51 protein-coding genes, 2 tRNA genes and 4 pseudogenes (2 of these 57 running past the window's edge) are annotated in these 55,962 nt (G+C 72.3%); 35 read left to right on the forward strand and 22 right to left on the reverse strand.

The window, feature by feature from the left end; genetic code table 11:
* Together AMK31_RS17540 and AMK31_RS17545 are read right to left on the reverse strand one after the other, a co-directional pair.
* Window positions 1–835: the 5' portion of an MFS transporter gene (locus AMK31_RS17540; protein ID WP_073941474.1), read on the reverse strand. The gene continues 728 nt to the left of window position 1, outside the view; only the first 835 of its 1,563 coding nucleotides appear in the window; the start codon lies at window positions 833–835; its stop codon lies beyond the left edge, outside the window.
* A gap of 278 nt (window positions 836–1,113) precedes the next feature.
* Window positions 1,114–1,758 (reverse strand): TetR/AcrR family transcriptional regulator, encoded by a 645-nt coding sequence (locus AMK31_RS17545; RefSeq protein WP_073941475.1) that lies wholly within the window; start codon window positions 1,756–1,758, stop codon window positions 1,114–1,116.
* A 600-nt stretch (window positions 1,759–2,358) separates the two neighbouring features.
* Between AMK31_RS17545 and AMK31_RS17550 the strand changes: the two genes are divergently transcribed.
* The 5 genes and pseudogenes from AMK31_RS17550 to AMK31_RS17570 all read left to right on the forward strand — a co-directional run bounded on the left by AMK31_RS17550 (window position 2,359) and on the right by AMK31_RS17570 (window position 5,998).
* Window positions 2,359–3,612: a M6 family metalloprotease domain-containing protein gene (locus AMK31_RS17550; protein WP_107468659.1), complete on the forward strand. Its 1,254-nt coding sequence runs from the start codon at window positions 2,359–2,361 to the stop codon at window positions 3,610–3,612.
* A 17-nt stretch (window positions 3,613–3,629) separates the two neighbouring features.
* Window positions 3,630–4,241 carry an MBL fold metallo-hydrolase gene (locus AMK31_RS17555; RefSeq protein ID WP_073941476.1) on the forward strand — a complete coding sequence of 204 codons (612 nt, stop codon included), beginning with the start codon at window positions 3,630–3,632 and terminating at the stop codon, window positions 4,239–4,241.
* Window positions 4,242–4,300: 59 nt separating this feature from the next.
* Window positions 4,301–4,373, forward strand: a tRNA-Arg gene (locus tag AMK31_RS17560).
* Window positions 4,374–4,524: 151 nt separating this feature from the next.
* Window positions 4,525–5,218, forward strand: a pseudogene (locus AMK31_RS39180) (type I restriction endonuclease subunit R); the annotation flags it as partial.
* A 111-nt stretch (window positions 5,219–5,329) separates the two neighbouring features.
* Entirely contained in the window at window positions 5,330–5,998 is a 669-nt protein-coding gene (locus AMK31_RS17570) for a hypothetical protein (protein WP_073941478.1), read from the forward strand.
* Window positions 5,999–6,036: 38 nt separating this feature from the next.
* Here AMK31_RS17570 and AMK31_RS17575 read toward each other — a convergent pair whose 3' ends face one another.
* Complete coding sequence (locus AMK31_RS17575) at window positions 6,037–6,300, reverse strand: GntR family transcriptional regulator (RefSeq protein WP_073941479.1); 264 nt, start codon at window positions 6,298–6,300, stop codon at window positions 6,037–6,039.
* A gap of 149 nt (window positions 6,301–6,449) precedes the next feature.
* On the opposite strand from AMK31_RS17575, the gene AMK31_RS41020 reads away from it, so the two are divergent.
* The 8 genes and pseudogenes from AMK31_RS41020 to AMK31_RS17610 all read left to right on the forward strand — a co-directional run bounded on the left by AMK31_RS41020 (window position 6,450) and on the right by AMK31_RS17610 (window position 11,180).
* The gene (locus AMK31_RS41020; RefSeq protein ID WP_198948505.1) at window positions 6,450–6,764 is read left to right on the forward strand and encodes a hypothetical protein; all 315 of its coding nucleotides are present in this window, start codon (window positions 6,450–6,452) and stop codon (window positions 6,762–6,764) included.
* Window positions 6,761–7,024: a hypothetical protein gene (locus AMK31_RS17585; RefSeq protein ID WP_073941481.1), complete on the forward strand. Its 264-nt coding sequence runs from the start codon at window positions 6,761–6,763 to the stop codon at window positions 7,022–7,024. The genes AMK31_RS41020 and AMK31_RS17585 overlap by 4 nt, the downstream gene beginning before the upstream one ends.
* Window positions 7,025–7,084: 60 nt before the next feature.
* Window positions 7,085–7,732 (forward strand): annotated as a pseudogene (locus AMK31_RS17590) (serine/threonine-protein kinase); the annotation flags it as partial.
* A gap of 224 nt (window positions 7,733–7,956) precedes the next feature.
* Window positions 7,957–8,523 carry a Uma2 family endonuclease gene (locus AMK31_RS17595; RefSeq protein WP_073941482.1) on the forward strand — a complete coding sequence of 189 codons (567 nt, stop codon included), beginning with the start codon at window positions 7,957–7,959 and terminating at the stop codon, window positions 8,521–8,523.
* A gap of 137 nt (window positions 8,524–8,660) precedes the next feature.
* Window positions 8,661–8,726, forward strand: a tRNA-OTHER gene (locus AMK31_RS40685).
* Window positions 8,727–9,353: 627 nt separating this feature from the next.
* Window positions 9,354–9,557 carry a cold-shock protein gene (locus AMK31_RS17600; RefSeq protein ID WP_073941483.1) on the forward strand — a complete coding sequence of 68 codons (204 nt, stop codon included), beginning with the start codon at window positions 9,354–9,356 and terminating at the stop codon, window positions 9,555–9,557.
* 378 nt (window positions 9,558–9,935) lie between these two features.
* Entirely contained in the window at window positions 9,936–10,220 is a 285-nt protein-coding gene (locus AMK31_RS41555; protein ID WP_385311208.1) for an SCO5918 family protein, read from the forward strand.
* A 603-nt stretch (window positions 10,221–10,823) separates the two neighbouring features.
* Window positions 10,824–11,180 carry a MerR family transcriptional regulator gene (locus AMK31_RS17610; protein ID WP_073941485.1) on the forward strand — a complete coding sequence of 119 codons (357 nt, stop codon included), beginning with the start codon at window positions 10,824–10,826 and terminating at the stop codon, window positions 11,178–11,180.
* 25 nt (window positions 11,181–11,205) lie between these two features.
* Here the strand turns inward: AMK31_RS17610 and AMK31_RS17615 are convergent, their stop codons facing one another.
* Window positions 11,206–12,012 carry a DUF1963 domain-containing protein gene (locus tag AMK31_RS17615; RefSeq protein WP_073941486.1) on the reverse strand — a complete coding sequence of 269 codons (807 nt, stop codon included), beginning with the start codon at window positions 12,010–12,012 and terminating at the stop codon, window positions 11,206–11,208.
* Window positions 12,013–12,571: 559 nt separating this feature from the next.
* Between AMK31_RS17615 and AMK31_RS17620 the strand changes: the two genes are divergently transcribed.
* The 9 genes from AMK31_RS17620 to AMK31_RS17660 all read left to right on the forward strand — a co-directional run bounded on the left by AMK31_RS17620 (window position 12,572) and on the right by AMK31_RS17660 (window position 25,539).
* A complete protein-coding gene (locus AMK31_RS17620; protein WP_241842662.1) occupies window positions 12,572–13,906 on the forward strand; it encodes an O-acetylhomoserine aminocarboxypropyltransferase/cysteine synthase family protein in 1,335 nt (444 codons plus the stop codon).
* A 42-nt stretch (window positions 13,907–13,948) separates the two neighbouring features.
* Window positions 13,949–15,097 carry a homoserine O-acetyltransferase MetX gene (gene metX / locus AMK31_RS17625; protein ID WP_198948506.1) on the forward strand — a complete coding sequence of 383 codons (1,149 nt, stop codon included), beginning with the start codon at window positions 13,949–13,951 and terminating at the stop codon, window positions 15,095–15,097.
* A gap of 31 nt (window positions 15,098–15,128) precedes the next feature.
* Complete coding sequence (locus AMK31_RS17630; protein ID WP_073941489.1) at window positions 15,129–16,442, forward strand: APC family permease; 1,314 nt, start codon at window positions 15,129–15,131, stop codon at window positions 16,440–16,442.
* A 61-nt stretch (window positions 16,443–16,503) separates the two neighbouring features.
* On the forward strand, window positions 16,504–17,799 hold the full coding sequence (locus AMK31_RS17635) for a homoserine dehydrogenase (protein WP_073941490.1): 1,296 nt from the start codon (window positions 16,504–16,506) through the stop codon (window positions 17,797–17,799).
* 2 nt (window positions 17,800–17,801) lie between these two features.
* Complete coding sequence (locus tag AMK31_RS17640) at window positions 17,802–19,190, forward strand: MFS transporter (RefSeq protein WP_073941491.1); 1,389 nt, start codon at window positions 17,802–17,804, stop codon at window positions 19,188–19,190.
* A 118-nt stretch (window positions 19,191–19,308) separates the two neighbouring features.
* Window positions 19,309–21,390: a molybdopterin oxidoreductase family protein gene (locus AMK31_RS17645; protein WP_241842676.1), complete on the forward strand. Its 2,082-nt coding sequence runs from the start codon at window positions 19,309–19,311 to the stop codon at window positions 21,388–21,390.
* Window positions 21,390–22,934 carry an FAD-dependent oxidoreductase gene (locus AMK31_RS17650; protein ID WP_073941493.1) on the forward strand — a complete coding sequence of 515 codons (1,545 nt, stop codon included), beginning with the start codon at window positions 21,390–21,392 and terminating at the stop codon, window positions 22,932–22,934. Before AMK31_RS17645 ends, AMK31_RS17650 begins: the two co-directional genes overlap by 1 nt.
* On the forward strand, window positions 22,934–24,220 hold the full coding sequence (locus AMK31_RS17655; protein ID WP_073941494.1) for an aspartate kinase: 1,287 nt from the start codon (window positions 22,934–22,936) through the stop codon (window positions 24,218–24,220). Before AMK31_RS17650 ends, AMK31_RS17655 begins: the two co-directional genes overlap by 1 nt.
* Window positions 24,217–25,539 (forward strand): glutamate-5-semialdehyde dehydrogenase, encoded by a 1,323-nt coding sequence (locus AMK31_RS17660; RefSeq protein WP_073941495.1) that lies wholly within the window; start codon window positions 24,217–24,219, stop codon window positions 25,537–25,539. The genes AMK31_RS17655 and AMK31_RS17660 overlap by 4 nt, the downstream gene beginning before the upstream one ends.
* Before the next feature lie 49 nt (window positions 25,540–25,588).
* On the opposite strand, the gene yczR is transcribed toward AMK31_RS17660, so the two are convergent.
* Window positions 25,589–27,043, reverse strand: coding sequence for an aminotransferase-like domain-containing protein (yczR, locus tag AMK31_RS17665; RefSeq protein ID WP_241842663.1), 1,455 nt, complete (start codon window positions 27,041–27,043; stop codon window positions 25,589–25,591).
* 79 nt (window positions 27,044–27,122) lie between these two features.
* Here yczR and AMK31_RS17670 point away from each other — a divergent pair, with 79 nt between their 5' ends.
* Complete coding sequence (locus tag AMK31_RS17670; protein WP_073941497.1) at window positions 27,123–28,214, forward strand: trans-sulfuration enzyme family protein; 1,092 nt, start codon at window positions 27,123–27,125, stop codon at window positions 28,212–28,214.
* 4 nt (window positions 28,215–28,218) lie between these two features.
* On the opposite strand, the gene AMK31_RS17675 is transcribed toward AMK31_RS17670, so the two are convergent.
* The 4 genes from AMK31_RS17675 to AMK31_RS42120 all read right to left on the reverse strand — a co-directional run bounded on the left by AMK31_RS17675 (window position 28,219) and on the right by AMK31_RS42120 (window position 32,003).
* A complete protein-coding gene (locus tag AMK31_RS17675) occupies window positions 28,219–28,458 on the reverse strand; it encodes a helix-turn-helix domain-containing protein (protein WP_073941498.1) in 240 nt (79 codons plus the stop codon).
* Complete coding sequence (locus AMK31_RS17680; protein WP_073941499.1) at window positions 28,458–28,940, reverse strand: DUF2975 domain-containing protein; 483 nt, start codon at window positions 28,938–28,940, stop codon at window positions 28,458–28,460. The genes AMK31_RS17675 and AMK31_RS17680 overlap by 1 nt, the downstream gene beginning before the upstream one ends.
* A 133-nt stretch (window positions 28,941–29,073) precedes the next feature.
* Window positions 29,074–30,543 (reverse strand): FG-GAP-like repeat-containing protein, encoded by a 1,470-nt coding sequence (locus AMK31_RS17685; protein WP_073941500.1) that lies wholly within the window; start codon window positions 30,541–30,543, stop codon window positions 29,074–29,076.
* 26 nt (window positions 30,544–30,569) lie between these two features.
* Window positions 30,570–32,003 carry an FG-GAP repeat protein gene (locus AMK31_RS42120; protein ID WP_073941796.1) on the reverse strand — a complete coding sequence of 478 codons (1,434 nt, stop codon included), beginning with the start codon at window positions 32,001–32,003 and terminating at the stop codon, window positions 30,570–30,572.
* Window positions 32,004–32,294: 291 nt separating this feature from the next.
* On the opposite strand from AMK31_RS42120, the gene AMK31_RS17695 reads away from it, so the two are divergent.
* On the forward strand, window positions 32,295–32,738 hold the full coding sequence (locus AMK31_RS17695) for a MarR family winged helix-turn-helix transcriptional regulator (protein ID WP_107468642.1): 444 nt from the start codon (window positions 32,295–32,297) through the stop codon (window positions 32,736–32,738).
* Here AMK31_RS17695 and AMK31_RS17700 read toward each other — a convergent pair.
* Entirely contained in the window at window positions 32,710–33,918 is a 1,209-nt protein-coding gene (locus AMK31_RS17700; RefSeq protein ID WP_073941502.1) for an MFS transporter, read from the reverse strand. The two genes, AMK31_RS17695 and AMK31_RS17700, sit on opposite strands and share 29 nt — an antisense overlap.
* Window positions 33,919–33,992: 74 nt before the next feature.
* Here AMK31_RS17700 and AMK31_RS17705 point away from each other — a divergent pair, with 74 nt between their 5' ends.
* Both AMK31_RS17705 and AMK31_RS17710 read left to right on the forward strand, forming a co-directional pair.
* Complete coding sequence (locus AMK31_RS17705) at window positions 33,993–34,973, forward strand: winged helix-turn-helix domain-containing protein (protein WP_073941503.1); 981 nt, start codon at window positions 33,993–33,995, stop codon at window positions 34,971–34,973.
* Between the two features lie 10 nt (window positions 34,974–34,983).
* On the forward strand, window positions 34,984–35,481 hold the full coding sequence (locus AMK31_RS17710) for a glutathione peroxidase (protein WP_073941504.1): 498 nt from the start codon (window positions 34,984–34,986) through the stop codon (window positions 35,479–35,481).
* Between the two features lie 70 nt (window positions 35,482–35,551).
* Here the strand turns inward: AMK31_RS17710 and AMK31_RS17715 are convergent, their stop codons facing one another.
* From AMK31_RS17715 to AMK31_RS17725, 3 genes are all read right to left on the reverse strand, one after another.
* Window positions 35,552–35,743: a DUF397 domain-containing protein gene (locus AMK31_RS17715; RefSeq protein ID WP_073941505.1), complete on the reverse strand. Its 192-nt coding sequence runs from the start codon at window positions 35,741–35,743 to the stop codon at window positions 35,552–35,554.
* 175 nt (window positions 35,744–35,918) lie between these two features.
* Entirely contained in the window at window positions 35,919–36,782 is an 864-nt protein-coding gene (locus AMK31_RS17720) for a helix-turn-helix domain-containing protein (RefSeq protein ID WP_073941506.1), read from the reverse strand.
* A gap of 252 nt (window positions 36,783–37,034) precedes the next feature.
* Window positions 37,035–37,790 carry a GOLPH3/VPS74 family protein gene (locus AMK31_RS17725; protein WP_073941507.1) on the reverse strand — a complete coding sequence of 252 codons (756 nt, stop codon included), beginning with the start codon at window positions 37,788–37,790 and terminating at the stop codon, window positions 37,035–37,037.
* Window positions 37,791–38,021: 231 nt separating this feature from the next.
* On the opposite strand from AMK31_RS17725, the gene AMK31_RS17730 reads away from it, so the two are divergent.
* Together AMK31_RS17730 and AMK31_RS17735 are read left to right on the forward strand one after the other, a co-directional pair.
* Window positions 38,022–40,664: a D-alanyl-D-alanine carboxypeptidase gene (locus tag AMK31_RS17730; RefSeq protein ID WP_073941508.1), complete on the forward strand. Its 2,643-nt coding sequence runs from the start codon at window positions 38,022–38,024 to the stop codon at window positions 40,662–40,664.
* Window positions 40,665–40,863: 199 nt separating this feature from the next.
* On the forward strand, window positions 40,864–42,690 hold the full coding sequence (locus AMK31_RS17735) for a hypothetical protein (protein ID WP_073941509.1): 1,827 nt from the start codon (window positions 40,864–40,866) through the stop codon (window positions 42,688–42,690).
* Between the two features lie 9 nt (window positions 42,691–42,699).
* Here the strand turns inward: AMK31_RS17735 and AMK31_RS41570 are convergent.
* Window positions 42,700–42,950 (reverse strand): annotated as a pseudogene (locus AMK31_RS41570) (hypothetical protein); the annotation flags it as partial.
* Between the two features lie 4 nt (window positions 42,951–42,954).
* Between AMK31_RS41570 and AMK31_RS39185 the strand changes: the two are divergent.
* From AMK31_RS39185 to AMK31_RS17750, 3 genes and pseudogenes are all read left to right on the forward strand, one after another.
* A pseudogene (locus tag AMK31_RS39185) lies at window positions 42,955–43,181 on the forward strand (hypothetical protein); the annotation flags it as partial.
* Window positions 43,182–43,342: 161 nt separating this feature from the next.
* Entirely contained in the window at window positions 43,343–44,911 is a 1,569-nt protein-coding gene (locus tag AMK31_RS17745) for a sodium:solute symporter family protein (protein WP_073941511.1), read from the forward strand.
* A gap of 215 nt (window positions 44,912–45,126) precedes the next feature.
* A complete protein-coding gene (locus tag AMK31_RS17750) occupies window positions 45,127–46,242 on the forward strand; it encodes an ADP-ribosylglycohydrolase family protein (protein WP_073941512.1) in 1,116 nt (371 codons plus the stop codon).
* A gap of 36 nt (window positions 46,243–46,278) precedes the next feature.
* On the opposite strand, the gene AMK31_RS17755 is transcribed toward AMK31_RS17750, so the two are convergent.
* Window positions 46,279–46,698 carry a hypothetical protein gene (locus tag AMK31_RS17755; protein WP_073941513.1) on the reverse strand — a complete coding sequence of 140 codons (420 nt, stop codon included), beginning with the start codon at window positions 46,696–46,698 and terminating at the stop codon, window positions 46,279–46,281.
* A gap of 62 nt (window positions 46,699–46,760) precedes the next feature.
* Between AMK31_RS17755 and AMK31_RS17760 the strand changes: the two genes are divergently transcribed.
* Genes AMK31_RS17760 through AMK31_RS17770 form a run of 3 tightly spaced genes read left to right on the forward strand, consistent with a single transcriptional unit; the run spans window position 46,761 to window position 49,018 of the window.
* On the forward strand, window positions 46,761–47,159 hold the full coding sequence (locus tag AMK31_RS17760) for a MerR family transcriptional regulator (RefSeq protein WP_073941514.1): 399 nt from the start codon (window positions 46,761–46,763) through the stop codon (window positions 47,157–47,159).
* Window positions 47,160–47,198: 39 nt separating this feature from the next.
* Window positions 47,199–48,170, forward strand: coding sequence for an ABC transporter ATP-binding protein (locus AMK31_RS17765; protein WP_073941515.1), 972 nt, complete (start codon window positions 47,199–47,201; stop codon window positions 48,168–48,170).
* Window positions 48,167–49,018, forward strand: a complete 852-nt coding sequence (locus AMK31_RS17770; protein WP_073941516.1) for an ABC transporter permease — start codon at window positions 48,167–48,169, stop codon at window positions 49,016–49,018. Before AMK31_RS17765 ends, AMK31_RS17770 begins: the two co-directional genes overlap by 4 nt.
* Before the next feature lie 37 nt (window positions 49,019–49,055).
* Here the strand turns inward: AMK31_RS17770 and AMK31_RS42125 are convergent, their stop codons facing one another.
* Window positions 49,056–49,544, reverse strand: a complete 489-nt coding sequence (locus AMK31_RS42125; protein ID WP_073941517.1) for a LysM peptidoglycan-binding domain-containing protein — start codon at window positions 49,542–49,544, stop codon at window positions 49,056–49,058.
* 141 nt (window positions 49,545–49,685) lie between these two features.
* Between AMK31_RS42125 and AMK31_RS17780 the strand changes: the two genes are divergently transcribed.
* On the forward strand, window positions 49,686–50,192 hold the full coding sequence (locus AMK31_RS17780) for a DUF2165 domain-containing protein (protein WP_073941518.1): 507 nt from the start codon (window positions 49,686–49,688) through the stop codon (window positions 50,190–50,192).
* 3 nt (window positions 50,193–50,195) lie between these two features.
* Here the strand turns inward: AMK31_RS17780 and AMK31_RS17785 are convergent, their stop codons facing one another.
* The 6 genes from AMK31_RS17785 to AMK31_RS17810 form a co-directional block, all read right to left on the reverse strand.
* Window positions 50,196–50,780: a hypothetical protein gene (locus AMK31_RS17785; RefSeq protein WP_073941519.1), complete on the reverse strand. Its 585-nt coding sequence runs from the start codon at window positions 50,778–50,780 to the stop codon at window positions 50,196–50,198.
* 82 nt (window positions 50,781–50,862) lie between these two features.
* Window positions 50,863–53,448 carry a bifunctional FO biosynthesis protein CofGH gene (locus AMK31_RS17790; protein ID WP_073941520.1) on the reverse strand — a complete coding sequence of 862 codons (2,586 nt, stop codon included), beginning with the start codon at window positions 53,446–53,448 and terminating at the stop codon, window positions 50,863–50,865.
* Window positions 53,449–53,495: 47 nt separating this feature from the next.
* The gene (locus AMK31_RS17795) at window positions 53,496–54,356 is read right to left on the reverse strand and encodes a TIGR03619 family F420-dependent LLM class oxidoreductase (RefSeq protein WP_073941521.1); all 861 of its coding nucleotides are present in this window, start codon (window positions 54,354–54,356) and stop codon (window positions 53,496–53,498) included.
* Between the two features lie 186 nt (window positions 54,357–54,542).
* Window positions 54,543–54,926: a hypothetical protein gene (locus tag AMK31_RS17800; RefSeq protein ID WP_073941522.1), complete on the reverse strand. Its 384-nt coding sequence runs from the start codon at window positions 54,924–54,926 to the stop codon at window positions 54,543–54,545.
* Between the two features lie 3 nt (window positions 54,927–54,929).
* Window positions 54,930–55,367, reverse strand: coding sequence for a protease inhibitor I42 family protein (locus AMK31_RS17805; RefSeq protein WP_241842664.1), 438 nt, complete (start codon window positions 55,365–55,367; stop codon window positions 54,930–54,932).
* A gap of 7 nt (window positions 55,368–55,374) precedes the next feature.
* Window positions 55,375–55,962 carry the end of a peptidoglycan-binding protein gene (locus tag AMK31_RS17810; RefSeq protein ID WP_073941524.1) on the reverse strand. The gene runs 996 nt beyond the window's last position, so 588 of the gene's 1,584 nt are visible here — the last part of the coding sequence; its start codon lies off the right edge, out of view; the stop codon is at window positions 55,375–55,377.

Below are 55,962 nucleotides of genomic sequence, written 5' to 3' on the forward strand. Positions count from 1 at the left end.
GCTCGGTGACCACGCGCAGCGGCAGCAGCGGGGCCTTCACCTTGGCCTCGACCAGCACGAACGCGAGCAGCAGCACGGCCGAGCCGACGAACATGCCGACGGTGACCGCGTCGCTCCAGCCGTTGGACTCCGCGCGGGTGAAGCCGTAGACCAGCGCGACCAGACCCAGGGTGGACAGGATCACGCCGGGGATGTCGAGCGGGGAGCGGTTGCGGCCGCCCTCCGGCTCACGGACGACGAGCCAGGCACCGGCCGCCGCGACCACGGCGAACGGGATGTTGACGAAGAAGGTCCAGCGCCAGTCCAGGTACTCGGTGAGGAACCCGCCGAGGATCAGACCGACGGCGCCGCCACCACCGGCGATCGCACCGTAGATGCCGAACGCCTTGGCGCGCTCCCTGGCGTCGGTGAACATCACCGCGAGCAGCGACAGCGCGGCGGGCGCGAGCAGCGCGCCGAACACACCCTGCAGCGCGCGGGCGCCGAACATCATCGCCTCGTTGGTGGCGGCACCACCCAGCGCGGAGGCCACGGCGAAGCCGGCCAGACCGACGACGAAGGCGCGCTTACGGCCCCACAGGTCGGCGATCCGGCCGCCGAAGAGCAGCAGACCACCGAAGGCGAGGGCGTACGCCGTCACCACCCACTGGCGGTTGCCGTCGGAGATGCCGAGATCCTGCTGGGCGGACGGCAGGGCGATGTTCACGATGGTCGCGTCCAGCACGACCATCAGCTGCGCGAGCGCGATGAAGACGAGCGCCTTCCAGCGCCCGGGGTCGGGGAGGGGTATGGCGGAGGCGGCGGAGACGGACGCCTTGCCGGTGGACTGAGACATGGAGGTACCCACTTCGGGACTTCGGTGGAGCTTGGTGAGGGAAAAGCCGAGCTGTACGACGAAAAAGAGAGAAAAAAGGGAAACCTGAGGGACGGCGCGTCCTCGTCGACGGCCGCGGGAGTGCTGGTGTGCTGGACTGGCGGAGCGCTTCAGGCAGTGACCCATCGCTTCAGCCGCTGACGGGCTGCGGGCTGAACTGCCGGATGAACTCCTGGCGGACTACCGGATGAACTCCTGGCTGGACTGCCGGATGAACTCCCGGCTGGACTGCTGGATGATCAGGGTCGGCGCAGGTCCTCCATGGTGACGGCCGTGCCCGGGAGTTCGGTGCGGGCCGGGGCCCGCAGTCCGTCCAGGTACAGCTGAAGATGGCGGTGGACGAAGCGGTCGGCGCTCAGGCACGCGGTGCCGGCCGGCGGCCGGCTGAGCTGGGCGACACCGAGCATCAGGTCGCCGACGCCCACGTCGGGCCGGAGCTGACCGGCCGCCTTGGCGCGGTCCATGACCTCCCCGACCAGCTGCTCGAAACGCTCGCGCGCGGCCTCCAGGTCCGGGTGGTTCTGGTCGAAGGTGCTGGAGACCATGGGGCACAGCGCGCTGATCCGCTCGTCGGCGGCGGCGTGCGCGATGCGCTCCATGGCCGTGAAGGCGTCGCCGGTCTCGGCGAGGGCCCGCTCGGCCGCCTCGACCGTACGGTCGATGACGGCGCAGACGACCTCGCGGACGAGGGCGTCGCGGTCCGGGAAGTTGCGGTACACCGTGGCGTTGCCGACGCCGGCCCGGCGGGCGATCTCGTCGAACGGCACATCGGGGCCGAACTCGACGAACATCTCCCGGGCGGCGGTGACGATCCGCTCCCGGTTGCGCAGGGCGTCGGCGCGCGGCCGGGTCGCCTTGCGGCGCGCGGGGGTGGCGGTCTGCACGGCGTACTCCTCGCTCGATGACTGGTGATGCTGCTCGGTTACTGCTTGATGTCTGCTCAGTGCCGGTGATCCGGGGACCGGGTCCCCGTTTCGCCCGGACGCATGGTTAAACGGGGATTCGATCCCCGCTTATTTCCCACTACTGAAAACTTTCCATGTGACCTGAATCACGCACCCGGACCCGGGAAACCCACGATCGGTCTCCTCCAACGCGCGCCCGCGTCCCGCCCGTCACAGGGTGATCGAAAGGGTGCAGCCAGACCGGGGCGGCTGCCTGGAGCGAAAGGTCCATGCATGCAGCCGCAGCCGTCCAGCCGCTGGATACGCCCGGTACGACGCATGCGGCGCGCGGCGGTACGAGGGATGCGGCGCGAGGCGATGCGGGGGTTGGGGGGCGGAGCAGCGCCGCGCGTGGAGCGCGGGCGGCTGCCCCGCATGCTCCAGGCGGTACCCCGCGTGTGGCGCGAGGCGGTACCCCGCACGTGGCGCGAGCCGGTGACCCGCATCGGACGGGAGACGGAACCCCGCACATGGCGCAAGGCCGCACCCCACACATGGCGCGACGCGGCACCCCGCACATGGCGTGAGGCCGCACCCCGCATGCGGCGCGTGGCCGCGTTCGCGGCGGTGACCGCCCTGACGGCCGCGGTCAGCACCTCCGCGAGCACCGGCCACTTCACCCACGGCCCGGCCACGGCGGGCGCGCGCCCCCTCGGCACGGCGCACTCGTCCGCCCTCGCGCCCTGCATGATCACCAGCCACCGGGACGTCCAGATGTCCGAGGGCATCCCCACCCCCGGCGGCTACTCCCCCTCCACCGGCACGGTCCGCGCCCTCACCCTGATGATCGACTTCTCGGACGCCCCCGGCGCCGGCACGGCCCTCGACCGGTACCGCGAGTTCTTCCCGCAGACCCAGGATTGGTTCCGCACCAGCTCCTACGGCCGCCTCGACTACCGCCCGGAGACCCCCATCCGGGGATGGCTGCGCATGCCGCAGCCCTTCGAGGCGTACGGCATAGAGCGCGGCGCGCCCTTCGACCCCGGGTACCGCAAGCTCGTCCAGGACATCGTGGCCACCGCCGACCCCAAGGTCGACTTCAGGTCGTACGACCTCCTGAACGTGCTGGTGACCCCGAACGCGGGCCCGTCCGCGCTCGACACCGTGCTGTCGGTGACCTTCGCCGGGAACGCGGAGGCCCCCTCGGCGGACGGCGTGCCGGTGGCCAACGCGTCCTTCGTCTACTCCCGCCAGGACGACGGCTCCGGCTCCTACGACCGCACCGGCTACCGCGTGCTGCCCCACGAGAACGGGCACGTCTTCGGCCTGCCCGACCTCTACACCCAGGAGGGCGGCGGCGCCGTCGGCCACTGGGACATCATGAGCGAGGACTGGGGCGCCAACAACGACCTGCTCGGCTGGCACAAGTGGAAGCTCGGCTGGCTCGACGCCGACCAGATCGCCTGCGCCGTGAAACCCGGCACCGCCGAGCACACCCTCACCCCGCTGGCCCGCACCGGCGGCATCAAACTCCTCTTCGTCCCCCTCGACGGCCGCACCGGCTACGCCGTCGAACTCCGCACCCGGGAGGGCAACGACGAGGCCGTGTGCCGCCCCGGCGTGCTCATCTACAAGGTCGACGCGGCCGTCGACACCGGCCAGGGCCCGATCACCGTCTACGACTCCCGCGGCGACAGCGGCGGCTGCACCCGCAGCCCCAACGTCCACGCGGAACTCTCCGACGCGCCGTTCACCCCCGGCGACACGTTCAAGGACCCGGCGAAGGGCATCCGCATCACGGTGACATCGGCCGACCCGAAGGGCGACCATGTGATCCGGGTGACACGGGACTGAGGGGGCAGGGGGGCGGCATGCGTCTGACGAAGTACACGCACTCGTGCGTACGCCTGGAAGCCGGAGGCTCTGAATCCGGCGGCGTTCTGATCATCGACCCGGGCATCTGGAGCGAACCCGCGGCCCTCGCCGGCGCCGACGCGATCCTCCTGACCCACGAACACGCGGACCACGCAGACCTGTTGCGCCTAAAAGGCCTGGGCGCCCCCGTCTACGCCCCTGCCACCGCGAACCTCCCCGACCTCGACTTCATCGGCGTCACCGCCGGCGAGGAGTTCACCGCGGCCGGCTTCCGGGTGACCGCCCACGGCGGCCGACACGCCCACGTCCACGGCGGCTTCCCCGACTGCCCCAACCTCGGCTACCTCGTCGAGGACCGCCTCTACCACCCCGGAGACTCCCTCCACCGCCCCGACCGCCCCGTCGAAACCCTCCTGGTCCCCCTCCAGGCCTCCTGGCTCAAAACAGCGGAAGCGATCACCTTCCTCCAAGCCGTCGCCCCGGAACGTGCCCACGGAATCCACGACGCCCAGATCAACGAACGCGCCCTGACCAGCATCAACGGCTGGCTCACCACCACCGGCGCCGACCACTACCACTGGCTCCCCCCAGGAGCCTCCCCCCACTGACCGACCCGCCCGCTACACTGACGACGGCAACGCGGACACGACCGCCCGCACCGCCGACTGCCTTCGTAGCTCAGGGGATAGAGCACCGCTCTCCTAAAGCGGGTGTCGCAGGTTCGAATCCTGCCGGGGGCACAACGCGTTACCGCTCCGACCTGGGGTTCGTCCCCCAGGGAGGACTCCCACTCGGCCTCGGACTTCTCGTCCGGGGCCGTTTGCGTGAGCGGACGGAGAGCTGATCCCCGAAATCTCTCCAACGGATAAGCATCATCCGGCACGGACTCCGGCCCAGCGCAAGACCCAGGCCGACCTGGCGGTCCTCGACTTCGTCAACGACGCCGAGGACATACAGGAGTCCTTCCGCCCGTACTTCGAGGAGGCGAACACCCTCCCCTCCGACCCCAACCTGCTCTACACCGCGCAGAGTCGGGTCATGCAGGCTGCGATCCTGTCCGGGCAGGAGATGGACGAGTTCGCCGCCGCGTACTTCGCCGCCATGGAGAAGGCGGCGGGTTCGCAGTCCAAGTGGGAGAAGCTGCACGCCGAGCTGTACCGGCTGCTCTCCCCCGCCGTCGCCCGCTTCACCGGGCTGCAGGACAGCGACGACGAGGACGACCAGGAGACGGCGGAGGGCTTCCGCGCCGACCTCAACGACTACGTCAGGAAGTACGGCTTCCTCGCGCAGATCGTCCCCTACCGGGACGCCGAGTGGAACGGCTGCACCTCTACGGCCGCTACCTCCTCAACCGGCTGCCGCGCCGCGCGGACGGCGGCGTGGACATAGGCGAGGTCGACCTCAGCCATCTACGGGTGGAGAAGACCAGCGAGTACGACGTCTCCCTCACCCCCGAGGGGCCGCGGGCATGGTCCGCCAGTACTTCGGTCCCGACAAGGGCTTAAAGTCCAGCCTGGACCGCAGCGCCCACAAGGCGGCCTGGCGGATGATCCGCCGCGAGGAGGGGCTGGACGACGACATCTGACGTGTACGCCCAGGCCGGGTGACCGGCCGGGGCGTCCTTCGAGAACGTCACCAGCACGGCCGGAAGTACGGGTTGCCCTCGCCATGAGGTGCAACGACTGGGGAGGGGTAAATGAGCAACGCAGTGGACGAGACCGAAGGTTCTCGGCTTCAGAAGGCCGTCGAAACGATCGTCATGACACCGGCAGCGGCCGCCAAGGTCGTGGACGGTTACCGTGCGACCTTCGAGGACAAGAACGAGCGGAAGCCCGAGAGCCTGGAGGACAAGCGCCGGATCGCGGCCAAGATCATAGGCCGGTACTCCAAGATGTCGGCAGCCGCTGGAGCCGTCACCGCCGCCCCTAGCGTGATTCCAGGGGTCGGAACCGCGGTCGCGATCCTCGGCGGTGGTGCCACCGACGTCGCCGTGGCGCTCAAGCTCCAGGTCGACATGTGCATGTGCCTGGTCGAGGTGTTCGAGACCGAGCTGAGCACCGAGGACAAGAAGCACCTCGCCTTCACCCTCGCCTTGGCGGGCTCGGTGGAACAGATGGCGTCGAAGGGCGGCAAGGCTGCGGTGCAGAAGATCGCCCAGAAGCTGGTCTACCAGTACCTCACGGGGCCCGCCCTGGTCACGATCAAGCAGCTGTTCAAGAGGGTGTCCATCACCTTCACCCAGAAGGCGATGGCCAAGGCGATTCCGGCCGGCGTGGGTGTCGCTTTCAGCAGCTCGACCAACTACGTACTGACGAGGGTGGTGGGCAGGGTTGCCGTCGCCGTCCTGGCCAAGGACGTGAAGTAGCAGCGCCGCATCTGGTCCCTGAACGCGACCGAGCTTGGCTATGCGGAGGAGGCGGGAGTTTCGGGGGAGGGCGGCAGGGGGTCGGCGACGAAAGTCCCCAGCCCAACCTCGCCCCGCGTCCACCCCTCCTCCCGCACATGCCGCATCGCCTTCGCCGCTGTCGCATTCACCACGCCGAACTCTTGGGCGATTTCCAGAGTGGAGGGCACGCGACTTCCCGGCGGATACGTGCCGTTCTTGATGCGCCGGATGATCTCCGCTGCGATCTGCCGCCACAGGGGGCGTGTGCGGTCAAGCTCCATGACCCTCAGCGTGGGTGACCACGGCTTTCCGTGCATCCGTGGTTATCTGCGGTTATCCACGCTAATGTTGATGCGCAGCACAGAGCGGCCCCGACAGGAAGCGGCTACTTCCCTACCGGGGCCTCAGCCGACTGATTGGGAGTCGACCTATGCGCAGCCTACTGGCCGCGATTCTGGCCCTGTTCCTGCCCGCCCGGGGTGCCCATCGCGCCGCAGCGCCGCCACCACTGCCCCCCTTCTCCTGTCCGCCCGCTCCGGAACCCCCGCCCGTGGTCACGCGCCCGCACCTGGCGGACGTCATCACCGTCGACGGCATGCCCCTGGTCCGGCCGTACCTCGTCGAATGGGAACGCGAGCGGGACGAACATGACCGGCGCCGCCTTCAGCGCGAGCGGCGCAGGGCGGCGGTCCTGGCGACGCTGGGGCAGGACTACGTTCCGGTTCCGTGGGAGGTCGCCGCATGAGCACGAGTACGCCGCGGCTGCGCAGTCTCGGCCTCGACCCGGACACCGGCAAGGAGGCCCTGGCGGTCACGCACCCCGGCGGCCGTCTTGAGGAGCTGGCCGACGCGCACGCGCTGAAGGCCGCCGCCGTCCTGGTGACGGTCGTCGGCGCAGTGCTGGAGGCGGGGAAGGCGTCGGACGCCGAGCTCGCCGCCTTCGTAACGCCGTTGCACGCCGCGCTCGAAGAATGCGTCGGCATCATGGCGGCCGACAAGGAGTGATGGCGTAGCGGCAAGTCGGCCGCAGGGCCGGTGGTGCCTTCTGCTCTCCCCCACCGTCGCCCGCTCCGGCCGCTGCCGGTCAGCTGGGCGGCCGCCGTCGCCGCGCAGGTCGCGACCGTGCTGTCGTACGCGCACGACGTGCCGGTGATCCACCGGGACCTCAAGCCGGGCAACATCCTCGTCGCCCGCGACGGCACGGTGAAGGTCCTCGACTTCGGCATCGCGGCGATCCTGCGGACCGACGTCACCAAGCTGACCGCCACCGGCAGCCCCATCGGCACCCACCAGTACATGGCGCCGGAGCAGGTCCGCGGCGGACGCATCACCCCGCAGACCGACCTGTACGCGCTCGGCTGTGTGCTGCACGAACTCCTCAGCGGGCGGCTCGTGTTCGAGGCGGAGAGCGAGTACCTGCTGATGTACCAGCACGTCAACGCCGCCCCCACCCCGCTTCGGCGGCTGCGGCCCGACGTCCCCGAGGCGCGGCCCGCCGACACGCAGGAGGTGTACGCGCGGCTGCTGCCGTTCCTCCCGCCGCCGGGCCAGGAGCCCGGCACGGCGGATGCCGGGCCGGCCGGCGCGCCCGACCCCACCGGCGTGTTCCGTCGCCCGTTCGCGCCCCGCGCCCGCGCCCATGCCCCGGCGCCCGGCGGTCCGGCGCCGACGGCCGTCCTCCCGGGGGCCCCGCCGGTGCCCGTCCCCGCCCGGCGCGCGAGGACCTCAAGGAGTTCGACGGTTCGGCTTCCTGACCCGCTTCCTGCAGAAGCCGGCGACGAGTCCACCGCGCCGGTTTCCCACTTGTCGTGGGCTTGCTGGTCGGATGTCGGCCGACGAGAGGGAGCGTGAGCGGGATCAGAGTGGTGGAAGGACGGCGGACAGTACGCTGAATCCAGCGGGATCGGGCCCGCTGCACAGTGTCCGGGAGGTGCTTCATGACGGCCGAGATGGTGGCCCCGGCATGGATGCATGAGCAGATCACGGCGGAGGAGTACGACTCCTGGTCCGAGGAGCAGTGCGCCGGCATCGAGGTCGTGGACGGGATGGTCGTCGTGAGTCCGAGCGCGTCCAAGCGGCACAACCGGCTCGCTCGGATTCTGGCGAACGCCCTGGATGCCGCCGCGGGCCCGGAGTGGAACGCCGACACGGACTTCGACGTCCGGCTTCAGGACGTCCCGCTCACCAATCGCCGCCCGGACGTCGTCGTGTACCGCGCGGACACGATCGACGTCACCCCCACCCGCCCCGAGCACGTGCTGCTGGTGGCGGAGGTGGTGTCTCCGGGCTCGGAGACCACCGACCGGATCGTGAAGGTCGACCAGTACGCCAAGGCAGGCATCGGCTTCTACTGGAGGATCGAGCAGGCCGCGACCGGCGTTCCTCTCGTGTACACCTACGTCCTCGACCCCGCGACGAAGACCTACCGGAACGGAGACGTCTTCACGGGCGTCCTCAAGGTCGCGGCCCCCTTCCCGGTGGAGGTCGACCTCGGGCAGGTCTGACCATGCACTGCTTGGCAGTCGGCGACGCGTGAGCGATGCGTGAGCGGACTGCCCGATACAGGGCGCCATGATCCGGATCAAGCGGCTCGCCGCGCGGTTCTGACCAGGGACAAAGCACCGTACGGCAGCGCCAGGCAGCCCTCGGCAGGGATTCGATCCCACTCCTGAAGCGGGTGTCGCAGGTTCGAATCCTGCCGGGGGCACACAGGTCATCGCGATTCCGGCCGCAGTGAGGAGGGTGGCGGTGGCGTGCCGTACCGCGCCCGACCGGCGACCGGCGACCGGCGACCGGCGACCGGCGACCGGCGACCGGCGAGAAGATCGGGCATCGGTGGCGAGCGTTCCAGGAACGCGCAGGTCGTTGTCCCGCCCGGTCAGCCGTCATCCGGGCCTTGGACGAGTTGCCGATGGGACGCACGTGCGCGGAAGTTGATCCTCGCCCTCTTCGCAGGGATGTGACCTACATCGCGGTAGTGGCATCCCAACGCGTTCACCACTGCGCCCTCCCCTGACGACGGTGGCAGCGGCGTTTCTCCCGTCGACGGAGGTCACAGTGCCGCGGGCGGAAACGTACGGCAGGAAACGCCGCTCCCGCGCAGGGCAATATCTGTATCCGCGACAGGAGAAATTGCCGCAGGGTCCGGCGAGTAATTCTCGACCCCCGGCCGGGTCGGAATTATCAACCGCGCAGACCCGACCGCACCGTGCTACTGTCGATCTTAGTTGCAGGTGTGGTTGCCAGAAGGTTCATTTCCGACGGGGTAATCATCACGGCGACACGGAATTCGCACAGGGCGGATTCCTGACACCGTCTCCGAAGGAGAAATGACATGGCTACTGGCACCGTGAAGTGGTTCAACGCGGAAAAGGGCTTCGGCTTCATCGAGCAGGACGGCGGCGGCGCCGACGTCTTCGCCCATTACTCGAACATCGCCAGCCAGGGCTTCCGCGAGCTGCTGGAAGGCCAGAAGGTGTCGTTCGACATCGCGCAGGGCCAGAAGGGCCTGACGGCCGAGAACATCGTTCCGGCCTGACACCGGCGCTGAGGCATCACTTCGCAGCTGGGGCCCGCACCTCTGGGGTGCGGGCCCCAGCTCGCTGCTTTTCAGAGCGCGTGCCGGGAAGGCTCCACCGCCGTCACCGACTGAAACATTCCCCGTCGGTCCGACACACCCCTCAAGCGAATTCGGCTCGTCTCGAGCTTCTCTGATCCGCCCATCTGCTGTGGGAATTCTTTGATGCGCTCCCATCAAGGATAGTCCCGCATGAAGCGCGCCCGCACATCCCGCACATACGATCGCTTCAGGGGAGACGTCGGCGCCGGCCGCTCCGGTGGTCGGCGCCGTTCGAAGGCATACGGAAACCGCCGGGCCGGACGGGCCGTACAAGGCGAGTTCACGCCGCCGAAGACGATCACGCCCGCGCTGCCCGCCGTCGGGTCGTTCGCCGAGCTCACGACCGAGCTCATCACGGGTGAGTCCGTGACCATCGGCCGCCGCCGCCACCCGGTCAGGCAGGCGGGCCGGATCATCACCCGGCAGGTCAGCCGGGGCTTCACCAGCGGCGAAGTCGTCCGGGCCGTGACCGGCCTCGGTTTCACCTGCCACGAGCACCCCGTGATCGCGCCGGCGGGCTTCCCTGCTCCGCTCCAGGTCATTTCGGCACTGCTCGGGCGCACCGCCGCCTTGGAGGCGTGAGGACAGGCGGGCAACCGCCATCGAAGACCCGGTGAGGGCTCCTGCCGACGCGCGTCGGCAGGAGCCCTCATCGTCGTGCCACCGCCCCGGCATCTCGTCCTCCGCGGGAGAAAATCTACTCTTGCGAGAGTAGACATTGCCTCCTGATGCGATTAGCCTTCTTCTCGTTGACACGGTCAAGTGAGACCCGGCAGACACGAACTGGCGGGTAGCAGTACGCAAGTTCGCAGGTCAGTGTGGCTCTGGAGCTCCAAAGCCAGAGCCGCACTGGGCGGCCCGCAGATCCAGGGGCCGCCGACAGCATCACCACGCAGTACCGCAGTACCCCTTCAAAGTGGTCGGTTCAGAGAGAGGACGGAGGAGCAGACGCCATCAGGATCGCCCGGCCCGGGAAGCTCTCGGTCCGGGTACCGCAAGACCCCGGAATGGATGGTGGTCCCCGGTCACGCAGCCGCGATCCCCGCACCCCTCCCCTTGCCGGGCCGGGTAGCGGAAACAGAAGGTCGGCAGAGCATTAGGGCCGACAGATGGTGTTTCATTTCCTTCGGGGCCCTGGTGCCGTACGGCACCAGGGCCCCTCGACGCGTTGCACAACGAGGTGACATGGCAGCAGAAACTCCGCTCAGCAATCGTCTGGACGACGACGACTACCCCGCGTACACCATGGGCCGGGCCGCCGAAATGCTCGGCACCACTCCTGCCTTCCTCCGAGCCATCGGAGAGGCCCGTCTGATCACTCCGCTGCGCTCGGAGGGCGGACATCGCCGGTACTCCCGCTACCAGCTGCGGATCGCCGCCCGTGCCCGCGAGCTCGTCGACAGGGGAACCCCGATCGAGGCCGCGTGCCGCATCATCATCCTCGAGGACCAGCTCGAGGAGGCTCAGCGCATCAACGCCGAGTACCGCCGTGCCGCGAACGAGGCGTCCGGCGGCTCGGGTCCGGGTGTGGGTTCGGCCTGATCACAAGGCCGCGTTCAGGCGGCTGTCAGTGGCAGTCGAAGCGCCAGTCCCACGGGAGGCCGGGGCACTGGCGGCAGTGGAAGAAGTAGACGCCGCCGCAGTCGCCGAGCTGGATGTCGCCGGTGATGGTCAGAAGGTGCTCCATGCGGTGTCCGCTCTCGCAGGCCGGCCAGTCGGCGGGCTGAATCCAGGCGGGCCAGCCGCCGACCTTCGTCCCGATGATGTTGGAGTCGGGCGGCCACACGGCACGGCCCGTGGCCGCGCGGAGACGGGGCTCCCAGGTCTCCCACATGTCCTCGGGCAGGTCCAGCCACCTCGGGAAGTCCTCCGCGGTGGTCGGGGACAGCGTGGACGGTTCCGGCATGTTGTCCTCGTCGTACTCCCCTTCGCTCACCGCCGGGACCTCGGACAGCAGCCCGCCGGCCACGACCTCCGCCTCGTTGCGCCAGTAGAGCCTCGGCATCACCGGGCCGGGATCCTGTTCGTGGATCAGCGCGCACCACACCAGTTGCAGCAGGTCCTTGCCCTCCGGGAACTGCAGCCCCGGTACGTCCCGGGCGAACAACTGGAGGATCGGCACCATCGGCACCGCGCCCGGGACGATCTCCGTGTGGTTGCGCAAGTCGGACCCGAACGTCCAGTGGTCTTCCTGCGCGCAGTACGGCCACGGCTCGTCCGCGGGCCACAGCAGCTCACCGCCCAGCGAACTCTCCCGCACGCCGGGCTCGCCGGGTTCCGGGTTGAGGAGGACGGTCTCCCGGGCCAGGCCCGCGTACTCCGGTATCAGGGTGAGCAGATCCTTCGCGGGCAGCTCGGGGGTGGTTCCGGACATCGTGGCTCCTCGGGCGTACAGACGTACAGGCGTACAGGCATACAGAGATCCATGGGGCGGGGCGCTGCGGGCACGTTAGTACGCCCCGCCGACAATGCTTCCGGCGCATCGGGGCCGCGCACTCCCCCCTCCGCCCGCTCACCACAGCCCCGTGTTTCCGATCAAGTGGCGGAACCGGAGATTCCTTATTTCTCGCGCGTGAACCAGCGATCCTTCTTGCCGACATATCGGCTCCAACAGCCCGCCCCCGCGCAGCTTTTCAGCCCCGGTTGAACGTGTAACCACCCCCGCCGACCGAGCCCCCTCCCACCCCACCAGAGGTCTGTACCAAACATCGCCACGGCCAGTCCGCACACCGGTCGGCGCGCCCCGGCTGAGGGCCCGGAAACGGTGACTGACGGAGTCTCAGAAAGGCCCCCGCTAGCGAGCCGACAAGCCCGCCGCCAGGCACTTTCAGCCAACTGAGCGGCGATGATCATCACGTTGAGGCGTGTCGCACGGCGCTCCTAGCGTGGGGCGGGTCGCGTTCGTCGCTGCCTGCTGATCAATGGGGGATCACTTGCTGTCGCATCACGAAGAAGAGCTGTTCGGTACGCGTGGTTACGCGCGGCGGGAGTCCGCCGTCATCCAGGGCGGCCGCGAGATACGCATGGGGCTCAACGCCCCGCTCATCACGCCGATCCACATGACGGCTGCGTACGAGTTCCCGGACGCGGAGACGGCCGCCGGGATCTTCGGGCTGCAGCACAACGGGCACGCGTACAGCCGGCTGGGGAACCCCACGCTGAACGTGCTCGAAGAGCGGATTGCGCAGATCGACGGCGGTGTGGCCGCGCTCAGTGCCGCGACGGGGCAGGCCGCGGTGACGCTGGCGGTGCTGAACCTGGTCGAGGCGGGCGACAACGTCGTGGCGTCCAAGGAGCTGTTCGGTGGTTCGTGGAGCCTGCTCGGTGCCACGCTGAAACGTTTCGGCATCGAGACCCGCTTCGTCAGCCCGGAAGACCCGGAGAACTTCGGCCGGGCCACCGACGACCGCACGCGGCTGTACTTCGGTGAGACCCTGCCCAACCCCCGGCTGCGGATCTTCCCCATCGCCGAGGTCGCCGAGGTCGGCGCCCGGTACGGGGTGCCGCTCATCGTGGACAACACGCTGCAGCCCTTCACCTGCCGGCCGTTCGAGCACGGCGCGGCCGTCACCGTGTACTCCGGCACCAAGTACCTCGGCGGGCACGGCGCCGCGCTCGGCGGGCTCATCGTGGACAGCGGGAACTTCGACTGGGCCGCGTCGGAGCGCCACCCCCTGATGACCCGGCCCGACCCGGCGTACGGCAACGTCGTCTGGGGCGAGCAGGCCCGCAACCTGCCCGAGAGCCGCGGCCGCAGCAGCTACCTGTTCAAGGCCCGCGAGACCCTGCTCCGCGACTTCGGCATGAGCATGAGCCCGTTCAACGCCTGGCTCATCCTCCAGGGCATCGAGACCCTCCCGCTGCGCATGCCCGCCCATTCCGAGAACGCCCGCAAGGTCGCGGAGTTCCTCGTCGGGCACCCCAAGGTCTCCCTCGTACGCCACCCCGGTCTCGCGGAGGGCGAGGAGGCCAAGCAGGTCCTGCGCTACCTGGGCGACAGCACCGGCCCGATGGTGACCGTCGAGCTCGCCGGCGGGCGCGAGGCCGGCGCCCGGTTCATCGAGGCGCTGAAGCTCTTCTCGCACGTCAGCAACGTAGGCGACGTACGGTCACTGGCCACCCACCCCGCCTCCACCACGCACCGCCAGCTCCCCGAGGCCGATCTGCTGGCCGCCGGCATCACCCAGGGCTCGGTGCGGCTCTCCGTCGGCCTGGAACACCCCGACGACCTGATCCACGACCTGGCGCAGGCACTGGACGCCGCCTAGCCGGCCGGACACCACCGACCCACCGGACATCAGGGAATCACCGTGACCATCGACTGCCCGGCGCCGGTCGGCCAGTACGTCTCCCACCGGCGACTCTTCTCGGCCGACCACCCGCTGCGCCTCACATCGGGAGTGATCCTCCCGCAGGTACGGGTGGCCTACGAAACCTACGGCGAGCTCAACGCCGCCCGCGACAACGCTGTCTTCGTCTGCCACGCCCTGACCGGCGACTCGCACGTGGCCCGCCACCATCCCGGGGACAGCCCCGGATGGTGGGACGTCATGGTCGGGCCCGGTCGGCCGGTCGACACCGACGGCCTCTTCGTGATCTGCGCGAACGTGCTCGGCGGCTGTGCCGGCACCACCGCCGCGTGGCCCTCCGGCACCCCGCACGCCGCCGTGGACATCGCCGACATGGTCGCCGTCCACCGGGAGCTGGTCGCCGCCCTCGGGGTCCGCCGGCTGCGCGCGGTCATCGGCGGGTCGGTGGGCGGCATGCAGGCACTGGAGTGGCTGCTGCGCCACCCGGCCGACGCCGACGGCTACTTCATCGCCGCGGCGACCGGGCGGCAGAGCGCGGACAACCTGGCGTGGAACGCGATCGCCCGCGCGGCGATCCGCAGTGACCCGGAGTTCCTCGACGGCCGCTACCCGCGGCGCGGCGGCCCCCGCGACGGCCTGGGGATCGCCCGGATGATCGCGCACCTCACCTATCTGTCCGAGGCGTCCCTGCAGCGCAAGTTCGGGCGCGACGGCCGCCGGCCCGGCACCCGCTTCCATCCCTCCACCGTGGTCCAGGGGGACTTCGCCGTGGAGAGCTACCTGGAGCACCAGGCCGACAAGTTCGTCCGGCGCTTCGACGCCAACAGCTATCTGACGCTGACCGGCGCGATGGACCGCTTCGACGCGTTCTCGGTGCCGGACGCGCTCGGCACGGTCGACGTGCGGCCGAAGGTGAGGCTGTACAGCTTCACCCACGACCGGCTGTACGGCCCCGATCACAGCCGCCGGATCCAGGCGGAGCTGGCGGCCCGCGGGGTGCCGGCCCGGCACGACCAGGACGAGACCAGCGACGCCGGGCACGACGCGTTCCTGCTGGACGTACCGCCGTTCCTCGATGCGATGGCCGATTTCCTCCGCGGTCTCGGCGCGGCCCCCCACCCCTCCTCCCGCACCCTCACGCCCCGCTGACCGGGGCGGACGAGCCGCAAAGGAAGATCTGATGAGTACCAGTCACCGTATCGGGGTGGCTCAGGGCACCGCGCTGTTCGTCGGCGCGGTCCTCGGCGGCGGCGTCCTGGTCCTGCCCGCCCTCGCGGCCAAGGAAGCCGGGCCCGCCTCGCTGGTGGCGTGGGCCGCGCTGGTCGCCTTCTGCGTTCCCGTCGCCAGCGCCTTCGCCGCGCTCGGCATGCGCTACCCGGACGGCGGCGGGGTCGCCACCTACGCGGCCAAGGCGTTCGGCCCGAGCGCCGCCGCACCGGTCGGATGGCTCTTCTACTTCGCCGTACCGGCGGGCGTGACCAGCGCGGCCATCGTCGGCGGCGCCTACGTCGCGGACGCGCTCGGCGGCGGTCACGGCATGACGCTCGCCGTCGCCGCGCTCCTGCTGCTGGGCTCATTCACCAGCAACTGGCTCGGGCTCCGGCTCTCCGGCGGCCTGCAGCTGATGCTGGTGGGGCTGCTCGCCGCGCTGATGGTGGTGGCCATCGTCATCGCCGCGCCCGACGCGAGCGGCGACAACCTGACCCCGTTCGCCCCGCACGGCTGGCTGGCCGTCGGACACGCCGCAACCCTGCTGTTCTTCGCCTTCTCCGGCTGGGAGGCCGTCTCCCATCTGTCCGGGGAGTTCAGCGACCCACGCCGCCAGCTGCCCATCGTCACCGCCCTGACCATCGTCGTCGTCGCGGTGCTCTACCTCGGCGTCGCCTTCACCAGCGTCGCCGTGCTCGGCTCGGAGCCCAAGCGGTCCGGGGTGCCGCTCACCCTGCTGCTGGAACGCGGCATCGGCGACTGGGCCAGTGCCGTCACCGCGGTCGCGGCCGCGCTGCTCACCTTCGCCACCACCAACTCCTACATCGCCGGCGGCTCCCGGCTGGGCGCGGCGCTCGGCCGCGACGGCGACCTGCCGTCCTGGCTGGCGCCGGGCAACCGGGCCGGTGAGATCCCGAAGCGCAGCCTCTCCGTGCTCGCCTCGCTGGTCGCCGCCCTGCTGCTGACCGCCGCGGTCGCGGACATCGGCCTCGACCCGATCATGTCCGCCGCCTCGGCGTGCTTCGTCGCCGTGTACATCGCCGGTCTGTCCGCGGCCGTGAAACTGCTGCGCGGCAGCCGCCTCGGCCAGGTGGGCGCACTCGGCGCGCTCGCCGTCGTCCTCGTCGTCTTCGTCTTCTACGGCGCCTTCCTGGTGCTGCCCGTCGCCCTCGTGGCCGGCGCCAAGCTCTTCCAGTTGGCGCGCCGCCGCCGGGCCGCCGGCGGGGTCCCCGCCGCCCCCGCCGACGCCGCCGCGCTGACCGCCGACGGCGTCCCCTCCAAATGACCGTGCGGATCTCTTCCGCTGCCCGGCTTCGGCCGACTGACCGCCCTGGAGAAGACCTCCCATGAGACTCACCCCTCTGCGCGTCGCCCTGCTCGGCTTCGGCTCGGTGGGTTCCGAGGTGGCCCGGCTGCTGGTCTCCCGCCGCGACGAACTGGCCGCCCGGATCGGCGTACCGGTGGAACTCGCCGGCATCGCCGTCCGCCGCCCCCGCCCGGAGACCCACGGGCTGGACCCCGCCCTGTTCACCCTCGACCCGGCCCGGCTGGTGGCGCGCGGCGACATCGACGTCGTCGTCGAGCTGATCGGCGGTATCGAACCGGCGAAGTCGCTGCTCACCTCGGGCATGGAGGCCGGCGCCTCGGTGGTCACGGCGAACAAGGCGCTGATCGCCACGGACGGCACCGAACTCCACGAGATCGCCCACAAACACGGCGTGGACCTGGTCTACGAGGCCGCGGTCGCGGGCGCCGTACCCCTGCTGCGCCCGCTGCGGGAGTCCCTGGCCGGCGACCGGGTGCACCGGGTGGCCGGCATCGTCAACGGCACCACCAACTACGTCCTCGACCGGATGACCACCTCCGGCGGCACCTTCCGCACCGCGCTCGCCGAGGCGCAGCGCCTGGGGTACGCCGAGGCCGACCCCACCGCCGACGTGGAGGGGCACGACGCCGCCGCGAAGGTGGCGATCCTCGCCCGGCTGGCCTTCGGTACGCGGGTGTCCCTGGACGACGTCCACTGCGAGGGGATCTCCGCCATCACCCCGGCGGACATCGCCCACGCCGCGGACGAGAACGCGGTGATCAAGCTGCTCGGCGTGGCCGAGCGGACCGACGCCGGAGTGAGCGCGCGGGTGCTGCCGGCACTGGTGCCCGCGGACCATCCGCTGGCCGCGGTCCGGGGCGCGTACAACGGCATCTTCGTCGAGGCGGAGGCCGCCGGGGAGCTGATGTTCCACGGCCAGGGCGCGGGCGGCGCGCCGACGGCCAGCGCGGTGCTCGGCGACCTGGTCGCGGTCTGCCGCAACCGGGTGGCGGGCACCACCGAACACCACCAGCCGCCGGCCGCCGACCTGCGTCTGGTCCCCATGGACGAGGTCGGTGCCCGGCACTGCCTGAGCATGCTCGTCACCAACCAGCCCGGTGTGCTCTCCGAGGTGGCCGCGGCGTTCGGCGCGCACGGCGTCTCCCTCGTCACCATCCGCCAGGACGTCCTGGGCGCGGAGGCCACCCTCACGGTCACCACCGACACCGCGACGGACGCCGCGATCGGCGCGGTGGTGAAGGATCTGCGGTCGCTGGAGCCGGTGCGCGGTCTGAACCGCGGCATCCGAATATTCGGCGCGGGCAGGGGCCGTTGACCATGCCCGAGACACGGACCGTTCCCGAGCCCGGCGGCGGTGCGCCGCCGGCCGTCCGGGACGGCGGCCGCTGGGTCGGACACTGGGATCCGGAGTCCCGCTCCTTCTGGGAGGGCGGCGGCCGCCGCACCGCCCGGCGCAACCTGATCTGGTCGGTCGTCGTCGAACATCTGGGCTTCACCGTGTGGACGCTGTGGAGCGTCGTCGCGGTCGAGCTGTCGGACCGGCGGTTCTCCGCCGACCAGCTGTTCTGGCTGGTCGCCCTGCCCAACCTGGTCGGCGCCGTGCTGCGGGTGCCGTACACCTTCGCGCCCGCCCGGTTCGGCGGCCGCAACTGGACCGTCGCCAGCACCCTGCTGCTGCTGGTGCCCGCCGTGCTGCTGAGCGCGGCCGTGGACGATCCGGACACCCCGTACTGGGTGTTCCTGCTCATCGCCGCCACCGCCGGGCTGGGCGGCGGCAACTTCGCCTCCAGCATGGCCAACATCACCCACTTCTTCCCCGCCTCCCGGCAGGGCCTCGCGCTCGGCCTGAACGCGGCGGGCGGCAACATCGGGGTCAGCTCCGTGCAGCTCGTGCTGCCGCTGATCACCGGGGCCCTGGGGCTCGCCGCCGCCGGACTGTTCTGGGTGCCGCTCATCCTGGTGTCGGCGCTCGGCGCGTTCCTGCGCATGGACAACCTGCGCGCGGCCCGCCCGGACGAGGGCGGCGCCCGCCGGGCCGCCCGGGATCCGCAGACCTGGCTGGTCTCGCTGCTCTACATCGGCACGTTCGGCTCGTTCATCGGGTACGCCACGGCGCTCCCGCTGCTGGTGTCGCTGGAGTTCCCGGGCACCGGGGCGGCGTCGTACGTCTTCCTCGGCGCCCTGGTCGGCTCCTGCACCCGGCCGCTGGGCGGGCTGCTCGCCGACCGGTTCGGCGGCGCCCGGGTGACGGCGTGGAACTTCCTCGCCATGGCGGTGGCGGTACTCGGGGCGCTCGCCGCGCTGCGCTCCCACCACTACCCGTCCTTCCTCCTCGCCTTCTTCCTCCTGTTCGTGACCGCGGGCCTCGGCAACGGCTCCACGTACCGGATGATCCCGGCGATCTTCCGCGCGCGGGCGCTGCGGGACGTGCCCGGCGACGACCCGGCGGCGCGGCGGGACGCGCTCGCCCGGGGCCGGCGGGACGGCTCCACGGCCCTCGGCCTGACCTCGGCGGTCGGCGCGGCCGGCGGCTTCCTCGTCAACCGCGCGTTCGGCTCCTCCGTGGCCGGTACGGGCGACTCGGGGGCGGCGCTGCTCGCGTTCGCGGCGTTCTACGGGGTCTGCCTCGCGCTGACCTGGTTCTGCTACCTGCGGCGGAGCTTCGCCGTCGGCCGCGTGCCGAGCCTGGCGGCCGCCGATGTCTGAGTCCTCCGTGCGTGTCCAGGAGTCCACCGTGCATGTCCAGGAGCCCACCGGACCGGAGTCCTCCACGGCACCCGGCACCGTCGCCACCCACTGCCCCTACTGCGCGCTCCAGTGCGGCATGCTGCTGAGCCGTGACGGCGCCGGCCGGGTGAGCGTCCAGGCCCGGGACTTCCCCACCAACCAGGGCGGGCTGTGCCAGAAGGGCTGGACCTCCGCCGACCTGCTCACCTCACCCGACCGGCTCACCACTCCGCTGGTCCGCCGCGCCAAGGGCGGTGAACTGGAGCCCGCCACCTGGGATGAGGCCCTGGAGCGGGTCGTGCGGGGCATCCGGGACATCCAGCGGCGGGCCGGGCGGGACGCCGTGGCCGTGTTCGGCGGCGGCGGGCTGACCAACGAGAAGGCCTACCTCCTCGGCAAGTTCGCCCGGGTCGCGCTCGGCACGGCGGCCATCGACTACAACGGCCGCTTCTGCATGTCGTCGGCGGCCGCCGCCGGGCTCAGGGCGTTCGGGCTGGACCGCGGCATGCCGTTCCCGCTGACCGACGTCGCCGCCGCCGACACGATCCTGCTCGCGGGCGGCAACCCGGCGGAGACCATGCCGCCGTTCGCCCGGTACCTGAACGAACAGCGGCGGGCCGGCGGCGACCTCGTCGTCGTCGACCCCCGGCGCACCCCCACGGCCGCCCAGGCCACCCTGCACCTGCGGCCCGTCCCCGGCACCGACCTGGCGCTGGCCAACGGCCTGCTGCACATCGTGGTCAGCACCGGCCTCCTCGACGAGACGTACGTCGCGCGGCGCACGAACGGGTTCGACGAGGTGCGGCGGGCCGTCGCCGCGTACTGGCCGGAGCGGGTCGAGCGGATCACCGGGGTGCCGGTCGCCGACCAGTACCGCGCGGCCCGGCTGCTCGGCGCGGCCCGCCACGCGGTGATCCTCACCGGGCGGGGCGCCGAACAGCACAGCAAGGGCACCGACACCGCCTCCGCGTTCATCAACCTGGCGCTCGCCCTCGGCCTGCCCGGCACACCCGGCTCCGGCTACGCGTGCCTGACCGGCCAGGGCAACGGGCAGGGCGGACGGGAACACGGCCAGAAAGCCGACCAGTTGCCGGGGTACCGGCGCATCGACGACCCCGCCGCCCGGCGGCACGTCGCCCGCGTCTGGGGCGTCGACCCGGACGCGCTGCCGGGCGCCGGGCCGAGCGCGTACGAACTGCTCGACGCGCTCGGCACGCCGGGCGGACCGCAGGGGCTGCTCGTCCTCGGCAGCAACCCGGTGGTGTCCGCCCCCAACGCCCGGCACGTCGAGCGGCGGCTGCGCGCCCTCGAACTCCTCGTCGTCGCCGACCCGTTGCTCAGCGAGACCGCGGCGCTCGCGGACGTCGTACTGCCGTCGGCGCAGTGGGCGGAGGAGGACGGCACCATGACCAACCTGGAGGGCCGGGTGCTGCGCCGCCGCCGGCTCCAGCCCCCGCCGCCCGGCGTCCGCACGGACCTGGCGACCCTCTCCGAACTGGCCCGCCGCCTCGGCCACCCGACCGGCTTCCCCACCGACCCGGCCACCGTCTTCACCGAACTCCGCCGGGCGAGCAACGGCGGCGCCGCCGACTATTCGGGGATCACGTACGACCGTATCGACCGGCAGAACGGGGTCTTCTGGCCGGCTCCGGCCGGCGAGGACACGCCGGAAGGCGGCGCCGCGGCCGCGCCCGGCACCGAAGCCCGCGCCCGGAACGGCGTCACCGGCACGCCCCGTGTGTTCCTCGACGCGTTCGCGCACCCGGACGGCCGTGCCCGGTTCGTGGTGGTGGAGCACCGGCCCGCGGCGGAGGAACCCGACTCGGAGCATCCGCTCCTCCTGACCACCGGACGGATCATGCAGCACTACCAGAGCGGCGCCCAGACGCGCCGTGTCCCCGCGCTGGCCGAGGCGGCCCCGCGGCCCTTCGTGGAAGTCCACCCCGATCTCGCGCGGCGGCTGGGGATCTCGGCGGGGGAACTCGTCCGGGTCGTCAGCCGGCGCGGCAGTGCCGAGGCGGAGGCCCGGCTCACGTCCGCCGTCCGCCCGGACACCGTGTTCATGCCGTTCCACTGGGGCGGCGCCGGACGGGCCAACTCGCTCGTCGGCGACGCGTTGGACCCGGTCTCGCGGATGCCGGAGTTCAAGGTGAGCGCGGTCCGGCTGGAGCGCATCTGATGCGGCACGTCGTGATCGTGGGCGCCGGTATGGCGGGGCACCGCGTGGCGGACGAGGTCCGGGCCCGGCGGCCCGGCTGGCGGATCACCCTCGTCGGCGCCGAACCCCACCGGCCGTACAACCGCGTGCTGTTGACGAATCTGCTGGCGGGCCGCGCGACGGAGGATTCCGTCGAGCTGCCCCGGCAGGACGAGGGGACCGCCGTCGTGACGGGCGTCCGGGTCACCGCCGTCGACCGGGCCGCGCGGACCGTCACCACCGACGACGGCCGCGTCACCGGCTACGACACGCTGGTCCTGGCCACCGGCGGGGTCGCCTGGCTGCCGCCGGTCAAGGGCCTGGTCGGCGACAGCGGCCGCCCGCACCCCGGCACCGCCGCGTTCCGCACGCTCGCCGACTGCCGCCGCATCCTCGGCCTGGCGGAGGCCGCCGTGGCCTCGGCGCCTTCGGGGCGGTCGCCGCGCGCCCTGGTGCTCGGCGGCGGGCTGCTCGGCGTCGAGGCGGCGCGGGGGCTGGCGCAGCGGGGTCTGGAGGTGCGGGTCCTGCATGCCGCCGACCGCCTGATGGAACGCCAGCTGGACGCGGCGGCCGGGCGGGTCCTCGGCCGGGCGCTGGACCGGCTGGGCATCGCCGTGGAACTCGGCGCGGCCGTCACCGAGGTGACCGCCGAGGACGGGCGGCTGACCGGTGTGAAGTGCGCCGACGGGCGGAACATCGCCGGTGATCTGCTCGTCGTCTCGTGCGGTGCCCAGCCCGACACCCGCCTCGCCGAGGCGGCCGGTCTGCCCGTCGGCCGGGGCGTCGTGGTGGACGACCGGATGCGTACCGCCGATCCGCACGTGTACGCGGTCGGCGACTGCGCCGAGCACCGGGGCACCGTGCACGGCCTGGTGGCGCCCGCCTGGGAGCAGGCCGCGGTCGCCGCGCAGGCGATCACCCAGGACCCGCGGGGCATGCCGTACCGGGGCTCTCGGATCGTCACCCGCCTGAAGGCGGCCGGCATCGACCTCACGGCGATGGGCGAGACCCAGCTCACCGAGGACGACGCGTACAGCGCGGACGAGGGCGCTCCGCCCGAGGTGGTCCGCTTCCTCGACACCCGGCGCGGCACCTACCAGAAGCTGATCCTGCGCGAGAACCGGGTGACCGGCGCCATCCTGATCGGCGGCAGCACGGGCGCCACGGCCGGCGCCGGCACGGTCACGGGGCTCTTCGACCGGCAGGCCGAGGCCCCGCTGGACCGGCGGCTGCTGCTGTTCCCCGAGTTCCCCGAACCGGGCGTGGCGGCGGCCGGTGTCGCTCCCGGCGCGGCCGGGCTGCCCGGCGACGCCGTGGTCTGCCAGTGCAACGCGGTCACCAAGGACGCGATCACGCGGTGCCGGCGGGCCGGTGCCGGGGACGTCGCCGCGGTCGCCGCCCGGACCCGGGCCACCACCGGCTGCGGCAGCTGCCGCCCGCTCGTGGAGGAACTCCTCGCCCGGCCCGCCGATCCCGCCGTCCCCTCTGCCGAGGTCCACGGCCACACTCACCGAAAGGAACCCTGATGGCCCTTGTCGTGCAGAAGTACGGCGGCTCGTCCGTGGCCGACGCCGAGTCCGTCAAGCGGGTCGCCCGCCGCGTGGTGGCGGCCCGCGAGAGCGGCGACGACATCGTCGTCGTGGTCTCCGCCATGGGCGACACCACGGACGATCTGCTCACCCTCGCCGAGGAGGTCGGCGCGGACGGCCACAGCCGCGAGCTGGACATGCTGCTCACCGCGGGCGAGCGGATCTCCATGGCGCTGCTGGCGATGGCCGTCGGCGACCTCGGGTACGACGCCCGGTCGTTCACCGGCTCGCAGGCCGGCGTCGTCACGGACGCGGAGCACGGCCGGGCGCGCATCACCGAAGTGGCCCCCAAGCGCCTGCGGGAGGCTCTCGACGAGGGCGCGATCGTCATCGTCGCGGGCTTCCAGGGCGTGAGCCGGGAGACGAACGACATCACCACCCTCGGCCGCGGCGGCTCCGACACCACGGCGGTGGCGCTGGCCGCCGCGCTCGACGCCGACGTCTGCGCGATCTGCACGGACGTCGACGGCGTGTTCACCGCCGACCCCAGAATCGTCCCGGCGGCGCGGAAGATCGACCGGATCGCCGCCGAGGACATGCTCGAACTGGCCGCGCACGGCGCGAAGATCCTGCATCTGCGCTCCGTGGAGTTCGCCCGCCGGTTCGGCGTCCCCATCCATGTGCGCTCGTCCTTCAGCGAGAAGGACGGCACCTGGGTCACCGACCGAGGAGTCGGGAAGACGGCAGCAGGAGGAGAGAACATGGAACAGCCGGTCATCTCCGGCATCGCGCACGACCGGAGCCAGGCGAAGGTCACCATCGGGGGCGTCCCCGACAAGACCGGGGCGGCGGCCGTCATCTTCACGGCCCTCGCCGAGGCGGGCGTCAACCTCGACATGATCGTGCAGAACGTGTCGGCGGCCGCCACCGGGCTCACCGACATCTCCTTCACCCTCGCCGGCGCCGACTGCGCCGCGGCGCTGAGCGTCGTCGAAGGGCTCAAGGACCGGATCGGCTATCTGGACGTGCGGCACGACGACCGCATCGGCAAGCTGTCGGTGGTCGGCTCCGGCATGCGCTCCCACCCGGGCGTCTCGGCCACGCTGTTCTCCGCGCTGGCCGAGACCGGCATCAACATCGACATGATCTCCACCTCCGAGATCCGCATCTCCGTGGTGGTCCACATCCACGACCTGGAGGCCGCGGCGCTCGCCGCGCACAGCGCCTTCGGACTCGACTCCGACGGCATCGAGGCCGTCGTCCACGCAGGGACCGGCCGATGAGCGAGAAGTCACCCACGGCGTCCCGCGGCGGCGTCCTGGAGGCGGCCGCCGCGGCCCGGCGGGCGGCCGTCCCGCTGGCCACGCTGTCCGGCGCCGACAAGGACGCGGCGCTGGAGGCGGTCGCCGACGCCCTGCTGGCCCGCTCCGGCGAGATCCTTCAGGCCAACCGCCGGGACGTCGAGGCGGCGCTGGCCGCCGGGAAGCCGGAGTCGGTGCTCGACCGGCTGCGGATGGACGAGGCGGGCGTCGCCGGGGTCGCCGCCACCGTGCGGCAGGTGGCCGCGCTGCCCGACCCGGTCGGCGAGACGACGTACTCCTCGGTCCTCCCCAACGGCCTGGACGTACGGCGGATCCGGGTGCCGCTCGGTGTGATCGCCTTCGTCTACGAGGGCCGCCCGAACGCCACCGCCGACGCCGCCGCCCTCTGCCTGAAGAGCGGCAACGCCGTGCTGCTGCGCGGCTCCTCCGTCGCGCGGGCGACCGATTCGGCGCTGATCGCGGTGATCCGGGGCGCGCTGGCCGGGACCGCCGTACCCGTCGACGCGGTCCAGCGGGTGCCCGGCGACGACCGGTCCTCCGTGCGGGAGCTGATGACGGCCAGGGGGCTGGTCGACCTGCTGATCCCGCGCGGCGGAACGGGCCTGATCCGCACCGTCGTCGAGGGCGCCACCGTCCCCGTCCTCGAGACCGGCATCGGCAACTGCCACGTCTACGTCGACGAGGACGCCGATCCGGCCATGGCGCTGTCGGTGCTGCTCAACTCGAAGACGCAGCGCCCCTCGACGTGCAACGCGGCGGAGTCGCTGCTGGTCCACGCGAAGATCGCCGACACGTTCCTGCCGGCCGCGCTGGCCGCGCTGCGCGAGGCGGGCGTCACCGTCCACGGTGACGCGCGGGTGGCCGGGTACGACCGGGCCGTGGTGCCGGCCACCGAGGAGGACTGGGCGGCGGAGTACCTGTCCCCGGACATCTCCGCGGCGGTCGTGGACTCGCTGGACGACGCGGTCGCGCACATCCGGCGGTACGGCTCCGGGCACACCGAGTCGGTCGTCACGCGGTCGGCGGCCGCCGCCGAGCGGTTCACGTCGCTGGTCGACTCCGCGGTCGTCGCCGTGAACGTCTCCACCCGGTACGTCGACGGCGGCGAGATGGGACTCGGCGCGGAGGTCGGGATCTCCACGCAGAAGGTCCACGCCCGCGGGCCGATCGCGCTCGCCGAGCTGACCACGGCCAAGTACGTCCTCACCGGCGACGGCCACGTCCGGGGCGCCGCGCCCGCGGCCCCCGGCCTGAGCTGTGACGCCCTGTCCGGCGGCTGAGCGGGTGGCGCGGGACCGTCCCGTGGTCCCGCGCCACGCGTCCGGGGTGTCAGACGGCGAGCCCGTTCATCACCACGCGGCCGGGCTCGTCCTTCTGGTACCGGCGCCAGGCGGCGGCGAGCCGGCTCACCGCCTCGTCCAGCTCGTCCTCGGCGAGCAGGAACGGCAGCCGCAGCCGGTCCGCGTCACCGCCGGCCGGGTGCAGCGAGGCGCCGGGCAGGACGGCGACGCCGTGGCGCAGCGCGGTCTGCGCGAACGTCGAGGCGTCACCGTCGGGCAGCCGCACCCACAGGGTCTGGCCGCCCTCGGCGGGCCGGAAGTCCCAGTCGGGCAGCCGGCGGGACAGCGCGGCGCACAGGTGGTCGTGGCGCACGCGAAGCTGCTCGGCGCGCTGCCGGGCGAGGTCGTCCAGGCCGGGCAGCAGCTCGGCGGCGGCCAGCTGGGACAGGACGTCGCTGCCGAAGTCCTGCGGGGCCTTCAGCCGGGCCAGCCGCGACACCAGCGACGCCTTGGCCCTGATCCAGCCGATGCGCAGCCCGCCCCAGGCCAGCTTGCTCAGCGAGCCGACGGTGATGACCTGGCCGTCGGTGTCGAAGGCGGCCAGTCCGGGCGGTGCGGTGCCGTCGAAGGTGAGCGAGCCGAGCACCTCGTCGTCGATGAGCGGTACGTCGTGCCGGCGGGCCGCTTCGACCAGGCGGCGGCGGATCAGGGACGGCACGACCGTGCCCGTCGGGTTGTGGCAGGTCGGCACCAGGTAGGCCAGCGCGGGGCGGTGCTCGGCGACCGCGCGGCACCACGCCTCCGCGTCCAGGCCGTCCGTGCCGGTGGGCACCGACCGGACGACCGCGGCCGCCTCGCGCAGCAGTTCCAGCGCGCCGGGGTAGGTCGGCGCCTCGACCAGGACCTGGTCGCCGGGTGCGACCAGCAGCCGGACGAGCAGGGCCAGTGCCTGCTGGGCGCCGGTGGTGACGAGGATCTGCTCGGGGTCGGTGTGCGTGCCGCGTCCGGTGTAGTGGCGGGCGAGCGCGGCCCGCAGGTCGGGGTGCCCGGCGGGGTGGTAGCCGAGGTCCGGGGAGGGCGCGGCGAGCCGGGACAGTCCGGCCTGGTAGGCGGCGAGGAGTTCCGGGGGCGGTGCGTCGGGTGCCGCGCAGGCCATCTGGAGTACGCCGTCGGGCGGTTCGAGGAAGTTGAGGAACATCGGGTGCGCGGTGCCGGCCTGGCCCGGGGCCTTGGTGTCGCCGTCGTGCGGCGCGGACGGGGTCACCCAGGTGCCGCTGCCCTGACGCCGCCGCAGCCGCCCCTCCAGACGGAGCGGTTCGTAGGCGGCGACCAGGGTGGCCCGGCCCACGGCCAGTCTCTGGGCCAGCTCACGCTCCGGCGGCAGCCGGGTGCCCGGGGCCAGATCGCCCGCGTCGATGAGTTCGCGCAGCCGCCGGGCGAGCAGCAGATGCAGCGGACCGCGCCCGGCCGACCAGCGGCCGAGCTGGAAAACCAGAAGATCCACATCGATTGGCTTCATCAGTGAGCCAATATAACGAGATTGGCACTGCCGTGACCCGAGTACGGCGGTGAGGATCGCCGATATGACCCTCTCCCCGCTGCTTCACGACCGGCCCGGCGACCCCAGCCGGTCTCTTGGACGCACCGGCACGCTCGAATCCCTGGCCGTGCACTCCGGCGACCGCGGCCTCACCCGCCTCGCGCCACAGGCGCTGGAGACCGCCATGGCCGACCTGGAGGACGGCGCCGCCGCGCTCGCCACCGCCACCGGCGCGGCCGCCCTCGACAGCGTGCTCGCCTGCCATCTGCGTCCCGGCGACCACGCCGTCGCGCAGTGCTCCCCGTACGGGGGCAGCCTGGCGCGGTTCCGCGCGCTGGAACGCGGCCGTGGCGTGAGCGTCACCTACGTGTCCGGCCGCAGCGCCGAGGAGGTGGCCAGGGCGATCCGTCCCACCACCCGGCTGCTGTACGTGGAAACCCTCGCCGGCCCCCTCGCGGATGTCTGCGACCTGCCGGCCATGACCGGCCTCGCCCGGAAGGCCGGGCTGATGACGGTCGTCGACAACACCTTCGCCTCCCCGGTGCTGTGCCGGCCGCTCCAGCACGGCGCGGACGTCGTCATCCACTCCACCACCGCCTACATCGGCGGCCACACCGACATGACCGGCGGCATCGCCGTCTTCGCCGACGAGCGGCAGCACCGCAGGGTCCGCGACCGGGTCCGCGCGCTGCGGCAGGGCGGCGACCCGTTCACCGGCTGGCTCACCCTGCGCGGGCTGCGCACCCTGCCGCTGCGGATGCGCCAGCACTGCGAGAACGCGGGCGCCCTCGCCCGGCGCCTCGCCGCGCATCCGGCGGTCGCCGCCGTCCACTGGCCGGGCCTGCCCGGCCACCGCGGTCACCGGGTGGCGGCCCGGCTCCTCGGGGACTACGGCGGGCTGCTCGCCTTCGGCATCGCCGGCGGCCGCGACGCCGCCCGGCAGTTCGTCGAGCGGGTGACGCTGGCCCAGTCGAGCACCGCCCTCGGCGGCATGGAGACCCTCGTCCACCACCCCGACAGCTCGGTGCTGCGGGCGGTCGGCGCGAGCGAGGGAACGGTCCGTGTCTCCGTCGGCATCGAGAACCCCGACCACCTCTGGTCCGACTTCGTCCACGCGCTGCCGTCACCCTGGTAGCCGCCTACGACGCCCCGACCTGGAGGGTGCCCGGCACTTCCTCGGGCACCCACCGCAGCAGGTCCCCCGGCTGGCAGTCCAGGACCTCGCAGAGCGCGGCGAGGGTGGTGAACCGGACCGCCTTGGCCCGGCCGTTCTTCAGGACGGCCAGGTTGGCGGGGGTGATGCCGACCCGCTCGGCCAGCTCGCCCACGGACATCTTGCGTCTGGCGAGCATGACGTCGATGTCGACGACGATCGGCATCAGATCACCTCGGCGAGCTCGGCCTGCATCCGGGACGCCTCGGCGTCGCGGTCGACGGCTTGCGCGAGGAGCATCCGCAGCACCAGCACGATGAGCGCCACACCGAGAACCGCGAGTCCGACCCCGCCGATCAGCAGCACGACACCCGGCGCGACGGCCTCACCCGGGGCGAGGACCACGCCGAGCGCGAAGACCAGCAGAGCGGCGGCGGTCATCGCCCCGATGACGACGTGCACGTACCGGAACGCCCCGTGCGAGAAGACGGTCCCCCGCCGCGCCATCGTCACGAGCCGCCACACACAGACGAGCACCACCTCGGCCGTCACCAGCCCCAGCAGCACGATCACGACCACCGGCACCCGCGGCCCGAAGTCCCGCAGATCGGCGGCCAGCAACGGCACCATCACCGCTTGCACGAACAACGCCCCGGCGAGCAACGCGACAAGCACGGCACGCAGGGCCAGCACGGTCAGTCTGCCCATGGACATCCCCTTCCCCTTATCGAACATCGATGGGAATCTATCGAAAAACGATAGCGCAGGGAAGAAGTGAAGGGCCGGCCCCAGGAGCACAGGCCCCGGGACCGGCCCTCGCACTGCCGTCCTCGCGCTGCCGTCAGATGGTGGAACGGGCGCTGGGGAAGGAGGTGCCGTAGACGATTTCCGAGTAGCGGAGTTTGAGGCCTGCCGCTGTGCCGGTGATGGTGGTGGAGCCGTTGGTGGAGGGGCCGTTGGCGGTGCCGCGGGCCTGCCAGACCAGGCCGTCGGAGTTCTCGCCCGGCGCCCCGACGACGGTTTCCGCCCGGCCGTCCTTGTCGAGGTCGGCGAGGTGGGTCGCGGCGCCGAAGGCGTCGCCGCGTTCCGCGCTGCCGGGTACGCCGGTGGTGTTCTGGCTGTAGGAGACCGACTTGGCGGCCGTCAGACCCGTGGCCGAGCCGCGCAGGAGGGTCGCCGTGCCCGCCGAGGCGAGGGAGCCGACCGCCTCCTGCGGCGCGCCCACCAGGACGTCCGCGTACTTGTCGCCGTTGGTGTCGCCGACGGAGAGGGTCGCGCCGAACAGGTCGGCGTTCTCCCCGGTTCCCGGGACGCCCGCCGTGTCCTGGTGGAAGATCCTCGGCTTCTGGTCGGCGGTGATGCCCTCCGGGCCGCCGTAGAGGACCTGGATCTCGCCGCCCCGGTGGGCGGGGGTCTGCCCGGACATCAGGGACGCGTCGTAGGGGTTGCCGGTGACCAGATCGCCGTAGCCGTCACCATCGAGGTCGCCGATCTGGCCGGTGAGGCCGTCGGCCAGCGGGAGTTCGGTGTACGTGCCGTCCGGGTTCTCGAGGTGGACGGGGCCGCTGACGTCGCCGTCCGTCGGGCCGGGCAGCCAGAAGCGCTCCGCCTCGCCGTCGCCGTCGACGTCGCCCATGACGACGCCCCGGTTGGTGCCGAGGGCGTTGACGAAGGCGCGCGCGGCGGGGCGCCCGGTGCGGGTGAACGGGCCGGTGTAGGTGGTGGCACCGCACTGCCCGGTCACGCCGAGGTCGGGCGCGCCGTCCCCGTCGACGTCACCCGCGGCGATACCCGCCGCGAACTGGCAGCCCTCGTCCAGACCGGTCGGCGTGGGGATCGTCGCGCCGCCCTTGAGACCGCCGGAGCCGCCCCATACGACGGTGAGCGAGCCGGTGCCCCACATGGTGCCCGCGGATTCGCCGGGCGTGCCGACCAGCAGGTCGGCGTAGCCGTCGCGGTCGAGGTCGGCGGTGCCGACGGCCGAACCGAAGCCGTCCCACTCCTCCGCCGTGCCGGGGATTCCGCTGGTGGCCTGGGTGATGACGGTGCGGCGGGACGCCGTCGCGCCGTTCGCCGAGCCGTAGTGCACGACCACCGCGCCCGCCGCGTCGACGGTCCCGTTGGCCGCGCCGGGCGCGCCGACGGCCAGGTCGCGGTAGCCGTCGCCGTTGAAGTCGTCCTGCACGGCAGCGGTGTTGGCGCCGTGGTAGGGGCCCGTGGCGGTGGCGGACGGGGCGGGCAGGGCGACGGTGAGCGCGGCGGCCGCACTCACGGCGACGGCGGCGGCCAGAGCCGCACGCGAGATCGACATGGCGGCTCCGGAGGGGAGGGAGGAAGTCATCGGGTCGTCACCACCGTTCCGAGGCGCGCCGCGCCCGCCGAGCCGAGGCCCACCGCCGAGACGGTCATGTTCTTCGCGCCGGTCGCCGTGAGGGAGCCGGCCGAGCCGCGCAGCGACCACAGGGCGCCCGCGCCGCCGTTCTCGCCGGGCGCGCCGATCAGCAGGTCGGCGTAGCCGTCCTTGTTGGTGTCCACGAGGCGCACGGCGCCGCCGAACGCGTCGCCGGCCTCGGAACCGCCGGGCACGCCACCGCTGTTCTGCGTCCACACGCGGGCGTGGGCGGTGTCCAGGGCGCCGCTGGTGCCGCGTACGACGGTGACCGCGCCGGCCTTGCCGTCCTCGCCGGGTGCGCCGACGACCAGGTCGGCCTTGCCGTCCTTGTCGGTGTCGCCGATCGCGACGGAGGTGCCGAAGCGGTCGCCGGCCTCGCCGGAGCCGGGTACGCCCGGGGTGTCCTGGGTGATGGTCTGGACCCGGCTGGGCGAGCCGTACGCGGCGTCGAAGTACACGGTGACGTGGCCGCCGAGCGAGCTGCCGGGGCTCTGCGCGGGGTCTTCGGGGTTGCCGATGACGAGGTCGGGGGCGCCGTTGCCGTTGAGGTCGCCGACGGCGGAGGTGGTGCCGGCGGGCAGGGTGGTGTAGTCGAAGCCGCCGGGTTCGTAGAGCGTGGTGTGCGGGTCGTCGCCGTGGCCGTCGTAGCCCCAGCCGCCGTCGGAGACGCCGCGGCCGTGCGCGATGAGCCGGTCGGCGTCGGTGTTCGGCAGGTCGAGCGGGGTGAGCGCGACGATGCCGTACGCCGGGTTGAAGTCGTGCCCGTTGCCGCTGGTGCCGGTCTGCGCGGACAGGTCGGCCGGCATGTACGTGACCTCGGCGTCGTCGGCGCCGACGGCGATGGACAGCTTGCCGCCGTTGACCGGGTTCACGGAGTCGTACGTGCCGACGGCGAGGGTGCGGCCCCACGCGTCGTGCGAGGCGGGCCACGGGTCGGCGACACCCTTGGCCTTCACCGGGCCGGACGCGGTGCCGTAGACGACCGTCACCGAGCCGCCGCCGTCGTCGCCGGCGACGTCCTCGCCGGGGGCGCCGACGACCAGGTCGCTGTACCCGTCGGCGTTCAGGTCGTGCACGACGACCGCCGCGCCGAACCGGTCGCCGCTCTCGGCGGCGCCGGGGACGCCGGTGGAGTTCTGCGTGAGGACGGTCCGTCTGGCGGGGTCGACGCCCTTCGAGGTGCCGTACAGGACGACCACCGCTCCGGCCTTGGCACGGCCGCCGACGGTGGTGTCCGGCGCGGCGACGACCACGTCGCGGTAACCGTCCTTGTCGATGTCGCCGGGCACACCGGCGACGGCGTGCGCGCCGGCCGCGACCAGCGGGGTCAGCCCCGAGGCGAGCAGGGTGGCCGACATCAGCAGGGTGCGTTTGCGCACGGGCTCCTCCAGAGGCATCCGGGACGGTCCGGACAACGGGACGCCGCCGGGCGGTGCCGGTCGGCGCACAGGAGACACTCAGCGGGGTCGAAGGGTTGTACGAGAAGGGAGTTAATCCGGGAGGGAGCCCGGTAGGGGGCCCGGAAAAGGAATCCGGAAGGGAATCCGGAAGGGAGCCCGGAAGGGAGCCCGGAACGTGCCGGCCGACTGAGGTGGCGGCCGCCCGGGCTCACGGCCGGCCGCGCTCGGTACCCTGGCCGAATGGGCGAAGCCGTAGCCGCAGGTGAGCAGATGGGCGTCGTGGCCGCGCTGGTGCGGTCCGCGTTCCTGGTGGACGCCGTTTACGCCGAGTCGGGCCGCGCGTTCGGGCTGACCCCGCAGCAGGGCCAGCTGCTGTGCGTCCTGATGCCGCAGCCGTACGGGATGTCCGAGCTGGGCGCGATGCTGGGCCTGGCCAAGTCCAGCCTGACGGGGCTGGTGGACCGCACCGTGCAGCGCGGGCTGGTCCGGCGGGAGGCCGACCCCCGGGACGGGCGGGCCGTGCGGGTCGGCCTGACCGAGGAGGGCGCGGCGCTCGCCAAGGAGTTCTACGACGCGACGTGCCGCCGTATCGAGGAGCTGCCGTCGGGTCTCGCGCCGGCCGAGCGGGAGCAGCTGGCCGCGCTGCTCGCCCGGGTCGTCGAGGACAACGAGGTGCCGCAGGTGTTCAGCGAGCCGGAGCAGCCGCGTCCGTAGCGGGGGTGTCCCGCCGGGCCACCCGCAGGCCCCGTGCCAGCACCGCCGTCACCGCGACCGACGCCACCGCCATCACCGTCATCGCCGTCCCGGCGGAGGTGAGCTGGGCGACCGCGCCCGCCAGTGCCGCGCTCACGCCCTGCAGGGTGAGCATCCCGGCGGAGTGCAGTCCGAGGGCGTGGCCGGAGAGCTCGTCCGGGGTGAGGGCGACCAGCCGTTCCTGCTGGACCAGGCTCGCCCCGAACCCGGCGGACGCCACCAGCACCAGCACGGCCGCGACCGGCACCGGCGGCCGCAGGAAGAACGCCAGGTACGGCCCGGCGAGCAGCAACAGCAGCGGTACCCCGAGCCGGGCCCGCCGCCCCGGCGGCAGCAGCCGCCCCACGGTCACGTCCCCGGCGAACATGCCCAGCGCGGCGCACGCGAACAGCGTCCCCGCGGCCTCGGGCGCGTAGGAGACGTACAGCGCCTCGCAGCCGACGATCAGCCCGTTGGGCACCCACAGGGCGAGATAGAGGCGGCGGCGCGACGGGGACGACCACAGCTGGGAGTTGGCCCGCCAGGTCGCCCGGACCGAGGGACGGCCGGACTCGCGCGGCGGGCGGGCCGTCAGCCCCAGCCGCAGCCCGAGCGCCGCCCCGGCGTACAGCAGCGCCGCCAACAGCAGCGCGGTACGCGGCGTGAGGACGGCGACCACGACCCCGCCGGCCGCGTACCCGCAGATCTGGGCGAGTCCGCTCATCATGTTGAAGACGGAACGCCCCAGCAGGTACCGCTCCTTGGACAGGATCTCGGTCAGCAGCCCCCACCGCACTCCCCCGCCCAGCGAGGCCACCAGCCCCTGGGCGAAGACCACCGCGAGCACCGCCCACACCGGCAGTCCCGGCACCGCCAGCAGCGCCGTACCGGCCGCGAACGCCAGCGCCACCCCGGCGAGCGTGGCGCGCGGCGGCAGCCGGTCCGACCCGGACAGCAGGAAGGTCGCCCCGACGACCTGGGCCAGCGACGGCCCGAACATGCTCACCGCCGCCAGCAGCGGCGACTCGGTCGCCCGGAACACCAGCGTGCCGAGCGCGAGCCCGCCGAGCGTCTGGGCGCCGATCTGAGCGGCGGAGGAGAGGAAGAGCGGAGTGAACTCGGGTGTACGGAAGAGGCCTGCATAGCCCGGTGATCTGCGCATGCGGGGAGTCTGTGGCGCCCGCGACCGCCCCGTTATTGTTTCGCGCACACGCGAAACCAACCGGGGGGGCGGGCATGGGCTGGTGGCAGGTCGACGCCGACACGCTCGCCCGCAGCCGCTTCCTGCTCTCCCCGTACGCCGAGACCTTCGCGAGCCTGAAGCTGCTGCACGCCGCGACCGGCGCCCACCCCGGCGAACAGGCCTGGCTGCGCTCCCATCTCCCCGGCTACCGCGCTCGCCTGGCCACCGACCCGGTGACCGCGCTGCTGGTGGGTGCCGGGCTGGGCCGGGACTGGATCGCCGACTTCCTCACCCCCACCCCGCACGACGGCGAGGACTTCGCCCGGGCGGTCGCCCGGGTCCGCGCGACCGCCCCCGCGGCCGCCCGCGCCCACCTGCGGGTCTCCCTGGCCGGCCCGCTCCCCGCCGAGCTGGACCGCGACGACCTGCCGGACCGGGCGGCGACGCTCCTCGAGTACGTCTGGTCCGAGACCGTACGGCCGTACTGGGCCCGGCGCCGACGCGTCCTGGAGGCCGACGTGGTGGCGCGGACGGCGCGGATGAGCCAGGGCGGCTGGGCGGCGGTACTGGACGCGCTGCGCCCCGGCACCCGCTGGCTGGGCGCCAGCCGCTTCCAGGTCAACCGGCACGAGTACCCGCCGCGCGACATCTCCGGCGCCGAGCTGCTGCTCGTCCCCGTCACCCCGCGCACCGGCTGGGTGTCCTGGGAGGAACCGGCGCGCCTGCGGTACGCCGTCGTCTACCCGTGCGCCGGCCCGCTCGCCGACGACCACACCAGGCCGCCCGTGCCCGCGAGCCTCGGCGCCCTGCTGGGCCACGCCCGCGCCACCGTCCTGGCCCTCCTGGACTCCCCCATGAGCACCACCCAGTTGACCGCCGTGACCGGGCAGGGGCTCGGCTCGGTGGGACGGCACCTGCGGGTGCTGCTGGACGCGGGCCTGGTGGACCGGCGGCGGGCGGGACGCTCGGTGCTGTACGCGCGGACATCCGCCGGCGACGTGCTGATCGAGGCGTCCGACACCTGGCGGGACTAGCATCCGCCGTATGACGACCAACGCATCCCCGCTCGACATCGACATCGACGCCCTCCAGGGCGGCCCCGCCGACCTCAAGCAGTACGCCGGTCAGGCCGTGCTCATCGTGAACGTGGCCTCCAAGTGCGGGCTGACCCCGCAGTACGCCGGTCTGGAGCGGCTCCAGGAGCGGTACGCGGCCCGTGGCTTCACGGTGCTCGGCGTGCCCTGCAACCAGTTCCTCGGACAGGAGCCCGGCAGCGCCGAGGAGATCGCCGAGTTCTGCTCGGCGACGTACGGCGTGACCTTCCCGATGACCGAGAAGACCGAGGTCAACGGCGAGGGCCGGCACCCGCTGTACGACCGCCTGACCGGCTTCGCCGACGCCGAGGGCCACAGCGGTGACATCCGCTGGAACTTCGAGAAGTTCCTCATCGGCCGGGACGGCGCGGTCGTCGCCCGCTTCTCCCCGCAGACCGAGCCGGAGGCCCCGGAGGTCGTCTCCGCGATCGAGGCGCAGCTCGGCTGAGCCCGGGCACAAGCCGAGCCCCCTCGGCAAGGACGGCGAGCTCGTCGAGAGGGCTCCGGGTTGGTGCTTGTCAGGCCTTGACCGACGCCACGAAGGTGTTCCACGCGGCGGCCGGGAAGGCCAGGACGGGGCCCTGCTGGACCTTGGAGTCCCGGACGGCCATCGCGGACGGCACCGGGGACTTGATCTCCACGCAGGCGCCGTTGCCCTGGGAGTACGAGGACTTGACCCACTTGTCCGTCGCGCCCTGCTTGATCGCCATTTTCACTCCATTAGCCAGTTGCTGAGTTGCTGCGTTTCCGCCAACGTTCTTGCTCGATGGCGTGATCGACGCTACTCGCCAACTCAGGCGGCCGGAGCGACTATTCACTCGACCGGATGGCATATTCCAGTGCGGTCTTCCATCCGGTCGGGGCGACGGTGTACTTTGCGGCGCCTCATCTCAGACCGGCGTAATCCTTGGCCACTTCCGCGATGAATTCCCGGGTCTGCTCCACATTCAGCGCCTGCGCCCGCAAGTGCTCGTACATCACTGCGTATTTCTGGACATCCTGCGCCTTTTCCAGATAAAGATCACTGGTGACGCCCTCGATGTAGACGACGCTCGAATCGGCGGCGTCCGGGAACTCCAAAATCGCGTACTGCCCGCTCACGCCGGGGTGCGCCCCCATCTCGAACGGGATCAACTGCACGGTGACGTGCGGCAGCTGCGACATCTCCAGCAGATACTCCAGCTGCTCGATCATCACCTGTTTACTGCCGACCTCGCGGCGCACCGCCGCCTCGTCCAGCACCGCCCACAGCCGCAGCGGGTTCTCGTCGGCGGCAATACGTTCCTGCCGGCGCAGCCGCACCTGCACCCGCTTGTCGATGTCGGTCGGCGACGCCTCCGGCAGGGCGCCCTGGATCAGCGCCTCCGCGTACTGCCGGGTCTGCAGCAGGCCGGGCACCACCTGCGGGTCGTACACACGCAGGCTCGCGGCATCCGTCTCCAGACCGATGTAGACGCTGTACGGGACATCCCCGAAAGCGTGCCACCAGCCCTGCTGGCGCGAATCCTTCGCCATCTGCATCAGCGAATCGACGATGCGGTGGTCCTCCACCTCGTAGACTCCGCAAAGGTCGCGCACATCACGCTGGCTGATGCTGCGACGGCCGTTCTCCAGGCGGCTGATCTTCGACTGGGAGACCAGCAGCCGCTCCGCCACCTCCTCGGCCGTCATGCCCTTGAGCTCGCGGAGCCGGCGCAGCTCCTGGCCCAGCCGGCGCCGCCTGACTGTGGGATTGACATTGGACGCCACGGGACGTGCACCTCCGGCTGCTGCCTCAAAACTCGCGACTTTGCGTATCTGCTGCTGAGCAGACTGCCACCAAGGTGCTTCTTACCGCTGGGAAACAGCGGATATCCGGCGGGTACACGCCAGATCCACACATGCCGACATGCGTCCGCGCGGGGCGGCGGACGCGTCCGTCGTCCGAACGACGCGTACCACCACCCCGCGCGGCTCGCGCGGCTCCCGAACGGGCTTGTGCGTTACTGCCGTGACAGCGGCTCAGTGCGCCACGGCGCGCGCCATGCTGCCGTGGCGCGCCTGGGCCGGAACCCCGCGTGCGGGTTCCGCCGCCGGCCTGGCTCCAGCGGCCTGCCGGCCTGCCGGGCCCCCGGCGGCACGACGCGGCTGTGCCGCCGCGCCGTTCTGGACGTCCATCACGGCGTGCGCCACGAGGCCGCCCATGGGGTCGTGCCTGATCAGATCCCGCAGCCGGGAACGGGACGAGCGTCCCTCGTTCCCCGGGTACAAGTGCTTGCCGAGACCCACGGCGTGCGCCAGGGCGGCGAGCGCCGCGGTCCGCGGGTCCGGCGGCACGCCGGTGCGGATCGCGGAATCCAGCCGGGCCCTGATCTCCCGGCTGATGGCGGTGTCCGTCGCCTGGTAGCGAGTCGTCGGCAGCACTCCGCACATCTGGCCCTCCACGGCATGGACCATGCCGCAGCGTTCCAGATGCGAGAGGTAGGTCTGGCGGAGCCCGAGACGCGGCCCGCCGATCCAGTGGACCGCCCGCACCGGAGCGCCGCGCCTTCGCAGCAACTCCAACGCGCAGTCCAAAGTCGGATCTCCAGTCGGCCGTGGTGCCACCACGGCGATACGATCCCCGTCTGGGGCTATCCGTCCGGCCAGCGCCAGCTCCACTAGCTGTGCTCCGGCCAGACCGAGGTCGAGCGACTGCGGCTGCGCAGTGGTACCCGTGGCCGGGTCCAGTGCCAGCAGCAGAAGCTCCTCCGGAAGTGTTCTGCGGCTCCTGCCCATCCATGCCTCCCCGCGTGGATGAAAGACAGGGTGACCCCTCTCACATTGGTCTGTCGAGGGTGCGTGACCGGTTCGTAAGGGAACCAGTAGGTATGTCGTTCTCGTCTACCGCATGGGTCAACCCCTCACACAGGACACTGGTACATGGTTCGGACAGCGGTTGGCCGAGGTGTCCGGGCAGCGGTTCGTTTCGGTACTCGCACGGGAGACGTGCGGCATGAGGAGGCATCGGTGGCGGGCGAGTCCCCCGACAGGTCGAAGCAGCGCGAGTCGTCGGCAGAACCGACGTCGGGGAGCGCGGGTCCGGTTCCCGAGGCCAGGAGCGAGTCGTCCGACCCGCGCCTCGCGGCCGCCGGCGCGGCCGTCGACACGGCGACGCGGATCCTCTCCGCGAAGGACCTCGCCGCCGCGCGCGGCAAGGCCGGGCAGGCGTCCGACGACACGGCCGGTGACGAGAAGCTCCGCGCGGCGGTGGCGGCATGGGTCCGCTCGGCGGACGAGGCTTCCGACGAGGGGCAGGAGGCTTCTCCGGCGGGGGCGGACGACTCCGAGAAGGAGACCGGGGCGGACGGCTCGGCGGAGACGGACGGTTCGGAGACGGCGGACGGTTCGGGTTCGGGTTCGGGTTCGGGGAAGGCCGAGGACCCGGCGGACGCCAAGGACGCGGCAGAGGACGCCGACGGCCCCGCGGACGCCGGGGACTCGAAGGACGCCGAGGACGCGGTGGACGACGCCGACGGCCCCGCGGACGCCAGGGACTCGAAGGACGCCGAGGACGCCAAGGGAAGCGCGGCGGACGCCGAAGGCTCCGGCGCGGGCGGTACGGTCTCCGAGGGCGGCGCCGAGGCGGCGGATGACGCCGACGGCACCACCGACGCCGAGGACGCGAAGGACGCCAAGGGAAGCGCGGCGGACGCCGAAGGCTCCGGCGCGGGCGGTACGGCCTCCGAGGGCGGCGCCGAGGCGGCGGACGACGCCGACGACGCCACCGACGCCGAGCAGGCGGCTGACGCCCGCGAGGAGGCCGAGGACGCCGAGCCCGAGCAGGGCGCCGACGCCGAAGACGGCGCCGCCGACGCGGACGAGGCCGGCACGGACGGACGCGACGACGCCGGGGAGCCCGACGCCGACGCCAAGCCCCGCGTCGACCAGCCCACCGCCGTCTTCAAGGCCGTACGGCCGCCCAAGCCCGCCGTGGACCAGCCGACGACGATGCTGAAGCTCGGCGGCGCCCCGAAGGCGAAGCCCGGTGAGCCCGCGGAGTCCGGCGAGGACGCGCCCGCCGCCAAGGACAGGCCCGTACCGGCCACCCCGGCGAAGCCCGGCGCCCCGGCCGAGGGCAAGTCCGCCCCGGCGAAGCCCGGCACCCCGACCGAGGGCAAGCCCGTTCCGGCCGCCCAGCCGTACCCCGGTGGCTCGCCCAAGAAGGGCAAGCCCGCGGGCGAGGGTGACGCCGAGCGGACCAGCAAGTTCGTCGCGTTGAAGCCGCTGGACGAGCCCGCCGCGCCGAAGCCGAAGCCGGCGCCCGCGGACGCCACCGCGCCGGTGCCGCAGCTCGGGCCGGAGCGGACGACGCAGCAGCCGCTGCCGCCGAAGCCGCCGCTGGACCTGCTGGCGGAGCTGACGAACACGCCGCCGCCCCCGCAGACGCCGCTGCGCACCGCCGTGCGCCGGGTGAAGATCTGGACGCCGCTGGTGCTGCTGCTGGTGGTCGTGTTCGCGGTCGTCCAGTCGATGCGCTCGCTCCCGGCCCCGACCCTCCAGCTCACCGCCGAGGACAGCTACAGCTTCGACGGCGGCAAGGTCGACATCCCGTGGCCGCAGGACGGCCAGGCCGCCCTCGACGTGCAGGGCATCGGCTCGTTCGGCTCGTCCGGCGAGCAGAAGCCGGTGCCGATCGCGAGCGTCGCCAAGGTGATGACGGCGTACGTCATCCTCCGGGACCACCCGCTGAAGAGCGGCGAGGAGGGCCCGATGATCAAGATCGACCAGCTGGCGGAGGACCAGTCCAACGCCGGTCAGGAGTCGACGGTCGACGTCTTCGCGGGCGACGAGATCTCCGAGCGCGAGGCCCTGGAGAGCATTCTCATCGCGTCCGCGAACAACGTGGCCCGGCTGCTGGCCCGTTGGGACTCGGGCTCGGAGAAGGACTTCGTGGCGAAGATGAACGCCGCCGCGAAGGACCTCGGCATGACCAACACCACGTACACCGACCCGTCGGGCCTGAACGACACCACGGTCAGCACGGCCGTGGACCAGGTGAAGCTCGCCAAGGCCGCGATGACGCAGCCCGCGTTCCGCGAGGTCGCCGCGATGATGTCGTACGACGACTACAAGGGCCAGAACCACCACAACTGGAACGAGCTCGTCGGCAGCAACAACGTCGTCGGCATCAAGACCGGCACCACCACCTCCGCCCTCGGCAACCTGGTGTTCGCGGCGAAGAAGGAGATCGACGGCGAGACGCGGACCATCATCGGCGCCGTGGTGCGCCAGCCCGCCGGCGGCCCGGAGAACACCATCCTCAGCGCCGCGCTGTACCAGAGCGACCTGCTGATCCGGGCCGCGCAGGACGCGCTGGAGCCGGCGACGCTCCTGAAGAAGGGCGACGTCGTCGGCTACGTGGACGACGGTCTGGGCGGTCGTACCCCGGTGGTCGCCACGAAGGACGTCACCGCGGTCGGCTGGGCGGGCCTGGAGGTGAAGCTCTCCTTCGCCGCGGACGAGCTGCCGCACACCGCGAAGGCCGGCACCGAGGTCGGCACCCTGACCGTGGGTGACGGAGCCACCGCCGGAGCCGTGAAGGTGCCGGTCGCCCTCCAGAACGACCTGGTCGAACCGGGCTTCATGGACAAGGTCACCCGTATCGGCTGATCACCCCTCGCCCGCCCGCACCCCGTCGGGGGCCCACCAGGGAGCCCCCCGGCGGGGTGCGTGCTAGCGTCACGAATCGGGACAGGCCGCCCGCGTACGGGGACGCGGACGGAACTCCCGGAGACCCTGCCGGGAACGGTCGGCGAACACGGACCACGCGGCCGAGAACAGAAGAACGGGACACGGGGAGTGCCTTCAGGTGGCCACTGCGGAGCCGACACGCACCGACGAGACCGGTCCGGGCCCGGGAGACGGCCCGCGAATACGCGTACCCGCGACACCGGAGGAACCCGGCGGCGGCAACCCGGTGGTCGCCGCCGTCCGTGACCGGGTGACGCGCCATCCCGTGCTGTTCGTCACCGCCGTGGCCGGCGTCCTGCACCTCGTCTGGTTCTTCACTTTCGCGAACAGCGGCGGCGATCTCGCCGCCCAGGACGCCTGGGCGGAGTTCGTCGGCCGGCACCCCGACTCGGCGTACAACCTCGCCTGGTACGGCGGCATGCACCCGGTGTCGTACAGCGTGGTCTCGCCGTATCTGATGTCGGTCCTCGGCGTCCGTACGACGATGATGATCGCCGGGACGCTGTCGGCGGGCCTGCTCACGCTGATCCTGATCCGCAGCCGGGTCGTCCGCAAGCCGCTGTGGCCCGCGCTGGCGGGCGTGTTCGGGCTGCTGGGCAACGCGGCCTCCGGCCGGGTCACCTTCGGGCTCGGCACGCTGTTCGCCCTCGCGGCGGTGGCGGCGGTGTTCTGCTGGCCGTACCGCTGGCGCTACAAGCGCTGGGCGAAGGCGCTGTGCGCGGCTCCGCTGGCCGCGCTGGCCACGATGTCGTCGCCGGTGGCGGGCCTGTTCGTGGGTCTGGTCGCGGCGGCGCTGTTCCTGCAGAAGCGGCGGCCGGGCGCGTGGGCGCTGGGCCTCGGTCCGAGCGCGGTCGTCGCGGTCTCGGCGTGGGCGTTCCCGTTCTCCGGCACCCAGCCGATGTCGTTCGGCTCGGCCGCGCTGCCGATGCTGTACGCGGTGCTCGTCTTCCTGCTGGTCCCGCGCGAGTGGACGACCGTGCGCATCACGTCGGCGGTCTACTTCCTCGCCGTCCTGCTCGTCTGGCTGATCAGCTCGCAGATCGGCTCGAACGTCACCCGGCTGTCGATGCTGTTCGCGGGTGTCGCGCTGGTGGCGGCGCTGCCGTTCGCGGTGCCGCGTTCCCGGAAGTGGTACGCGATCGTCCTCGCCTTCGCCGGCTTCGTCGGCTGGATCGGCTTCAAGTCGGTCGACGACGTGGTGAACACCACGCCGCGCGCCTCCTGGGCCCGCGAGCTGGCACCGCTCGTCAACGAGTTGCAGGACGTCGGCGCCGACAAGGGCCGCGTCGAGGTGGTCCCGGCCCGCTCGCACCGCGAGGCCTCCGCGCTCGCCCCGTACGTCAACCTGGCCCGCGGCTGGAACCGCCAGGCCGACATGGAGCGCAACCCGCTCTTCTACGACGACACCCTCAACTCGGCCAACTACCACCTGTGGCTCAAGCGCTGGGCGGTCCACTTCGTGGTGCTGCCGAAGGACGAGCCGGACGGCGACGGCGGCCAGCGCGAGCGCGAGCTGGTGCAGCGCGGCCTGCCCTACCTGGAGCAGATCTGGGGCGACGCCAACTGGCAGCTGTTCCGGGTCGTCGAACCGGCCCCGCTCGCCGACCCGCCCGCCACGGTGGAGCGCGCCGAGCAGGGCGAGATGACCCTGAAGGTCAGTGAGCCCGGCCGGGTCCTCATACGGGTCCCCTACTCCCCCTGGCTGAAGCTGGTCGACGCCGACGGCAAGGGCGTCGAATGGCCCCGGGAGACCGAGGCGTCCAAGGACCGCCCGGACGGGGAGCCCAGGACGTACGACAACGTCGACGGCTGTCTGATGGAGACGGAGGAGGACGACGAGGGCGACAAGTGGACGGTCCTCCTCGCGCCCCGCGCGGGCACCTACCGGCTGGCCGCGCCGTACGGCTGGCCCCGCGGGACGCCGTGCCCGGAGGAGCTGCGCTGAGCCGGCTCGGCGCAGCTCGCCGACGCAGGTGTCGGTGCCGGGGACGGTCGGGACGAACGGGGCGACCAGCTCCACCCGCCCGACCTCGGTGCCGAGGTCCGCGAAGTGCTCCTCTGCTGGAGTGGCTGCGCGGCCGGTACCTGCCGAAGCGGCTGGGGAACGAGCTCGGCCCGCTGCCGCGGTGACTCGGTGTCGACGACCTGGAGGACGAGACCGGCGTAGGGGTGGTCGAGGGCGTGGATGCCGCGGGGCCCGGCGGCGCGGGTGGTGCACGTCGCGGCCCGGGACAGCCACTTCGGCGCCCTGGAGGACGCGGACTTCACCACCTGGCAGTCGGTCCTGGACGTCAACCCGCTCGGCACCCTGCGGATGACCCGGGCGTGCCTGCCCGACCTGACGTGGCGGACGCGGCGGTCTTCCTGTCCTCGGACCGGTCGAGGGCCATCACGGGGCAGTCGCTGCTGGTGAACGCGGGGGAGCTGATGCGCTGAGGACTCGCCATTCGAGTTCATGTGCGTGAACGAGAGTCACCGCACCGAACAATTTTACTACCCCTTGACCTTCCACTTCCTTGTCGTGCCCGAGTCACCCCACTCACGATGAGCGGGCCGTTCACAAGGCGGACCCTGGGCGGACCCTGGAAGGGTGGCACATGAACAGTCTCGACTGGGCCGTGCTCATCGGCTACTTCGGCGTGATGGTGGCGATCGGCGTCTGGTCACACAAACGCGTGGACAACGTCAGTGACTTCTTCACCGCCGGCGGCAAGATGCCGTGGTGGCTCTCCGGCATCTCGCACCACATGTCGGGCTACAGCGCGGTGATGTTCACGGGCTACGCGGGCATCGCCTACACCTACGGCGTCACCTCGTTCGTGACCTGGTCCTTCCCCATCGCGCTGGGCATCGCCATCGGCTCCAAGCTGTTCGCCCCGCGCATCAACCGGCTCCGCTCCCGGCTCCACGTGGCCTCCCCGCTGGAGTACCTGAAGAACCGGTACGACCTGAAGACCCAGCAGGCGCTCGCCTGGTCCGGCATGCTGCTGAAGATCGTCGACGTGGGCGCCAAGTGGGCGGCGATCGCGACGCTCCTGTCCGTCTTCACCGGCATCTCCCTGAACCAGGGCATCCTCATCACCGGCACCATCACGGCCGTCTACTGCACGATCGGCGGCCTGTGGGCGGACGCGCTGACCGAGCTGGGCCAGTTCGTGATCCAGTTCCTGGCCGGCATCGCGATGTTCATCGCGGTGATCATGGAGCTGAACGACAAGGGCATCGGGTTCCTCGGCGCCTGGGACGAGCCCGAACTCCAGGGCCACGGCGAGCCGCTGGTCGGCCCGTACGGCACCGTCTTCCTCCTGGCCTTCCTCTTCATCAAGCTGTTCGAGTACAACGGCGGCATGCTCAACCAGGCCCAGCGCTACATGGCCACGTCCAGCGCGTACGAGGCCGAGCGCTCCGCACGCCTGTCGGCGATCCTCTGGCTGGTGTGGCCGCTGGTCCTGTTCTTCCCCATGTGGATGTCGCCGCTGCTGGTCGAGTCGCAGAAGACGGACGGCTCGGACTCGTACGGCCTCATGACCGAACAGCTGCTCCCGCACGGCCTGCTGGGCCTCGTCATCGTCGGCTTCTTCTCCCACACGATGGCCATGTGCTCCTCCGACGCCAACGCCATCGCCGCCGTCTTCACCCGGGACTGCGCGCCGGTGCTGTGGCGGCGGGCGCGGGCCTGGAGCGAGGGGCAGGGCCTGCGGGTCGCCCGAGTCACCACCGTCGTCTTCCTCGGCCTGTCCATGGCGGCGGCCACCCAGGTCAACTCCCCCACGTTCGGCGACATCATCACCGTCGTCATCAAGTGGGTCGCCGGTCTGATGGGCCCCATGGCCATCCCGATGATGCTCGGCCTGCTGCGGCCCTTCCGCCGCTCCGGCCCCACCGCGGCCCTCACCAGCTGGGCGGTCGGCCTGTTCGCCTTCTGGCTGGTGAACTACCCCATCCACTGGAACATCGACGGCGGCGTCCCGCTCCAGTACCAGGTGTCGATCCCGCTCGCGGTCTCCCTCGTCCTCTACATCGTCGTCGGCTACCTGAAGCCGGAGGACACCCCGGAGCGCCTGGCCATCATCGAACGCATCAACACCGACGGCGACGACACCGGCGCCGCGGCGGCGATCCCGGCCCAGCAGGACGGCGCGCCGGGTGTGACGGTCAAGGACTGACGAAGCGACCCCGGAACCTTTGGGCCACGGAGAACGCGGAGAGCCGTGCCCCGCCGGGGGTCTCAGGCTCTCGGCAGTGGCCCAAAGGTTCCATCGCGTTTTCGGCATGTTGCCCGGTGCGGCTGAAAGCACCCGGTTCTTCCCCTGAACCGACCGTTCCCGTTCGATTACAGTGCTCGCGTCGTACGTGTGGGCGGTGTCCTGGGGAGGTCTGGGTGGGTGCGACAGCCGGGGCCGTCTGGGGGCGGGCCGAGCAGCAGGACTTCCGGAGCAGGGTGCGCGGCACGTTGCTGGGTGTGGCCGTCGGGGACGCGCTCGGGGCGCCGGTCGACGGGCTGGGGATCGAGGAGATCCGGGAGGCGTACGGCGCGGAGGGCGTCGTGGACCTCGTGCCCGCGTACGGGCGGCGCGGCGCCGTCACGCATCTCACGCAGCTCACCCTGTTCAGCGTGGACGGGCTGATACGCGCCCAGGTGCGGCGCGACACCGGCGCCTGGCATCCGCCGACCGATCTGCACCGGGCGTATCTGCGCTGGGCGGCGACCCAGCGGGACTGGGGGCCGGACGAGCGGCGCAAGGACAACGGGTGGCTCGCGCGGGAGGAGTGGCTGTACGCCCGCCGGGACCCCGCCCGCTCGCTGCTGATCGGGTTCGGCGACGAGGTCATGGGGACGCTGGGCGCGCCGAAGAACCCCGGTGAGGCCGGGCCGGAGGCCGCCGCCCGGTCCGCTCCGTTCGGGCTGCTCGTCGGGTGGGAGCCGCAGCTCGTCGTGCAGCTGGCGATGGAGTGCGCGGCGCAGAGCCACGGGCACCCCGTCGCCTCGCTCGCGGCCGGCGCGTACGCCGTCGTCGTGCACGGGCTGGCCCGGGGCGAGAGCCTGGACGGTGCCGTGCAGCGGGCGCTCGTGATGCTGGCGGCACGGCCGGGGCACGAGCCGGTGTCGACCGGGCTGCAGCTGGCGCTGGGCGCGGTCCGGCAGGGGATTCCGACGCCGGGGAGGGTGGAGGAACTGGCCGGGGACGGAACGGCCGAGGCCGTGCTCTCCGCCGCCCTCTACTGCGCCCTCGTCGGCGAGGACGTACGCCACGGCCTCCGCCTCGCCGTCAACCACGGCGGCCCCTCCGCCACCACCGCCGCCCTCGCCGGCGGCCTCCTCGGCGCCCTGCACGGCGAGACGGCCCTGCCCCCGGCCTGGGTGGCCGAGCTGGAGGGCCGTCCGACCCTGCTGGAACTCGCCGACGACTTCGCCATGGAGATGACCCAGGGCCCGGCGCTGCACAGCCCCGCGGGGGCCGCCCCCGCCTGGCTGGCGCGGTATCCCAGGGGGTGACCTGCCGCCGCCCGGCCGCCGCTGCCCCGCGGGCGCTCAGGTCCGGGCCGCCGGCCGGCCGGCCGTCCTCAGCCAAGGCGCCAGCTGGACCGCCCCGAACGTCACCTCCACCACGAGGAAGACCCACAGCAGGCGGAACGCGCCCTCGCTCAGCGCGTAGGCCTGCCAGGCCGCGAACAGGACGCGCGAGGCGCTGTCGAGGAGGCCGTGCAGCGGCAGAGGCCGGAGGATGCGCAGGATGGCCCAGATGACGATCACCGAGCCCATGAGGTTGGCGTACAGGGTCTGCGTGGAGTCCAGTGGCGGGAGCGCGCCGAGGCCGAGGCCGGTGCTCGTCGCGTTCAGGAGGTCGTGGAGCACGGCGTAGGTCCAGGGCGTGGCGAAGCCGGCGGTGACGATCAGGTCGTACCAGGCGCTGGCGCGAACAAGGCGCAGATAAGCGGGAGTTGCTGTCATGACGTCGCACGCTAAACACTGGACTACGCTCCAAGGTCAAGTCCGGCGGGGAGGACACGGCTGTGCGGATCGGGGAGTTGGCCGAGCGGGCCGGGGTGAGCAGGGACGCCATCCGGTTCTACGAGAAGGTCGGGCTCGTGCGGGCGCGACGGCTGGGCAACGGGTACCGGGACTTCTCCGAGGAGACCGTGGCCTGGTTGCAGTACGTCCGCACGGCGCAGGCGCTCGGCTTCTCGCTGGCCGAGATCGCCCGGCACGGCGAGGAACTGCGCGAGGCCCCGGACACGGCCGCCGCCTTGTCCGCGCTGTTCGCGGAGAAGATCGGGATCATCGACGCGCGGATGGCCGAACTGGCCGCACTGCGGGCGGAACTGGCCGAGCGGGTGGGTACCGGGTGCCCGCTGCGGCGCGGGGAGGGCGGTGCGGCGGCGGGCCAGGGACGTACCGGAACCGTTCGGTAGTGTGTTCGTTTGCGAACAGTACGGGGAACGGGGACCACGATGACGACTGCTCACGCCTCGCCCGGCGGAGGGAGCAGCCCACCGGTGGACGACGGCACGGTCATCGACGTGCGGGATCTGCGGATGCGCTACCGCACCCAGGACGTCTTGAAGGGCGTCGGGTTCACGGCCCGGCGCGGTGAGGTCGTGGTGCTGCTCGGGCCGAACGGGGCGGGCAAGACGACCACGATCGAGGTGCTGGAAGGCTTCCGGATGCGCTCCGCCGGAGACGTGACCGTGCTCGGCACCGATCCGGCTCGCGGGGACGAGCGGTGGCGGGCGCGGCTGGGGATCGTGCTGCAGTCCTGGCGCGACCACGGCAAGTGGCGGGTGCGGGAACTGCTGGCCCACCTCGGTTCGTACTACGCGCCGTACTCCACCGCGCAGGTGCGGCGGCCGTGGGACGTCGACGAGCTCATCGCCGCCGTGGGACTGACCGAGCAGGCCGGCAAGCGGGTCGGAACCCTGTCCGGCGGGCAGCGCAGGCGTTTCGACGTGGCTGTCGGCATCGTCGGCAGGCCCGAGCTGCTGTTCCTGGACGAGCCCACCGCCGGCCTGGACCCCGAGGCCCGCAGCGAGTTCCACGGCCTGGTGCGCGGGCTCGCTGACGAGAACACCACCGTGCTGCTGACCACGCACGACCTCGCCGAGGCGGAGAAGCTCGCCGACCGGATCCTCATCCTGGCCGGCGGCCGCATCGTGGCGGACGGGCCGGCCGAGGAGCTGTCCCGGAAGGCGTCGGCCGAGGCGACCGTGCGCTGGTCGCGGGACGGGCGGCCCTTCGAGCAGGCGACGGCCGAGCCCACCCGGTTCGTCCGGCGGCTGTTCGAGGAGCACGGCGACGCGATCGGCGGGCTGGAGGTACGCCGGGCGAGCCTGGAGGAGACGTATCTGACGATGGTGCGGGAGCTGGAGGCGGGGAGCGTCCCCGGCGAGCGGGCGGCGGACGCCTTCGGGGAGGGATCGCGATGAGTCCGGTGTGGCATGCGGCGCGTGCCGGTCTGCGGCGCGGCGGGACGGAACTCCGGCAGACCTTCACCACCGGCCAGGACCTGTTCGGTTACGCGCTCTGGACGGTGCTGCTCATCGTGCCCATGCTGCTGGCCGGGGACGAGCCGCTGAAGGGCGCGGGCATCTCGGCCGGCGCGTTCATGCTGCCGAGCATGCTGGGCATGACGCTCGCGTTCACCGGCATGATGACCACGGCGCAACTCCTCGCCACCGAGCGGGAGGACGGCACCCTGCTGCGGGCGAAGGCCGTGCCGCACGGCATGGTCGGCCACCTGGTCGGCAAGATCGTCATGGTGTCGGGTACGGCTCTCGTCTCCATGGCGCTGCCCCTCGCCGTCGGTGTCTTCCTGGTCGACGGGGTCGCCGGGCAGGGCGGCGGTGCGTGGCTGACGCTGGTGTGGGTGGTGCCGCTGGGGCTCCTGGCGACCCTGCCGGTCGGCGCCGTCATCGGCTCGCTCGTCGACAGTCCCCGGACCGTCGGGTTGCTGATGCTCCCGGTGATGGGGCTCGTGGTGATCTCCGGGATCTACTTCCCGCTGTCGGAGCTGCCCGAGTGGCTCCGGACCGTCGGGCAGCTCTTCCCCGTGTACTGGGTCGGTCTCGGTCTCCGGTCCGCGCTGCTGCCGGGCGACGCGGTCGCCGCCGAGATCGGTGAGTCCTGGCGGCACCTGGAGACCGCCGGGGTGCTGGGCGCCTGGGCCGTCGCCGGGCTGCTGCTGGCGCCGCCCGTCCTGCGCCGGATGGCCCGGCGCGAGTCCGGGGCCGCGATGGCGCGGCGGCGCTGGAAGGCGATGCAGCGGGTCGGCTAGGGAGCGCCCGGTGCCGAGACCGGCCGACGCTTGGGTGTCATGTGCCGGGACGACCGGGGAGGGACACGGCCGGCCCGGGGTGTGGCGTCGGTGACGCCGAGGGGGCGACCGCCATGGACAGGCGGGGCTTGCGCGCGGTCGGGTGGGCCCGGATCTCCGGGGGCACGGGCGCGGACCCGGACCCGGGCAGGGTGAGTGTGGTGCCGGGAAAGATCCAGTGGCCCCGGTCGCTGGAGGCGTGTCCGTGCCGGCGGGCCTGGTCCTCGATGGTCCGCCGGTTGAGGGTGTAGACGCTGTCCCACCGGAGCGGGTCGCCCTGGGTCCGCCGGGCTATGTCCCACAGGGTGTCCCCGGAGGCGACGGTGTGGCCGGCGGGCTTCGGGCTCGCGGGCGGGTGGCCGCCCCCGGAGGCGGTGGCCGCGCCGGGTGTGCCGTGGGCCGGGGCCGCGCAGAACGCCGTGAGGCTGGTGAGGCACATGGCGGCTGCGGCGACTGTGCGGGCCGCCGGCCCGCTGCGTATGGGCATGTTGTCCCTCCTCGTCACACGTCATGCTGCGAAGGCCGCACGTGCGGCGCACTCCGGAACGGCCAATGGGGTCATGCGGGGGCCCGGTCTTCTGGCTCGATTCGCCTCGGTGGTGCGGGCGGGTGCAGAAGGATGTGTGTCATGACCACTACCTCTCGCACCCTCTCCCTCGCGGCGACGCTCCTCACGGGCACCGTCGCGCTGTACATGGCGCTGGTCGCCTTCGGGAACATCACCGACTTCGGCACCAACCAGCAGTTCGTACAGCACGTCCTCGCCATGGACACGACGTTCAAGGACGACGACCTGATGTGGCGCGCCATCACCAGTGAGGGGCTGCAGAACGCCGCCTACGTCGCGATCATCGCGTGGGAGACGGCCGCCGCGCTGGTGCTGATCGCCGGGACCTGGTTCTGGGCCCGGCGCGATCAGTCGCGGGGGCGGCGGATCTCCACGTACGGGCTGCTCATGGTCATGCTGCTGTTCGGCGTCGGGTTCATCGGGATCGGCGGCGAGTGGTTCGCCATGTGGCAGTCCGGTGACTGGAACGGGCTCGACGCCGCCACCCGGATCTTCCTGCTCTCCGGTGTGGTGCTGATCGTGAACCACCTGCCGGGCGCCCGGGAGGAGCGTACGCCCGCCGTATAGGCCCTACTTCACCACTCGGACCGGCGTCCCCGTCGTCGCGAACGCCCACAGTGCCGTGCCGTCGGCCTTGTTCGTGCGGATGCCGCCGGTCCGGGTGCCGGCGGCGGCCGGGGGCGGGGACGCGCCGTCGACCGCGTGGGAGAAGGCGATGTTCACGCCCGACTTGGCGGCGAAGTAGATGATGTGCTCGATGCGGACGCCGTCCGAGCCCGACGTGACGGGCTCGGAGCGGGTGCCGACCGGATAGGTGCCCGGGTCCGGGTCCACCGAGCCCGGCCACACCGCGAAGGTGCGGCGCGGGCTGTCGCTGGCGTCGATCAGCCAGACCCGGTCCTGGGAGAGCGAGTAGACGATCCGGCGACCGGTGCCGGAGCCTTCGGGCACGACGTTCGAGGGCGTCGCCTTGGGCTTGGGGTCGGCGGAAGCGGACGCGGACGCGGTCGGCGAAGGGGTCGGGTCCGTCGCCGTGGCGACCGGCCGGGTGCCTTGGCCGGCCTGGACGGCGAGGACGGCGACCGCCGCGATCGCCCCGGTGGTCAGGCCGGTCACCCAGGCCCACGAGGGAAGCCGTCGGGCTGGCACGGGCACGCATCTCCTCAGAGTCCGGCCCCGGTGCCGGGTGACACCGAGGGTCGGATCATCGTACTCGGCGGGGCCGGACGGCCCGTCCTCAGTCCAGTACCGGCAGCAGCTCCGGCAGGTGCCCGTCGGAGGCCTCCGCCGCGCGCCGGCGCTCCTCCGGCACCTCGCCGTACACGGTCGTCCGCGGCTTCGCCGGGCGGCCCGCCGCCTCCGCGACCGCGATCAGGTCCTGCACCGACTTGTACGAGCCGTACGAGGAGCCCGCCATGCGGGAGATCGTCTCCTCCATCAGCGTGCCGCCCAGGTCGTTCGCCCCGGAGCGCAGCATCTCGGCCGCGCCCTCCGTGCCCAGCTTCACCCAGCTGGTCTGGATGTTGGGAATCCAGGGGTGCAGGAGCAGCCGGGCCATCGCCGTGACCGCCCGGTTGTCCCGCATGGTCGGGCCGGGCCGCGCGATCCCCGCCAGGTACACCGGCGCGTTGGTGTGGATGAACGGCAGCGTCACGAACTCGGTGAAACCGCCGGTCTGCTGCTGGATGCGGGCCAGGGTGCGCAGGTGGCCCAGCCAGTGCCGGGGCTGGTCGACGTGGCCGTACATCATCGTCGACGACGAGCGGATGCCCAGCTCGTGCGCCGTCGTCACCACCTCGATCCAGGTCGCCGCCGGCAGCTTGCCCTTGGTCAGGACCCAGCGGACCTCGTCGTCCAGGATCTCCGCGGCCGTGCCGGGGATGGTGTCGAGCCCGGCCTCCTTCGCCGCCGTCAGCCACTCGCGGATCGACATGCCGGTGCGGGTGGCGCCGTTGACCACCTCCATCGGGGAGAAGGCGTGGACGTGCATGCCGGGGACGCGTTCCTTGACCGCCTTCGCGATGTCGAAGTACGCCGTGCCGGGCAGGTCCGGGTGGATGCCGCCCTGCATGCAGACCTCGACCGCGCCGACGTCCCACGCCTGCTGGGCGCGGTCGGCGACCTGGTCGAGGGAGAGGGTGTAGGCGTCGGCGTCGGTCCTGCGCTGGGCGAACGCGCAGAAACGGCAGCCGGTGTAGCAGACGTTGGTGAAGTTGATGTTCCGGGTGACGATGTACGTCACGTCGTCGCCGACCGCCGATCTGCGGACGTCGTCCGCGATCCGGGTGAGCGCGTCCAGCGCCGGGCCGTCCGCGTGCAGCAGCGCCAGCGCCCCGGCGTCGGTCAGCCGCGTGGGGTCGTCGGCGGCCGTGCGCAGGGCCTCGCGGACGTCGGCGTCGATGCGTTCCGGCGCCATGCCGGGGGCGGCGGCCTCGCGCAGGGCGCCCCAGTCGCCGTACACCTCGTCGAAGTCGTCGCGGCGGTCGGAGGTGCGGCCCTCGGTGTCGATGGCCGTGTGCAGGTCGGTGCGGCCCGTGGCCGTGAAGACCTCCTCCGGCTCCTGCCACGGCCGGCCCTCGACGACCGCGTCGGACAGGGCGAGGCCGGTCTCCGGGTCGGCCAGGGCCGCGACGTGCGGGCGCAGCCGCGGGTCCAGCCAGGGCTCGCCGCGCCGCACGAACTCCGGGTAGACGCAGAGGCGTTCGCGCAGCTCGAAACCGGCCGCCGCCGAGCGGGCCGCCAGCTCCTCGATCTGCGGCCAGGGGCGCTCCGGGTTGACGTGGTCGATGGTCAGCGGGGAGACGCCGCCCCAGTCGTCGATGCCCGCGCCGATCAGCCGCTCGTACTCGGAGTCCACGAGGTTCGGCGGGGCCTGGAGGCAGGCCGACGGGCCCATGATGTGGCGGGCGACGGCCACGGTGGCGACGAGTTCGTCGAGTTCCGCGTCCGGCATGCCGCGCATCGCGGTGTCCGGCTTGGCGCGGAAGTTCTGGATGATCAGTTCCTGGATGCCGTGGTAGGCGCGGGAGACCTTGCGGAGCGCGAACAGGGACTCCGCGCGCTCCTCGTAGGTCTCGCCGATGCCGATGAGGATGCCCGAGGTGAAGGGGACCGACGAACGGCCGGCGTCCTCCAGCACCCGCAGACGGACGGCGGGTTCCTTGTCCGGGGAGCCGTAGTGTGGGCCGCCCGGCTCGGACCACAGGCGGGTCGCGGTCGTCTCCAGCATCATGCCCATCGACGGCGCGACCGGCTTCAGCCGCTGGAAGTCGGTCCAGGTCATGACGCCCGGGTTGAGGTGGGGCAGCAGGCCCGTCTCCTCCAGGATGCGGATGGAGATCGCGCGCACGTAGGCGATGGTGTCGTCGTAGCCGTGCGCGTCGAGCCATTCGCGGGCCTCGGGCCAGCGGTCCTCCGGCTTGTCGCCGAGGGTGATGAGGGCTTCCTTGCAGCCGAGGGCGGCACCCTTGCGGGCGATGTCCAGGACCTCGTCGGGGGACATGAACATTCCGTGCCCGGCGCGCCGCAGTTTGCCGGGGACGGTGACGAAGGTGCAGTAGTGGCATTTGTCCCGGCACAGCCGGGTGAGGGGAATGAAGACGCTCTTGGAGTAAGTGATGACGCCGGGACGGCCCGCCGCCTCGAGGCCCGCGTCGCGCACGCGGGCGGCCGAGGCGGCCAGGTCCTCCAGGTGTTCGCCGCGGGCCTGGAGCAGGACCGCGGCCTCGGTGACGTCGAGGGCGACGCCGTCCCGGGCGCGTTTGAGGGCGCGACGCATGGAGTTCTCGGTCGGGCCGGTTCCGGAGGTCGCGGAATTCGTCATCCTTCGAGCATACGATCGCGATGATCAGGGCTCGGCCAAGCCGCAGGTCACGCCGTCGCCGTTGACAGATACGGCTGGAAAGCGTCCAGCGCCCGCAGCACGTCCGCCTCGCCCGCCGGGGGCAGTTGCGCCACGACCTCCTCGATGCCGAGGCCGGCGTAGTGGGCGAGCTTGCCCGGACTGGGGTGGACGGCGTACGGGACGACCTGGAGGGCGGCCGGATCGCGGCCCGCGTCGGCCCAGACGGTGCGCAGCGACGGCAGGGTTTCGGACAGTCCGCGTCCGCCGATGGGCAGCCAGCCGTCGGCGTACTCGGCGATGTGGGCGAAGAGCTTCGGCCCGGCGGCACCGCCGACGAGGGTGCGCGGGCCGGTCACCGGGCCGCGCGGCTTCCGCACCGGCTTGGGATGGGCGAGGCTGGCGCGCACGGCGCCGAACTCCCCCGCGTACGCCGTGGGTTCCTCCGCCCACAGCGCCCGCATCAGGGCCATGCGGTCGCGGACCAGCTCGCGGCGGGTGCGCCACTGGACGCCGTGGTCGGCGGCCTCCTCCACGTTCCAGCCGAAGCCGACGCCGAGGGTGAGGCGGCCGCCGGAGAGGTGGTCGACGGTGGCGATCCGCTTGGCCAGGGCGATCGGGTCGTGCTGGGCGACGAGGGTGATGCCGGTGCCGAGGCCCAGCGTCCCGGTGACGGCCGCCGCCTGGCCGAGGGCGACGAACGGGTCGAGGGTGCGGCCGTATTCGCGGGGCAGCTCGCCGCCCGCCGGGTACGGGGTGGTCCGCTCGACGGGGATGTGCGTGTGCTCCGGCAGGTAGAGCCCGGCGAAGCCGCGCTGTTCCAGCTCCCGGGCGAGGCGGGTCGGGGTGATCGTCTCGTCGGTGAGGAAGATGGTGACGGCGATGCGCATGGCGGGCCTCTCGACGCGTACGGCTCTGGCGCGGCTCTTTCCGGCGTGGACGGGCGTGGACGGGCGCGGACGACGCACCCATCTCTACCGGGAGAACCCCCACCTGTCGATACCGACTGGTCGGTCACAGCCGTCGGGTGACGGAAACGGGCCCGCCCCCGCCTCGGCCCGCCGCGGACCCCCGCCTCAGCGGCGGACCGACAGCTTCAGCTCGACGAGCGACGCGACCGCGCGCAGCCAGCGGGCCGTCGCGTCGTCCGCGCGCACGCCGCCCGCGAGGGACGCCGCGGACTCCAGCCAGTCGCGGACGAGGGCCGCCGCCTCGGGGCGGGGCAGCGGCTCGGGCAGGGTCAGCGCGTGGGCGACACCGCCCGCCCGTACCGTCTCGGCGAGGAACGCCACCGAGCGCGGCTCGGTGCCCAGCCGGTCCAGGAGGACCGCCGCGCCCACCGCACCGTCCCCGAACAGGGAGGTGCGCAGCGGTCCCGGGGCGGCGGTGAGGCCGTAGCGGATCAGGGCGGCGATGTCGAGGCCGGCCAGTTCGTCGTCGGTGCGCCGGGTGGTGTCCATGCGTCAGCCCACCGTCACCTTGTACGTGACCCGCTCCGGCTCGGTCGGCGCGGCGCCGCCCGTCGGGGTGGGGGCCGGGCTGCCGTCGCCGGTGTCGCAGGTGCTGGTGAACGTGCAGTGCATCAGCACGATCTCGGTGCTGCCCTCGCCGGCCGCCTCGAAGGTGAAGGTGAGGCTGCTGCTCGCGCCCGCGACCACCTCGCCGTCGGAGTTTGAAGCCGACTCGCGCTCCTGGCCCCGGGCGACGACCACGTCACCGTCCGGCTTGGGGTCGGCCAGGTACCAGTGGGAGCGGGTGGAGGCGTTCTCGCCGTCGACGGTGAGGGTGAACCGCTCGCCGACGGAGGCGGTGATGGTGTGGTCGTCCGTGGGGTGGCTGGTGGGCTCGTCGTCGCCCGACCCGCAGGCGGACAGGAGCAGCAGCGCCGCCGCCGCGCCCACCGCCGCCCTACTCCGGCACATAGACCTGGTACGCGTCGTTGAGTTCATTGTTGGATGCCTTGCCCATGTTGCCGTTGACGAAGTCGTCCTCGCTGACCCAGGTGGTGGTGCCCCAGGGGTTGTAGATCTGGAGCTTGTCACCCTCCTGGCCGATGATCATCATCGCGTGGGCGCCGTCGTCGCCCTTGACGTCGACCGGGACCGGCTTGCCCTCGGCGACCGCCTTCTGCACGTCGTCGAGGACGGCCCTGCGCTGGTCGGCGCTGTCGACGTCGTGGCGCCGGTAGTCGTCGCCGGTGGCGCTGCCGAGGGTGGAGTCGGCGATGCGCTCCTGGCCCTCCTGGCCCATGCCGGTCCAGTCGTCGCCGCCGTCGCCCTCCTCGTGCAGCCGGTGCTGTTCGGCGACCAGGCGCTCCCGGAACGCCTTCGGGTCGTCCTCCTGGCCGCTGGGGCCGCCGGTGAGGTCGAGGGCGTAGATCGGGTCGAGCATGGCGCGGGCGTTGACGGTGGAGGACGCCACACAGGTGCCCTCGGAGCCGTCGCCGCCCTGGACCCACAGCTGGTTGTGGAACTGGACGTAATCCTTGTTGTTGGC

Source organism: Streptomyces sp. TSRI0107, assembly GCF_001905845.1.
Lineage (GTDB): Bacteria > Actinomycetota > Actinomycetes > Streptomycetales > Streptomycetaceae > Streptomyces.

Bases quoted from the DNA above. Each gene is read 5' to 3' on its own strand.
- AMK31_RS17770 (WP_073941516.1), top strand. From the start codon at position 48,167: ATGAGTCCGGTGTGGCATGCGGCGCGTGCCGGTCTGCGGCGCGGCGGG.
- AMK31_RS17645 (WP_241842676.1), top strand. From the start codon at position 19,309: ATGCTGCTGAGCCGTGACGGCGCCGGCCGGGTGAGCGTCCAGGCCCGG.
- AMK31_RS17685 (WP_073941500.1), bottom strand. From the start codon at position 30,543: ATGTCGATCTCGCGTGCGGCTCTGGCCGCCGCCGTCGCCGTGAGTGCG.
- AMK31_RS17600 (WP_073941483.1), top strand. From the start codon at position 9,354: ATGGCTACTGGCACCGTGAAGTGGTTCAACGCGGAAAAGGGCTTCGGC.
- AMK31_RS17640 (WP_073941491.1), top strand. From the start codon at position 17,802: ATGCCCGAGACACGGACCGTTCCCGAGCCCGGCGGCGGTGCGCCGCCG.
- AMK31_RS17585 (WP_073941481.1), top strand. From the start codon at position 6,761: ATGAGCACGAGTACGCCGCGGCTGCGCAGTCTCGGCCTCGACCCGGAC.
- AMK31_RS17715 (WP_073941505.1), bottom strand. From the start codon at position 35,743: ATGGCGATCAAGCAGGGCGCGACGGACAAGTGGGTCAAGTCCTCGTAC.
- AMK31_RS17755 (WP_073941513.1), bottom strand. From the start codon at position 46,698: ATGACAGCAACTCCCGCTTATCTGCGCCTTGTTCGCGCCAGCGCCTGG.
- AMK31_RS17795 (WP_073941521.1), bottom strand. From the start codon at position 54,356: ATGCGCATCGCCGTCACCATCTTCCTCACCGACGAGACGATCACCCCG.
- AMK31_RS17655 (WP_073941494.1), top strand. From the start codon at position 22,934: ATGGCCCTTGTCGTGCAGAAGTACGGCGGCTCGTCCGTGGCCGACGCC.
- AMK31_RS17555 (WP_073941476.1), top strand. From the start codon at position 3,630: ATGCGTCTGACGAAGTACACGCACTCGTGCGTACGCCTGGAAGCCGGA.
- AMK31_RS17725 (WP_073941507.1), bottom strand. From the start codon at position 37,790: ATGGGCAGGAGCCGCAGAACACTTCCGGAGGAGCTTCTGCTGCTGGCA.
- AMK31_RS17765 (WP_073941515.1), top strand. From the start codon at position 47,199: ATGACGACTGCTCACGCCTCGCCCGGCGGAGGGAGCAGCCCACCGGTG.
- AMK31_RS17790 (WP_073941520.1), bottom strand. From the start codon at position 53,448: ATGACGAATTCCGCGACCTCCGGAACCGGCCCGACCGAGAACTCCATG.
- AMK31_RS17780 (WP_073941518.1), top strand. From the start codon at position 49,686: ATGACCACTACCTCTCGCACCCTCTCCCTCGCGGCGACGCTCCTCACG.
- AMK31_RS17675 (WP_073941498.1), bottom strand. From the start codon at position 28,458: ATGCCGATCGTCGTCGACATCGACGTCATGCTCGCCAGACGCAAGATG.
- AMK31_RS17610 (WP_073941485.1), top strand. From the start codon at position 10,824: ATGGCAGCAGAAACTCCGCTCAGCAATCGTCTGGACGACGACGACTAC.
- AMK31_RS41020 (WP_198948505.1), top strand. From the start codon at position 6,450: ATGCGCAGCCTACTGGCCGCGATTCTGGCCCTGTTCCTGCCCGCCCGG.
- AMK31_RS17710 (WP_073941504.1), top strand. From the start codon at position 34,984: ATGACGACCAACGCATCCCCGCTCGACATCGACATCGACGCCCTCCAG.
- AMK31_RS17570 (WP_073941478.1), top strand. From the start codon at position 5,330: ATGAGCAACGCAGTGGACGAGACCGAAGGTTCTCGGCTTCAGAAGGCC.
- AMK31_RS17595 (WP_073941482.1), top strand. From the start codon at position 7,957: ATGACGGCCGAGATGGTGGCCCCGGCATGGATGCATGAGCAGATCACG.
- AMK31_RS17575 (WP_073941479.1), bottom strand. From the start codon at position 6,300: ATGGAGCTTGACCGCACACGCCCCCTGTGGCGGCAGATCGCAGCGGAG.
- AMK31_RS17615 (WP_073941486.1), bottom strand. From the start codon at position 12,012: ATGTCCGGAACCACCCCCGAGCTGCCCGCGAAGGATCTGCTCACCCTG.
- AMK31_RS17700 (WP_073941502.1), bottom strand. From the start codon at position 33,918: ATGCGCAGATCACCGGGCTATGCAGGCCTCTTCCGTACACCCGAGTTC.
- AMK31_RS17550 (WP_107468659.1), top strand. From the start codon at position 2,359: ATGCGGCGCGTGGCCGCGTTCGCGGCGGTGACCGCCCTGACGGCCGCG.
- AMK31_RS17630 (WP_073941489.1), top strand. From the start codon at position 15,129: ATGAGTACCAGTCACCGTATCGGGGTGGCTCAGGGCACCGCGCTGTTC.
- AMK31_RS17650 (WP_073941493.1), top strand. From the start codon at position 21,390: ATGCGGCACGTCGTGATCGTGGGCGCCGGTATGGCGGGGCACCGCGTG.
- AMK31_RS17670 (WP_073941497.1), top strand. From the start codon at position 27,123: ATGACCCTCTCCCCGCTGCTTCACGACCGGCCCGGCGACCCCAGCCGG.
- AMK31_RS17705 (WP_073941503.1), top strand. From the start codon at position 33,993: ATGGGCTGGTGGCAGGTCGACGCCGACACGCTCGCCCGCAGCCGCTTC.
- AMK31_RS17745 (WP_073941511.1), top strand. From the start codon at position 43,343: ATGAACAGTCTCGACTGGGCCGTGCTCATCGGCTACTTCGGCGTGATG.
- AMK31_RS17800 (WP_073941522.1), bottom strand. From the start codon at position 54,926: ATGGACACCACCCGGCGCACCGACGACGAACTGGCCGGCCTCGACATC.
- AMK31_RS17680 (WP_073941499.1), bottom strand. From the start codon at position 28,940: ATGGGCAGACTGACCGTGCTGGCCCTGCGTGCCGTGCTTGTCGCGTTG.
- AMK31_RS17695 (WP_107468642.1), top strand. From the start codon at position 32,295: ATGGGCGTCGTGGCCGCGCTGGTGCGGTCCGCGTTCCTGGTGGACGCC.
- AMK31_RS17635 (WP_073941490.1), top strand. From the start codon at position 16,504: ATGAGACTCACCCCTCTGCGCGTCGCCCTGCTCGGCTTCGGCTCGGTG.
- AMK31_RS17660 (WP_073941495.1), top strand. From the start codon at position 24,217: ATGAGCGAGAAGTCACCCACGGCGTCCCGCGGCGGCGTCCTGGAGGCG.
- AMK31_RS42125 (WP_073941517.1), bottom strand. From the start codon at position 49,544: ATGCCCATACGCAGCGGGCCGGCGGCCCGCACAGTCGCCGCAGCCGCC.